Source organism: Fusicatenibacter sp. (genome assembly GCF_050872605.1).
Taxonomy (GTDB): Bacteria; Bacillota; Clostridia; order Lachnospirales; family Lachnospiraceae; genus Fusicatenibacter.
Window position 1 is genome coordinate 1 of the sequence record NZ_JBNMHD010000003.1, and the last position, 57671, is coordinate 57671.

The following is a 57671-nucleotide window of genomic DNA, read 5'->3' on the forward strand; positions in this document are numbered from 1 at the left end:
ATTAGTCACACTTGTGTGTGCCAATCTCATTATAGGATAAATTTATATGAATGGCTCACCTTCCGTGAAGGTGGCTCTATTCAAGCGATAGAGTGGTTCTGAATCACCGTGCAGATGGTTCTGTGCGGTCGGAATATACAGGTTGCAAGAATTGCAGTTAATGATTTCGTTTCATGGGCAGCAAAATTGAACATGATTGCATATAATTCATTTAAGATATTTCCAGATTCAGCAATATTTGCTCATTTTAAATGGTTTTCTACCATCACCTTTTTGTTGCCAATTTTGCTTTCATGCGGAGGCGGCCGGTTACTGGCCGCCTTTGGGGGAAACGTTATTCTCCCGCCACCGTCACACCCCGCAGCAGCACCGCACACGGTACCACGCGGTTGTTGAGCTGCTGTGTCTCTTTCGAGAAGGTCAGATTTTTCAGTACATCGTCATAACGGGCGGAAAGCGATCCGCTGGTTGTCGGATGGGAGGTGGTTCCGTCGCTCTCATACGCGAGCCGGATCTCACCGCCGCAGGTGCCGCTTACGGCATCCATGTCAAATGCACTGAAATCGGTGATTTCTATATGTGGCATGCTGCGTAGTTCGTCGAGTGTTTTGGAACCACCTTCGACAACGAGGTTGTTCATCGAAGTGGTATCCTTCATGCCGATATAATGGGCATGCTGGAGACTGCCCCAGTAGGAGCGGCAGATGCCGTTCTCAAACAGAATGCGCTCGGTCACTGGAACGCCGTTTTCGTCGTACGGTGCGTTTTTTGTGGAGCCATCGAGCGTCGGCACGAGGCGGATGGTGAGCGGATCGGCATCTGCACCGGTGATGGCTTCGCCGATTTTTGCCTTTGCAACACCCATGTACTGATAAGAAGCATTGGTATGCATGGCAAAATACTGGAAGAAGCTGCCGACAGCGTTTCCGGTCAGGAGAACATCGGCGTGCTCGTTCTGGCGGGTCGGAACCGCGCTCAGACGCTGGCGGCCGGTGTGGAACATTTCACGCACTTCGGCGATGATGTCTCCGGCGGATTTATCGGAGAAGCGGAAGTCTTTGTAGATCTCAATCTCGTGATCATCCTTGCGGGAATTGGTGACAACCTCGATCTCGCAGTCAAAGCCGGAGAAGGTGACATCGACACCGCGGGAATTGCGGATATGGGTCAGCTTCTGGTTCACAAAAATCTCATAGGAGTTTATGCGGGAATCCGCTTCCGCCTTGATTTCCTGCATGGCCTGCACCAGTTTTACAAGCTCAGCGGTAAGATCGCGGGAAGTGTCAGCCGTTCCGGCGTTTGCATGGACATCAGATGGCTCTGCGATCGGATACCATGGATTCTGCACAAACTGTGCGGCGAACAGCGCCTGATCGATTTCCTGTTTCATCTCTTCTTTCGCAGCGCCCTGATGAATTTCTTTCTGTGCGCTTCCGCGGAATTTCCCATCCTCACTGTCGACAAAGACGGTCAGAAACGTGTGCGTTACTTTTTTCGCGCGGCTCATGTCGAGCTTCTGACCGATGAAAAATGCCTCGCGGGATTCGGTCTGCTCTTCGCGGATCAGAAAGTCGCTGGCTTTGCTTGTTTTTAATACATCGTATAATTCGTTCATCAGCCTAACCTCACTTTACATTTCAGATACGGGCCGCCATCACTGACTTTGACCCATTCTTTGTGTCCTTTTCCGCACATGCCGGAGCCGAAGAGCTCTTCTTTGTCGGAAACCATGGAGATGCTCTTTAAGAGGTCCGGAACATAGCCGGTCAGGGTGACAGGAGATACGACTTTTCCGGTCAGCTTACCGTCTTTGATCTCGCGGCCGAGTCCGACCATGCACTGGATGCCCCAGTGTTTCGGGTCTTCCATACCGGACTGAACGCTTTCGAGAAGATAGCCGTGCTCAATCGAAGCGATCATATCATCGAGTTTGTCTGTGCCTGCGGTGAAGTAGGTGTTGGTCATACGGGAGTAGACTTTGCGCTCGAAGCTCTCGCGTTTTCCGTTTCCGGTCGGCGTGGTGCCAAGGCGGAGTGCGCTTACCAGATCGCTGATGCCGGTAACGAGTGTGCCGTGGTCGATAACCGTGGTGTCGGTGCCGGGCGTTCCCTCATCATCAAAAAGATAACTGCTGACCTGCTGTGCGCCGACTGCGCCGTCGTGCATGGAGGAGAGCTGGGAGGCAACAGGCTTGCCGATATACTCTTTGGCGAGTGCGCGGTTTTTGACAAACATATCCATCTCGACACCGTGGCCGAATGCCTCGTGTGCAATCACGCCGGTGACATCCGGTGCGGTGATGACATCGTACATGCCAGGGATGACCAGATCGGAGTGGAGCTTGTCGTACAGAACGGCGATGATTTCCTCAACAATCGCATCCATCTCATTTAAGATTTCCACGCCTTTCAGGCCGGAGCAGGAACGGTACGACATATTCTGTTTTCCGTTTTCTGTGCCGATTGCGGAAAGGGAGCCCTCCGAGAAAGCGTAGGACTGCATCAGATCCTTTTTGGAGGAGAGGAACAGCTTGTTGACACGGGCAAAGCTGACGGTACTCTGGAATTCCAGAATTCCTTCATGGGCAGCGCCGGCGTCGCAGAGCTTCCGAAGGTGGGAGAGAATCTCCTCTGCGGAGACGGTCTCCGGGTCAATCTCGATTTCATTCTGCATCGTTTTTGCGATGGCTTCTTCCTGCACGAGAGGAGACTCCATCTGCGCAATGCCGAGTGCCTTTAATGCCTGAAATTCGGATTTCAGCGCGGAAGTAATTTCCTCCGCAAGATCTGCGGCATCGGTGAGGTTGTTGAAGGAATATTCGGTGTAGGAACCGTCCTGCCATGCACGGACAACGAAGCCGCGTTCACAGAAGTGATAATCGCCGACGGTGGTCTGATGCATGCTGACGCGGTAGGTCGTACCTTTGACATCGGTGCAGAGCACGCTGACGTAATCAAATTCGCGCTCGAGCAGACAGATCAGTTCCTGAATCTGTGGTTTGATTTCCACAAGATAGGATGACATTGGAACCTGCATAAGTTTGGTGTCCTTTCTGGAGCCTGCCGGAGTGTTCGATAGAGAACCTGCGCCGGGGCTCAAAATAATAGAATCCGGGAAAATAGTTTTGAAAAAATCCCGAACATAGTTTCATTATAGAAGTGGGAAATGGAAAAAGCAATAAAAAAAGGTTGACAAAATGAATTTTGATGATATACTTTGAATATCAAAACATTTGAAAAGAAAAATGTTTGAGAATGAAATAAGCAAGAGGACAGTAAGGTGAAAAACGGCAGAATTGCGGGAACCGGTTCGTATGTACCGGAGACGATATGGAAAAATGAAGATCTGGAAAAGATGGTGGATACGAGCGATGTCTGGATCCGGGAGCGGACAGGAATCGGTGCGCGCCACATAGCCGGAGAGGAGACGGTTGCCCAAATGGCAGTAAAGGCGGCGCGAAGAGCGCTGGAAAACGCAGGGATCTGCTCGACAGAGCTGGATCTGATTCTCGTTGGAACCTCCTCATCGGAGAGCATCTTTCCGAATACCGCCTGTCTTGTGCAGGATGAGATCGGAGCTTTCCGTGCCGCCTGTCTCGATGTCAGCGCCGCCTGCACCGGATTTCTTGCGGTGTATGAGCTGGGCCAGATGTATATCCGGAGCGGCAAGGCAAAAAACGTGCTGCTGATCGGCGCGGATGCCCTGAGCCGCCTGGTGGACTGGAGTGACCGCGGAACCTGCATTTTGTTCGGGGACGGCGCGGGAGCCATTGTGCTGACGGCGGAGGAGCAGAAGACAAAAGCGTGCGAAAAGATCCATTCCGATGGAGAAAAAGGCGTGTCGCTGACCTGCGAAAAGGGAACGTATCTGCAGATGGACGGCCGTGCCGTGTTCCAGTTTGCCTTATCCCGCGTGCCGGAAGTCATCCGCGAGGTGCTCGCGGAAGCCGAGGTGCCGGTCGAGGAGATTGATGCCTTTATCCTTCATCAGGCAAACAGCCGCATCATCGACGGCGTGGCAAAACGACTGAAAGCACCGAAAGAAAAATTTCCGCGGAATATCGAAGCATACGGCAATACGTGTGCGGCGAGCATTCCGATTCTGCTGGATGAGTGGAACCGGTCCGGCAGAGCCCAAAAAGGACAGAGAATCGTTCTCTCCGGTTTCGGAGCAGGACTGATCTGGGGCGCGGCGTACCTGGAATGGTAAGAAACGCCCATATAAAATAAGAAGAATAAGAAAAAAAGTGAGGACAAAAACATGTTAGAAAAAGTAAAAGAAACTGTAGCAGAAGCACTGGGAGCAGACATCGATACCATCACAGCGGAGACTTCCTTCAAAGAGGATCTCGGAGCAGATTCCCTGGATCTGTTTGAAATGGTCATGTCCCTCGAGGACACCTGCGGCGTGGAAATCCCGACCGAGGATCTGGAAACGATGGTAACTGTCGGTGATGTTGCAGAGTATCTGGAGCAGCACAAAAACTAAGAAAGATCGGGAAGCAGGAGGAAGCGATTCATGATCACAGAAGTGACAAAATTACTCGGGATTCAGTATCCAGTCATTCAGGGCGGCATGGCCTGGGTGGCGGAGCATCATCTGGCAGCGGCAGTTTCCGAGGCCGGCGGCCTTGGCCTCATCGGAGCATCGGCGGCACCGGCAGAGTGGGTTCGGAATGAAATCCGCGAAGCAAAAAAACTGACGGACAAACCGTTCGGCGTCAACATCATGCTGATGAGCCCGTATGCGGATGAGGTGGCAAAAGTGGTTGCCGAGGAAGGCGTAAAAGTCGTTACGACGGGCGCAGGAAATCCGGAGAAATATATGGAACTGTGGAAAAACGCTGGTATCCGCGTCATCCCGGTGGTCGCTTCCGTTGCTCTTGCAAGACGAATGGAGCGCGCAGGCGCAGATGCCGTTGTGGCAGAAGGATGTGAGTCCGGCGGCCATATCGGCGAGACGACAACGATGGCACTCGTTCCGCAGGTGGCAGATGCCGTAAAAATTCCAGTTATTGCGGCCGGTGGAATTGCGGACGGACGCGGCATGGCGGCAGCCTTTATGCTGGGTGCCGAGGCGGTTCAGATGGGAACGCGTTTTGTCGCTTCGAAAGAGGCCGTTGTGCATGAAAATTACAAGCAGCTGGTGATCAAGGCGAAAGATATTGATACCCGCGTGACAGGCCGCACAACCGGTCATCCGGTGCGGGCGATCCGAAATGAGATGACACGCCATTATCTGGAACTGGAAAAAGAGGGAGCTCCGTTCGAAGAGCTGGAAAAACTGACGCTCGGCGGTCTTCGAAGAGCCGTTGTGGACGGCGATGTCAAAACCGGAAGCGTGATGTCCGGTCAGATTGCAGGTATGGTAAAAGACGAGAAAAGCTGCAAAGAAATCATCGAGCAGATGATGAATGAGATGGAAGAACTTCTGAAAGGAGCACCGGCGCGGTTATGAGTAAAACAGCATTTATGTTTCCGGGACAGGGTTCCCAGTGTGTCGGCATGGGCGCGGATTTTTATGAAGCATGTCCGAAAGCGAGAGCCGTCTACGATATGGCATCCGAGCTGATCGGGATTGATATGAAAAAACTCTGTTTTGAGGAAAATGAACATCTGGATCAGACAGAGTTTACTCAGATTGCACTGCTGACAACCGGAATGGCGATGGAGCAGTCCATCCGGGCGTGCGGCCTTACGCCGGATGTGACAGCGGGCCTCAGCCTTGGCGAGTACAACGCGATTGTGTCCGCCGGCGGTATGGAAATGGCGGATGCGATGAAGGTCGTCCGCAGAAGAGGCATCCTGATGGAGGAGGCCATTCCGGCAGGCGAGGGCGCGATGGCGGCGGTGCTCGGCATGGAAGCTGCAAAAATCGAAGAGATTTTGAGCGGGATTTCCGGCGCCTACATTGCCAATTACAACTGTCCGGGTCAGATTGTCATCACCGGATATGAGGCGGCAGTGGCAGAGGCTTCGGAAAAGTTAAAAGAAGCAGGTGCAAAGCGGGTACTTCCGCTGAACGTAAGCGGCCCGTTCCATTCCCCGATGATGGAATCCGCATCCAAGGGACTGACCGAGGCGCTTGAGGGCGTCGGCTTTACGGAATTGAAAATCCCGTATGTAACGAATGTGACCGGCCAGTATGTGCGTGACATTGCATTGACACGCGGCCTTCTGATTCAGCAGGTGGCATCCGGCGTGCGGTGGCAGCAGAGCATCGAGGCGATGATTGCGGACGGCGTTGACACCTTCGTGGAAATTGGACCGGGAAGAACACTGACCGGATTTTTGAGAAAAATCAACCGGGAGGTAAAGGGTTATAATATCCGCACCTATGAGGAAATGCATCAGGTGTGCGAAACTTTATTATAGATAGTGGATTATGCAGCAGGAGAATGAGATGTTAAGTGGAAAAACAGCAGTAGTAACGGGCGCATCCCGCGGAATCGGGCGTGCGATTGCAGAAAAACTGGCGGCGGAGGGAGCCTTTGTCGTCATCAATTACAATGGTTCGAAAGAGGCGGCCGAAACCGTGCTTGCGGGAATCCGCGCGGCAGGAGGAGACGGCTGTGTGATGCAGTGCAATGTATCGGATTTTGCGGCGTGTGAGGCGTGGATCAAAGAAATCCTTGCTTCGTATAGAAAAATCGACATTCTGGTCAACAACGCGGGCATCACAAAGGACGGCCTTCTGATGGGCATGTCGGAGGAAGCCTTCGACCGTGTCATTGAGACAAACCTCAAGGGAACGTTCAACTGCATCCGCTTTGCGGCACGGCCGATGATCCGCCAGAAGAGCGGCTGCATCATCAACATGGCTTCTGTGGTCGGCGTGGCAGGAAACGCCGGACAGGCAAATTATGCGGCATCGAAAGCGGGTGTGATCGGCCTGACGAAAACGGCGGCACGGGAACTGGCATCCCGCGGCATCCGCGTCAATGCGATTGCGCCGGGCTTTATTGAGACCGATATGACGGAGGTTCTTTCGGATAAAGTGAAAGAAGCATCCGTATCCCAGATTCCGCTCGGCCATTTCGGAAAGCCGGAGGATGTGGCAAACCTGGCTGCATTTCTGGCATCCGAAACGGCAGCTTACATCACCGGACAGGTGATTCACTGCGACGGCGGCATGGTGATGTAATCGTTACAAGAAAAGAATGGAGAGTTTGGAATGAAGAGAAGAGTAGTTATTACAGGACTTGGAGCGGTTACCCCGATTGGAAATACCGTGGAGGAATTCTGGAACGGCGTCCGAGAGGGAGCCTGCGGAATCAGAACGATTACGAAATTTGATACAGCAGAATATAAAGTACATCTGGCAGGCGAGGTCAAAGGCTTCGTGGCAAAAGAACGCATGGATTTCAAGGCAGCAAGACGAATGGGAACCTTCTCCCAGTATGCCGTTGCGGCAGCAAAAGAAGCGTTTGCAGATGCCGGCATTTCCATGGAGAATGAAGATCCGTTCCGCGTCGGCGTTCTGGTGGGCTCCGGCGTCGGTGATCTGAATGCATGTGAGCAGGCGAAAGCCAAAATTGATGCCGGAAATCCGTCCCGCGTCAACCCGTTTACCGTTCCGGTGATGATTGCGAACATGGCGGCGGGAAACGTTGCGATTGCACTCGGCGCGAAAGGAAAATGTACCAGCGTGGTGACGGCGTGTGCGACAGGAACGCACTGCATTGGCGATGCCTTCCGCGCAATTCAGTACAACGACGCGGACATCTGTGTGGCAGGCGGTGCGGAGAGCGCAATTACGCCGGTCGGCGTGGCAGGCTTTTCGGCACTGACCGCACTTTCCGAGTCGGAAGATCCGCTGCGGGCTTCGATTCCATTTGATAAAGACCGGAATGGTTTTGTCATGGGCGAGGGCGCCGGCATTCTTGTACTTGAGGAGCTGGAGCACGCGAAACAGCGCGGCGCGAAGATCTATGCAGAGGTAGTCGGATACGGCGCAACCTGCGATGCGTACCACATTACTTCCCCGCTTGAAGACGGAAGCGGCGCGGCGCGTGCGATGGAGCTTGCGATGGAAGAAGCCGGCGTAAAACCGGAAGAGGTTACGTATATCAATGCACACGGAACCTCAACACATCACAACGATCTGTTTGAAACACGTGCGATCCGGAAAGCGTTCGGCGATGCGGCAGACCATGTGCTGGTCAACTCGACAAAATCGATGGTCGGTCATCTCCTCGGTGCGGCAGGCGGCGTGGAAGCTGTTGTCTGTGCGAAATCCATTCAGGATGGCTTCGTGCATCAGACGATTGGAACCAGGGAAGCGGATGCGGAATGTGATCTGAATTACTGCATCGGCGCTCCGGTCGAGACGGATGTGAAACTGGCAATGAGCAATTCCCTTGGCTTTGGCGGCCACAATGCGGTGCTGCTGTTTCAGAAATATGAATAAAGCGGCACCGTGTTCCGGTGCAGAAAGGAAAATAAGATGGAATTAGATCAGATTTTACAGTTGATTGATAAAGTTTCGGATTCTTCGCTGACCGCGTTTGATTACGAGGCTGATGGGATCAAGATTGCCATGGAGCATGGAAAAGCAGCTCCGGTGCAGGTGCAGATGAGCGGCGTTCCATCCGGTGCCGGTCTGCAGATGGCAGAGATTATGGGCGGAGCAAATGGCGTGACAGCGAAAGAAGCAGCCATGCCGGAGAGAAAAGAAACGGCAGGAAAAAATACAGCGGCTGAGGAGCACAGCGAAGCAGAAGAAGGCGTTTTTGTGACATCACCGCTGGTCGGAACATTTTACACAGCCCCGGCAGAGGATGCTGATCCGTTTGTGAAGGTCGGCGACACAGTGAAAAAGGGACAGGTTGTAGCGATCGTGGAGGCCATGAAGCTGATGAATGAGATTGAGAGCGAAGTGGACGGCGTGATTGCGGAGGTTCTGGTGAAAAACGGCGAGATGGTTGATTACGGAAAACCGCTGTTCCGGGTGAAAGCGTAAAGCCGGGACGAGAAAGGAAGCAGCGAATGAACAGTTTGACAACGAAACAGATTCAGGAGATTATTCCACACAGGCATCCGTTTCTGCTGGTGGATTATATAGAAGATTTTGAGCCGGGAGAATTCGGCATTGGGTATAAATGTGTGACGTACCGCGAGGATTTTTTTGCGGGTCATTTTCCGCAGGAGCCGGTGATGCCGGGCGTGCTGATTATCGAGGCGCTGGCGCAGGTCGGTGCGGTTGCGATTCTTTCTCTTGACGAGAATAAGGGAAAAATTGCATTTTTCGGCGGCATCAACAAGTGCCGTTTTAAGGGAAAAGTGAAACCGGGAGACAAGCTTCGTCTGGAGACGAAAATTATCCGCCACAAGGGACCGATGGGCGTCGGGGAAGCGGTTGCTTCGGTCGACGGCAAGGTGGTCGCGCAGGCGGAACTGACCTTTATGGTGGGGGCAGCACAATGATTCGAAAAGTTTTGATTGCAAACCGTGGGGAGATCGCGGTCCGGATTATCCGGGCATGCCGTGAGATGGGAATTCTCACGGTTGCTGTTTATTCGGAGGCGGACCGGGAGGCACTGCATGCGCAGCTCGCGGATGAGGCGGTGTGCATCGGGCCGGCACCGTCGAAGGACAGTTATTTAAATATGGAACGTATTTTGAGTGCGGCGCTTGTGACGGGGGCGGATGCGATTCATCCGGGATTTGGATTCCTGTCGGAGAACAGCACGTTTGCGCGGAGATGCCAGGAGTGTCATATTACGTGGATTGGGCCGTCGCCGGAGGTGATGGATCGTCTGGGCAATAAGTCAGAGGCTCGGAATACGATGCAGGAGGCCGGGGTTCCGGTGATTCCGGGGACGAAGGAACCTGTTTTTGACTGGGAGACGGGTCTTTCTGAGGCCGACCGGATTGGTTTTCCGGTGATGATTAAGGCGGCGCTTGGAGGCGGCGGCAAGGGCATGCGCATGGCGGAGACACGCGGGGAGTTCCAGAGTGCGTTTCAGACGGCGCAGAAGGAGGCTGAAAGTTCGTTTGCGGACGGGACGATGTATGTGGAGCGGCTGATTCGTCATCCGCGTCATGTGGAGTTTCAGATTATGGCGGACTCGTTCGGGAATGTGATTCATCTTGGCGAGCGGGACTGCTCGATTCAGAGGAATCATCAGAAGATGATTGAGGAGTCGCCTTGTGTGGCGATTGATGATACGCTGCGGGAGCAGATGGGCTCGGCGGCGGTCCGGGCGGCGAAGGCGGCGCATTATGTGAATGCGGGGACGATTGAGTTTCTGCTGGAGCCGGACGGGAATTTTTATTTTATGGAGATGAATACGCGGATTCAGGTGGAGCATCCAGTGACGGAGTGGGTCACGGGGGTGGATCTGATTCAGGAGCAGCTTCGGGTGGCTTCGGGGATGCCGCTGTCGGTGACGCAGGGGGAGGTCCGGCTTTCGGGGCATGCGATTGAGTGCAGGATTAATGCGGAGAATCCGGCGAAGAATTTCCGGCCTTGTCCGGGGGAGATTACGGAGATGCATCTGCCGGGCGGGTTTGGAGTACGGGTGGATACAGCGGCGTATGACGGGTATGTGATTCCGGCGTTTTATGATTCGATGCTGGCGAAACTGATTGTGCATGGGAGGACGCGTGAGGAGGCGATTGCGCGGATGAGGAGTGCGCTGGGGGAAGTCGTCATCGAGGGAGTCGACACTAACGTTGATTATTTGTATTCTATTTTAAATGAAGAGGAGTATCTGGCCGGGAGGGCGGATATTGAGTTTGTGGAGCGGTTGACGGAGAGATTGTGAGAGACGGACGCCGCCCGGCAGTACAGCAGAGGGGGACGGCGCGGTTTCGGAGGAAAGAAACACTAAGGCCTCCAGCATTTGCTAAAACCATTTTCAAAAATCCAAAACTCGCTGTCGCTCAGACAGTTGGATTTTTGAAAATAACGCAAATTCTGGAAGCCTAAGTGTTTCTAATTCCTCCTGCAAATGCGCCGTCCCCCTCTGCTGTACTGCCGGGCGGCTGAGATCAGACACACGACTGGGAGCGTGTGGTCAGCGACACCGCGGGGCGGTGCGGCTGGGATGGAATGGACAAGAGAGTGGATGGAAGACGGGAGTCTTTGGCGCGAAATAAAGGATTGTAAGGAGTGATGGTGGTATGATGCTGGGTAAGTATTTTAAGAAGACGGTGTTTCGGAAGGAACGTGTGGCTGATGGGGTTGTGCCGGAGGCACCGCAGGGGATTTTGAAGAAGTGTAATGCTTGTAAGGCGGCTATTTTTACGGAGGATGTGAAGAGGAATCTTTATATTTGTCCGAAGTGTGGGAATTATTTCCGGGTGCATGCGTATCGGAGGGTTGAGTTTCTTCTGGATGAGGGGAGTTTTGAGGAATGGGATCAGGGGCTGACGGCTGGAAATCCGTTAGGATTTCCGGGGTATGAAGAGAAGGTGAGGACTCTGCAGGAGAGAACAGGACTTACGGAGGCTGTTGTGACTGGTAAGGGACGGATCAACGGGATGGAGACGGTGATCGGGGTCTGTGATGGCAGGTTTATGATGGCCAGTATGGGGGAGGCTGTTGGGGAGAAGATTACGCGGGCGGTGGAGAGGGCAACCGAGCTTTCGCTGCCGATGATTTTGTTTGCGTGCTCGGGTGGGGCGCGGATGCAGGAAGGGATTGTTTCGCTGATGCAGATGGCAAAGACGTCGGCGGCGCTGAAAAGGCACAGTGATGCGGGGCTTTTATATGTGAGTGTGCTGACGGATCCGACAACGGGCGGCGTGACGGCGAGCTGGGCGATGCTGGGGGACATTATTCTGGCGGAGCCGCATGCACTGATCGGGTTTGCAGGGCCGAGAGTTATTGAGCAGACAATCGGACAGAAACTGCCGAAAGGGTTCCAGCGGGCGGAGTTTCTGGTGGAACATGGGTTTGTGGATCGGATTCTGCCGCGGGAAGAGGCGAAGGAGGTGCTGGCGGAGATTCTGCGGATGCATGGGAAGCGTGCGGAAAGCTGGGATTTGGGATGCGGCGGTTCGCTGAAGGAGTCTGTGCCGGAAGAAACTGGGAAGGAACTGCAGGGAAAGGAGACAGCAGCAGACACTGAATATACAGAAACTGCCAAGGGCGGACAGGAGAAATCGCTTTGGGCAGAAAAAGAAGAGACGGAGCGGGAGAAGTTGCGGAATTCGTCGGCCTGGGATTGTGTGCAGAAAGCACGGAAAAAAGACCGGCCGGTCGGAGGGGATTATATTCGGGAGCTGTTTCCGGATTTTATCGAGTTCCACGGCGACCGGCTGTATGGCGATGATGCGGCGATCATCGGTGGTATTGCGTCGTTTGGCGGCACATCGGTTACGGTCATCGCTGAGGCAAAAGGCGCGGATACGAAAGAAAACATCCGCCGCAACTTCGGCATGCCGTCCCCGGAGGGCTACCGCAAGGCCCTGCGCCTGATGAAACAGGCCGAAAAATTCCACCGTCCCGTTATCTGCCTCGTAGACACCCCAGGTGCTTTCTGCGGAATGGAAGCCGAAGAACGCGGCCAGGGCGAGGCGATTGCGCGGAATCTGTATGAAATGTCAGCGTTAAAAACGCCGGTTCTTTCTATTGTCATTTCAGAAGGCGGCAGCGGCGGTGCTCTGGCACTCGCCGTAGCAGATGAAGTGTGGATGATGGAGAATGCCATCTACTCCATCCTGTCGCCGGAGGGATTTGCAAGCATCCTGTGGAAAGACGGCAAACGCGCGCCGGAGGCCGCCGAGGTGATGAAGCTGACGGCGGGGGATTTGAAGGAACTGGGAATTGTAGAAGAGATTGTGGAAGAGCCGGGGGAGTTTACGGTGGACACAATGCCAGTGGTGTGTGAAGAATTGAGAGGCAAAATTCTGAGATTCCTGGAAAAGTATGAGAAGATGGATGGGGAAGAACTGGTAGAGGAGAGGTATCGGAGATTTCGGGATATGTGGAAAGAAGATTTTGACATATTCGGAAATGCATGATATTATGATATTGAAAAGAGTGCTACCGATAGACGGTTAGTCCATATTTATTGGTTTATGTAAAAATAGTCGCCAAAGTTTGCAGGACTGGGCGGCTATTTTTATGATTTCGCAGTATCTTTGCCGAAGTTGTATCCAAGGCTAAAGCAGGTTAAGCCGAAACTTACAACTGCTATGAAGTCGATAATACTCATGGCTTAGCCCTCCTTTCCAAGGAATTCCCATATAAAGAAGTGATATTTGCTTTTGTGAGGGTGCAAGTTGAAATGGAAAATATGACATTTTAGCTGCGGTTGAAATAAATGGCACTCTCTGTGAGAGGGGTGAATTAAAATAAGGAGATGCGCGAGGATACTGTCCTACGAGTGCAAAGTGTTCTCTCAGGAGTGAAATGTGTTTGACACGAAAGGCAAACAATGTTAAGCTATAACTAGCGTAAGTGATAACTAACCGCTCATGTATTCGCCAAGAACCATGGGCGGCTATTTTTCTATTTAATATTCGGTGAGAAAGGAGGAAAATCATGAAGAGTCCATTTAAAATATTTTGGATCGTACTCGGTTTTCTGTGTCTGGGACTTGGTACCATCGGTATTGTGCTTCCGATTCTGCCGACAGTTCCATTCTATATGGCGACGCTGTTCTGCTTTGCGAAAAGCTCGGAACGGCTGCACAGCTGGTTTATTGGAACTCAATTATATAAGAAGCATCTCGACAGCTTCGTACAGCATCGGGCGATGACGGTAGGAACGAAATGCAAAATTATCGGGATGGTAACGGCTGTGATGGCGATCGGCTTTTGGGCTATGAAGAATGTGCCGATCGGAAGAATCTGTATTGCTGTGGTATGGATGTGCCATATTTTGTATTTCTTCCTGCGGGTCAAAACCGTAAAAACAGAAGATCATATCCTAGGAGAAACAGAATGAACAAAGTAGAAAAAAAGCGGCAGAAAGAACAGTACGTCGTGGAAGAGATGATCCGCCTGTACTGCCGGAAGAACCATGGAAAAGAGGGGCATGCATCCGGTGGGATGTGTCCGGAATGTCAGAAATTAGCGGACTATGCAAAACAGCGGAGCCAGAAATGTCCCTTCATGGAACAGAAAACATTCTGCGCAAACTGCAAAGTACACTGCTACAAGCCGGAAATGCGGGAAAAGATCCGCGCCGTTATGCGGTTTTCGGGGCCGCGGATGCTGCTGTATCATCCGATTTTAGCTATCTGGCATTTAATCTGCAGCATGAGAGAGAAGCGAAAAGCAAAAGCATAAAAGAGAGGTACTTATGATTAAAACAAGACTGGTGGGACTGCTGTCCCACGCGAAAAAGTATATCGTGTACACAATCCTGTGGCAGTGGGCGGCGCTTCTGTCGCAGGTGATCGCGGTATTTACGATTGCCGATCTGCTGGAGCGGGTCGTGTATGGTGCGGTAACGGCGACGGCTGTGAAGCGGACGGTTTTTACGCTGGCAATTGTTGTTGTGATCCGCTTTTTCTGTGAGCGGATGGGTGCGCGGTCGTCGTATCTTGCGTGTGTGGATGTGAAACGGATTCTGCGTGAAAAAATTTATGAGAAAATGCTGAAACTGGGGGCATCCTACAGCGAACAGGTATCATCCTCGGAGGTCGTACAGGTATCCACGGAGGGCGTGGAGCAGCTCGAAACGTACTTTGGAAAGTATCTTCCGCAGCTATTTTACAGCCTGCTTGCACCGCTCACACTTTTTGTCATCCTCTGCCGGGTGAGCATGAAAGCGAGCGTGATTCTTCTGATCTGCGTACCGCTGATCCCGATTTCGATTGTGGTTGTGCAGAAGATTGCGAAGAAGCTGCTGAACAAATACTGGAGTATTTACACCGGGCTTGGCGATTCGTTCCTTGAAAATCTGCAGGGACTGACGACATTAAAAATCTATCAGGCTGACCAGCAGAAGGCGGACGAGATGGACGTGGAATCCCAGAACTTCCGCCGGATCACGATGAAGGTTCTGACGATGCAGCTCAACTCGACGAGCGTGATGGACATCGTAGCGTACGGCGGCGCGGCGGTCGGTATGGCGGTGACGGTATCGGAGTTTCTGAAAGGAAACCTCACCGTGTCCGGCACGCTCTGCATTGTGCTGCTGGCGAGCGAGTTTTTCCTGCCGCTTCGTCTGCTCGGATCATTCTTCCACATCGCGATGAACGGCATGGCAGCAAGTGACAAGATTTTCAAAATCCTTGATCTGCCGGAGCCAAAGACGGGCGATCAGACATTGACGGACGGGCCTCTCGATGTCGTGTTGGAAGATGCACATTTTTCCTATGAAGAGGACCGTGAAATCTTAAAGGGCATCGACCTTACGCTGCCAGCGGGCAGTTTTGTATCGCTGGTCGGCGAATCCGGCTGCGGAAAGAGTACGATTGCGGGTATCCTTGCGGCAAAGAACCGTGGATATACAGGGCGCATCACCCTGGGCGGCGTGCCGCTCTCGGAAGTCGCTGAGACGGATCTGATGAAGCACGTTGTTCTGGTCCGCCACAACAGTTACTTATTTAAAGGAACCGTAGAAGAGAACCTGCGCATGGCGAAACCGGATGCGACGAAGGAGGAGATGGAGGCGGTTCTGCAGAAAGTCAATCTGCTGGGATTCTTACAGACACAGAACGGACTGCAGACAGAGCTTCTCGAAAAAGCAGGAAACCTCTCCGGCGGCCAGTGCCAGCGTCTTGTGATTGCGCGGGCGCTGCTTCGGAGCGACAGTGCGGTGTATATCTTTGATGAAGCCGCATCGAATATTGATGTCGAGAGTGAAGAGCTAATCATGAATGTGATTCATGAACTCGCAAAGACGAAAACGGTATTGCTGATTTCCCACCGCCTTGCGAACGTCGTACAGTCAGATCAGATTTATTTCCTGAAAAACGGTACCATCTGCGAGCGTGGAACGCATGCGGAACTGATGGAACAGAACGGCGCATACCGTCATCTGTACGACAGCCAGATGGTACTGGAAAACTATGGAAAGGAGGGGAATATAAGAATATATTGTCAAATGTGATATAACGTGTTTAAATATATAAAAGGAGAATAATATTATGAACACATCAAATATCACAAACTACAAGCCGAAGGAATTTGCTGAACTGTTAGGGATATCTGTTAAAACGTTACAGCGTTGGGACAGAGAAGGGATTTTAAAAGCAAATCGAACTCCAACTGACAGGCGTTATTATACGTATGACCAATATCTTCAATTCAAAGGCATAAATATCGAAAATGATAAACGTCAGGCAGTTATTTATGCCAGAGTATCTACAAAAAATCAAAAAGACGATTTGCAAAACCAGGTCGCATTTTTGCGACAGTTTTGTAATGCCAGAGGAATCATTGTAGACCAATGTATCGAAGAGTATGGAAGTGGTCTTAATTACAACCGCAAAAAGTGGAATAAATTATTAGATGAAGTAATGGAACAGAAAGTAAAAAGGATCATCATAACCCACAAAGACAGATTTATCCGATTCGGTTATGATTGGTTTGAAAAATTCTGTATGAAATTCAATACAACGATCGTGGTGGTAAACAACGAAGAATTATCACCACAGGAAGAACTTGTACAGGATATTGTTTCCATACTTCATGTGTTCTCCTGCAGGCTGTATGGACTTCGTAAGTATAAAAAACAAATAGAGAGGGACGAGGAAATTGCTAAAGAGCTTCAAGACGGAAATCCATCCGACAGAAGAGCAGAAAGTCAGGATTCATAAAACAATAGGAACTTGTAGATTTATTTACAATTTCTATCTGGCCCATAACAAAGAACTTTATCAAAATGGCGAAAAATTCATGAGCAGCAGTAAATTCAGAGTCTGGCTGAATCATGAATATCTTCCACAACATCCAGAATATTTATGGATTAAGGAAGCATACTCAAAAGCAGTGACCCAGGCGGTAAATCATGGACAAACTGCATTTAAAAAATTCTTCGATCATGAAAGTGCTTTTCCGAAGTTCAAAAAGAAAGGCAGATCAGATGTGAAGATGTATTTCGTAAAGAATAATCCGAAAGATTGTCGCTGCGAGAGACACAGAGTTAACATCCCGTCGCTTGGATGGGTTCGCATCAAAGAAAAAGGATACATTCCTACGACGAAAGAAGGATATACCATAAAAAGCGGGCATGTTTCCATGAAAGCGGGCAGATATTATGTTTCGGCTCTTATAGAAATTCCTGACAACAAAACTGCTGATCCTTCTAACAAAGGAATCGGCATCGACCTGGGGCTAAAGGATTTTGCCATTGTTTCAAATGGTAAGACCTATAAGAATATCAACAAATCAGCAAGATTAAAGAAATTAGAAAAACGACTCGTTCGGGAACAGAGATGTCTCTCCCGAAAGTATGAAAATTTAAAGAAAGGAGAGTCCACTCAAAGAGCGAATATACAAAAACAAAAACTTAAGGTACAAAAACTTCATCATAAAATAGACAATATCCGTACGGATTACATCAATAAGACAATCGCAGAGATCGTAAAAACCAAACCATCTTATATAACGATTGAAGACTTAAATGTATCGGGGATGATGAAGAACAAACATCTTTCAAGAGCAGTTGCTTCGCAGAAGTTTTACGAATTCAGAATAAAACTGAAGGCGAAAAGCAAAGAAAATGGCATTGAACTTCGGGTTGCAGACAGATGGTATCCATCATCAAAAATCTGCCATTGTTGTGGAACGATCAAGAAAGATTTAAAACTTTCCGATAGAACATTTCGATGTCATTGTGGCTATGTCGAAGACAGGGATTTCAATGCGGCACTGAATCTGAGGGACGTAAAAACTTACAAGATTGCATAAGGAAGCAAATGTAAGTATGTACCGAAGGCTATTTCGGGAATTAAAGACTGTGGAGTGTACATGGACCTACGAGTAGATATGATTTCGGTCAATCAAAAGTATACACACTGAAGCAGTAAGTAAGATTCGTGAGAACTTACATTATCTCGATGTGATAAGTATATTTAATCACATTTTGAGTGGCAGGGGAATGCATGATGAACGAGAAGAAAAATACAGCAAAACGCAGAAGCGCCCTTCGGATTATGGGAAGCCTGATCGGGCTGGTGAAGCCATTGCTTCATATTATGATGGCGGCAATTATTCTTGGAACAATGGGATATTTATGTGCGATCTTCCTGACGATTCTGGCAGGACAGGTCATCGTGCACGGCTTACTGACGGGCGCGGCAGGGACGAGCCTTTCGGTGCAAAACATGTGGCTTGTACATACCCCGGTAAAAACGATACTCACGGTGATGATCGTGATCGCGGTGCTGCGCGGCATTCTGCATTATGCGGAGCAGTACTGCAACCACTTTATTGCTTTTAAACTGCTGGCGATCATCCGCCATAAAGTGTTTGCAGCTTTGAGGAAGCTCTGCCCGGCGAAGCTGGAAGGACGGGACAAAGGAAATCTGATTTCGATTATCACAACCGATATCGAACTTCTGGAAGTATTCTATGCGCATACGATTTCCCCGATTGCGATTGCAGCATTAACTTCTCTGATTATGGTATGCTTCATTGGAAGATACCATGTTCTGGCAGGGCTGCTTGCACTTGCGGCGTATCTGACGGTCGGCGTTGTGATCCCGATGTGGAACGGAAAGCGCGGAAGCCAGAAAGGAATGGAGTTCCGGACAGGCTTTGGCGAGCTGAACAGCTTCGTGCTGGATTCCCTGCGTGGCCTCGACGAGACGATTCAGTACGGACAGGGCGAAAAACGGAAAGAGCAGATGTCAGAGCGGTCGAAAGAACTGGCTTCTGTGCAGGAAAACTTAAGCCGCATGGAAGGCTCCCAGCGGTCTGTCACCAACATGGTGATTCTTCTGGCATCGTTCGGCATGCTGGCACTGACGATCTATCTTTACACGAAAGGCGGGATCGGATTTGAGGGAGTCCTGACCTGCACAGTCGCGATGATGGGTTCCTTCGGCCCGGTCGTGGCGCTGTCCAGCCTGTCGAATAACCTGAATCAGACGCTGGCAAGCGGCGAGCGCGTGCTTTCCCTTCTCGAGGAAGCGCCGCTGGTGGAGGAAATTCCGGGAGATACGGCATCCGGCGGTGACCACGCATTTGCAGGAGCCGAGGCGCAGAATGTAACGTTTGCCTACGAAGACGAGACGATTCTGGATCAGTATTCGCTGAAACTGGAACCGGGAAAAATCACCGGCATCCACGGCGCGAGCGGTTCCGGAAAATCGACGATCTTAAAACTTCTGATGCGCTTCTGGGATGTCCAGACGGGGCGCGTTTCCGTGGACGGAGCCGATGTCCGCGAAATCCCGACGAAGCATCTGCGCGATATGGAAAGCTATGTGACGCAGGAGACACATCTGTTCCACGATTCGATTGCGAACAACATCGCTATTGCAAAACCCGGCGCGACGCGGGAAGAAATTATGGAGGCGGCGAAGAAGGCGTCCATACATGATTTCATCATGACACTGCCAAACGGCTACGACACCGAAGTCGGAGAACTCGGCGATACGCTGTCCGGCGGAGAAAAACAGCGGATCGGTATCGCGCGGGCATTCCTGCATGACGCATCCATGATCCTGCTGGACGAGCCGACATCGAATCTTGATTCCTTAAATGAAGGAATTATTCTGAAATCCCTGAAAGAATCGGCAGAAGAGAAAACCATTGTGCTCGTATCGCACAGAGTGTCCACGATGAACGTCGCGGATGTGGTATATGAAATGGAAAATGGCCGGATTTCCTGATTTTACAGCACTTGACAGAGAAAAGACGATGTGCTACACTAACAGTCGTTAAAGAAAAGACAATTAAATATCGATGTGTAAGGTGTCGGACATACGTGTCCGGTGAAAAGGGAAGCAGGTGTGAATCCTGCACGAACTCGTCACCGTATTTTGCAAGCAGAGGAATGATCCACTGGGAAACCGGGAAGGAGACAGATGCGCTGGAGTCAAATCCTGAAGCAATGAGCCGGGAGACCTGCCTTTCGCAGTACAGGAACGTTACGTTCGTGCCACGAGGAACTGGCAGTACAAAACAGGAAAGCGGACATTTGCCCCACAGCGGGTGAGATGGTTTTCTTTGTGATGAAAATACTGGAAGCCCCTCGTTGAAAAACGAAAGGGCTTCTTTCTATTTACGCGGGCAACGAGCTAAAGTCCGTGCTTGCACGAGACCTTAGCGACTGCCGCGATAACTTGAGAAACTCGCGGAGCGTGTTTCTCATAGTTTGAAATGTAAAACGTCCCCGATATTGGTTGTTGCAAAGATACCAGCAAATGGGAGGAAAACAAAAATGAAAAAGAAACTTGTAGTCGCTTTAATTTCAGCAGCTATGGTAACATCTATGCTCGGCGCATGCGGAAGCAGCAACGCATCCAGCAGCAGCGCAAGCAGCACAGCAACAAGCAGCGTAAGTGCATCTTCCGCATCTGAGGAAGACACCACAGCAGCAAGCAGCAGCGTAAGCGCATCTTCTGCATCTGAAGAGGTATCCGCAGATGCAGACCAGGAGGCAGCAGATAAAGTGGCAGCTTTGATTGACGCAATTTATGTACAGGAAAGAAATGATAACACCGACGAGCAGTGCAAAGAAGCAAAAGAGGCATGGGATGCCCTGACAGACGCGCAGAAGGAACTTGTAGAAGGAGAGAACGCAGATCCGGATTACTTTGGAAGAGACACAGGTGATGCTTCCAAGGATGATCCGTTAAACGGAGACGAGATCGGCGAGAATGAGCTTCTGGTTGTAAGCTTTGGTACTTCCTTCAACGACAGCCGTGCTGAGGATATCGGAGGCGTTGAGAAAGCTCTGCAGGCTGCATATCCGGACTGGTCCGTAAGACGTGCTTTCACTGCACAGATCATCATCAACCATGTACAGGCCCGCGATGACGAGAAGATCGACAACGTAGATCAGGCACTGGAAAGAGCTGTAAGCAATGGCGTGAAAAAACTGATTATTCAGCCGACTCATCTGATGCACGGCGCAGAGTACGACGAGCTGAAAGAAGCAGTAGATAGCTATAAAGATAAATTTGAGTCCGTAACCATCGCAGAGCCGCTGCTTGGCGAGGTTGGAAGTGACGCTACCGTAATCAACGAGGACAAACAGGCCGTTGCAGAAGCAATCACGGCACAGGCAGTAAAATCTGCAAATTATGACAGTCTGGATGCAGCAGCAGAGGACGGCACTGCTTTCGTATTTATGGGACATGGTACTTCCCACACTGCAAACGTAACCTACAGCCAGATGCAGACACAGATGGATACTCTTGGATACAAAAACGTATTCATCGGAACCGTTGAGGGCAAGCCGGAAGAGACCGCTTGCGAGAACGTGATCGAGGCGGTAAAAGCAGCCGGATACAAGAAAGTAATTCTTCGTCCGCTGATGGTTGTTGCAGGTGACCACGCAAACAACGATATGGCAGGCGAGGATGAGGATTCCTGGAAGAGCCAGTTTGAGGCATCCGGTGCATTCGATGAGATCGACACTCAGATCGAAGGTCTTGGAAGAATCGATGCTGTTGAGCAGCTGTATGTACAGCACACCAAGGCAGCTATGGACGGCAACGGCGTTCAGGACGATGCTGAATAATTAGGGGTTGTATTCCGAACGTAAAATAGAGTAAAATAAGATCCGGCAGTACGGCTGAAGAGACTCAGTGTGCTGTCGGATTTTAAGTTGAGCGGATGAAAAAGATCCGCTTCAAGGTGATACAAGGAGGAATTTTATTATGAGAAAAAAATTAGCAGTTCTTTTTCTTGGAGCAGCACTGACTGTATCCATGCTCGGCGCATGTGGCGGAAAGGATGCAGCGTCATCTTCTGCATCTGCAGTATCTGCGTCTTCTGCGGCAGACGCATCTTCCGCTTCTGTACAGGATGCATCTAAGGCAGAGAGCAGTACATCCACATCAGATGTTTCAGCAGAAAGCGCATCGGCAGCGGAGACTGCAGGCGAAAGCAGCGCATCAGAGCTGGAAGACGGTACGTATACGGCAGACTTCAATACAGACAGCAATATGTTCCATGTCAATGAAGCAAAAGAAGGAAAAGGTGTCCTGACGGTAAAAGACGGAAAAATGACCATCCACGTCAGCCTGGTATCCCAAAACATTGTCAATGTCTTTGTGGGAACAAAAGAAGAAGCACAGGCAGACGGCGCAGAGCTGATCGAGCCGACCACAGATGAGGTAACGTATTCTGACGGAACCACAGATGAAGTGTACGGCTTTGATATCCCGGTAGAAAAACTGGACGAGGATTTCAATGTTGCGATCATTGGTAAAAAAGGAACCTGGTATGATCATGTAGTCAGCGTATCCAATCCGGTACCGCAGGAGTAATCCCGGAAGAAAACAAAAGATATCCACAGAAGGCGAACCATTTTGCACCGTCTGTCCACAGAAATTGTGGAAAGAGAGGGGAAAAGCGGTTCGCCTTTGTGGATATCTTTTCTTATTTTTCCGGAAACAGTTTGCGGAACAGAAAACGGATGAAGGGTCCGCAGTACATGAGCTGCCAGAAGAAGGCAACCGGGAAGTTTAAAAACGTGGTCTGGAGCCAGACAGCAACGAATTCCTTTCCGGCATTTTTAAACAGCAGCGTTGCAATAAAACTCATAATCGGACACATAATAGCAATAATCATAATGGAAATTGCCAGCGTGATTACGATCGGACGATCCTGCGGTGTTACCATGCAAAAAGCTAATTTGTGAGCCAGATGATCCACGAGGAAAAACTCGAGGATAAAAGCGGCCGGCCACATGATTATCATCTCGTGAAACGCCATTAGAAAGACCTGATTTGTCATTCCGCCGATGTTCATGGAAATGTTGTAGCAGATCATGGCATAGACCATCAGAAAGGACATCATGAGGGTAAATACAACGTTTTGAAATTTTGTTTTTGGCATCAATTGTTCTCCTTTTCTTTGCAATTTTGAAAAATGGGCGCAAAAAAGACACATGTGTTGTTCGTTAACCAAGCAATGCACTTGTGCCGTTTCCAATCTGATACCAATCTTTTCTGCAGTTTTTAATTTTGAACCGTCGATTATTATAACGTCTCCGGCGGCGTTTGGCAAGAGGAAATTGAGAAATTTTAAAAAAAGACAGATAAATAAGAAAATTCGATGCGTGCTGGAAGCACGGTTTGGCGAATGGTGCGGGGAACGGCACCGGCGGGAAAAAGAATGGATTGCGAAACGGGAGCGGGATTGCTACAATAGAACATAGTGAAAACAAAGAGAAAACGCAAAAGGAAATCAATATTATGTCAGAGATCAGAAAAATCGAAAACTTTGCGGCGCCGGAGCTCGACGTGTATGCGCGTCTTTCAGAACCGCAGTTATTGCACTATTATGAACCGCAGCCAGGCCTTTTTCTTGCGGAGAGTCCGCGTGTCATCGAGCGTGCGCTGGATGCCGGATATGAACCGGTTTCGTTCCTTGCCGGAAGCGCAGAGCTTGCCGCAAACGAAGCACTCTTTGCGCACTGCCCGGACGCGCCGGTCTATACAGCAGAGACGAAGGTGCTGGAACAGCTCACAGGCTTTGCCCTCACGCGCGGCATGCTCTGCGCGATGCACCGCCGCACGCTTCCGGCTATGGAGGAAATCTGCCGGAATGCCCGCCGCGTGGCGATTCTGGAAAATGTCGTGAACCCGACGAATGTCGGTGCGATTTTCCGTTCCGCCGCCGCGCTTGGCATCGATGCCGTGCTCCTCACATCAGGCTGCAGCAACCCGCTGTACCGCCGCGCCATCCGCGTGAGCATGGGAAATGTATTCCAGGTTCCGTGGACCGTGCTGCCAGGCGGCAGTTACTGGCCGGAGCAGGGAATTGCTGCACTGCAGGAACTTGGATTTTATACCGTTGCGATGGCATTAAAAGAAGACTCCGTTCCGATGGATGATCCGTCGTTAAAAACGCATGAAAAGCTCGCCATTCTGCTCGGAACCGAGGGTGACGGACTGGCAAGTGATACGATCGCTGAAACAGATGCAACCGTGCTGATTCCGATGACACACGGTGTGGATTCACTGAACGTCGCTGCGGCGAGCGCTGTCGCATTCTGGGAGCTGGCGGGAAGAAGATAAAGATGTTCCGTCGGTACCGGAGATTACGGAATAAAAATAGGATCAGAGATAGATTTTCGGGATGCATATTTTGATGCATCCCTTTTTGAATTTACGAATTTTGAAATTCCTTCCGATACATCTGCGGCGTACATCCCACTTTGTTTCGGAACTGCCGGTTGAAGTTGGAAAGGTTGCGGAAACCATTGTCGTACGCGATTTCGGACACACTCCGCGTCGTACTGCGCAGCGCCTCGCAGGCGGCTTTGATCCGAAGCTGTGTCAGATATTCAACGGCCCCGAGTCCGAAGGTCTGCTTAAAACAGCTCATAAAATAGCTTTTGCTCAAATGCGACAGCCTGGCAAGTTCCTCTATGGTAATCGGGTCGGCGAAGTGCTCCTGGATATAGGCGAGCACAGGCCGCAGGTTTTCAGCAGCCGCAGGCATGGCGGGATGATCGGTGCAGAGTTCCGGCGATGCGGCGAGCAGATAGAAGAAGCGGAGCAGCTCACTTTTCAGCAGAAGATCGGAGACAGCAGAGTTTTCACGGATGCAGCGGAAAATCTGATGGACGGATGCAGAAAGTGCAGCATAACCGGAATGTTCGGGTGAAATCGGTGCCTGGATGCGGCGCCGGGCAGAGAAAAACGGCTGCAGAATTTCCGTGTAGCTGCGGTCGTCATACCCGCCGATCAGCATATTCTGGTGGAAAACAATCGTATCATAAAACATCGACTCCTGCTCGGCGGGCAGAATGGCATGTACGAGGTTCGGCTGAATCAGAAAAATATCACCGGCATGCGCCGTAAGCAGACGGTCCTCATACTGAAAATACCCCGTTCCGCGTTTGATATAATTCAGCTCCATCTCCCCGTGCCAGTGCAGCGGTACGCCGGGAAAATAGTCGGGCATCCGGCAGTCATAATAACTGTAGGGAACCTGCATGGAGCCGTGATGGCGTTTTTCTTTCGCAGCAGAAAGCATCATAAAATCCTCCTCCAAAAAGCATGTCCGTAAAATGCCGGAAATGGCAGAGCGCGGCATGCATAAAATCATAGAATAGTATTAGAATGAAATAGGAAATTACTGGTATTTTAGCGGATACAGTAGTAATATATCATATAGAAACACTTGCTGCAACGACGAAAATACAGTAGAAATAAGAGCGAAAGAGGAAAAGAAAAAATGTCAAAATGGTTAGATAACGCAGTATTTTATGAGATTTACCCGCAGTCCTTCAACGACACCAACGCCGACGGAATCGGAGATTTCCAGGGTATCATTGAAAAATTAGACTACATCAAGGAGCTGGGCTGCAACGCCATCTGGATCAACCCGTGCTTCCTGTCCCCATTCGGTGATGCAGGATACGATGTCGCAGATTACTGCCGCGTTGCACCGCGCTACGGAACGAATGAGGATCTGAAGAGAGTTTTCGAAGAGGCACACAAACGTGACATGCACGTTCTGCTCGACCTGGTTCCGGGCCATACATCTGTTGAGCATCCATGGTTCAAAGAATCCATGAAAGCAGACCGCAATGAATTTACAGACCGCTACGTATGGACCAATAACGTATGGGAAGCACCGGAAGGAATGGGAAGCCTGCGCGGCATTTCCGAGCGTGACGGCGCCTGCGCCATCAACTTCTTCTCCAACCAGCCGGCCCTGAACTACGGCTTTTATCAGCCGGATCCGGAAAAACCGTGGCAGCAGTCCTTTGATGATGAGGGACCGCAGGCAACGCTGGCAGCGATGGAAGATGTCATGAGATTCTGGCTGAACATGGGCTGCGACGGCTTCCGTGTCGATATGGCGGGCTCCCTGGTAAAGAACGATCAGGAAGGCAAAGGAACCATCCGCCTGTGGCAGCAGGTACGAAAATTTCTCGACGCCGAGTTCCCGGATGCAGCCATGGTATCCGAGTGGGGCGAGCCGGACAAATCCTTACAGGGCGGCTTCCACATGGACTTCCTGCTTCACTTTGGACCGTCCCATTACAACGATCTGTTCCGCTGCGATGAGCCATTCTTCTCCAAACGCGGAAAAGGAGATATCTCTGAGTTTGTAGAGACCTACAAAACCAACTACAATAAGACCGCACAGAAAGGCCTGATCTGCATCCCGTCCGGAAACCATGATATGGACCGTCTGGCACGCCGTCTGCAGGGGGATGAGCTGAAAATTGCTTTCGCTTTCCTTCTTTCCATGCCAGGTGCGCCGTTCATCTACTACGGTGATGAAATCGGTATGCGCTACGTCGAAGGCCTGAAATCCGTTGAGGGCGGATACAACCGCACCGGTTCCCGTTCTCCGATGCAGTGGGATGACAGCACCAACGCAGGATTTTCCAGCGCACCGGCCAGCGACCTCTACATCACCATGGATCCGGGCAAAGACCGTCCGACCGCAAAAGCACAGATGGCCGATCCGGATTCCCTGTACCACGAAGTTAAAAAACTCATCCAGATCCGCCAGAGCAGCAAAGCACTCTTAAGCCGCGGAACCATCGAGTTCGTTTATGCAGAGAAAAACCAGTATCCGCTGGCATACGTCCGTGAGGCTGAGGGTGAAAAAGTCCTCGTCATCATCAACCCATCCGACAAAGAGCAGTCCTTCCCATACAGTGCAGAGCTGAAGGATGCCCTCTACACGATCGGAGGAAAAGCAGAATCCAAAGACGGAACCATCACCATCCCGGCACAGTCCGCAGGATTCTATCATATCTGATCGAAAATAAAAATGACAGGGAGATCCAATCGAATTTTTTCGGAGGATCTCCCTGTTTTTAAATATGATACACTCTCAGCTCATGCAATGCCCTGGTCGCTGCAATATACTGCGCCTGCATCATTATCTCCCGTTTCTCGTCCTTCGGGAAAATAGAGAACACCTGATCAAACTCCAGCCCTTTCGCCAGATAAAATGTGGTAACCGTCAGTCCTTTCTTAAAACTGGAGCTGTCACGGTTCAGCCAAGAAAGCCGCTTCCCGTAGTCAAAATCTTTTTCTGCCAGAATCTCCCGCAAAATTAAATAAGCCCGTTCCGCCGTATTCTCATCCGGTACAATCACCGCCGCCGTCTCATACGTTTTCTCCTCTGGAAACAGCGTATCCACTGCCTCCCGCAGAGCCGCCTCAAGATCCGTGACATCCCGTTCCAACACCGGCATTCCGTGCCGTTCAAACAGCTCCAGATCCGTCACGCCAATGAGATTTGCCGCATACGACGCAATTTCCACCGTATTCCGGTAACTCTTCCGCATCTCAATCCGCCGCAGATCCTTCCCGAAAATCCCCGGTAAAAACTGCAGTACATCCTGCTGCTGATCCGCCATCGTCTGCGCCCGGTCGCCGAGAATCGTCATCTTACAGGAAAACATCCGCCGGATAATCAGATACTGGAGCCGCGAATAATCCTGCATTTCATCAATCACCAGATGCTTAATATTCGACCGCTCCGCCTGCCGCGACAGGCGGTACTTCAGATACAAAACCGGATACACATCCTCATACCGCAGTTTCCGCTTCTCCAACGGCCGCCGCGGCAGCGTCTGATATCCCTCTTTCTTCAGAAAACGATTGTAGAGAACATAAAAATCCATCGTCTCATACATCTTCCGGAATTTTTCGATGAGCGGAATCCGCTCCTCCTCCGGCAGATCCCGGTTCAGCAGCGTCTCGATCTCGTCAATAAACGTCTCCGCCACCGCATCCATCCGCGAGAGCAGCGGAATATCCGCAAACTTGTCATAAAACAGCGTAATAATCTCCGATTCTGATTTCACAAACGACTTATACGAAACGTCTGAGAAATTCATCAGCTCGTCCTCAAGCTCCAGCGCAAATCCCTCCATCTGGTCCACAAACGCCTGCGACTGTTTTAAAGCAAACCGTTCTGCGGCTTTTGGATCCCGCATCTCCCGCTCAATCTGATCACAGCGATCCTCACAGTCCGCCGCCGTGTCCTGTAATTTGCGGTAAGCAAAGAGATCAAAACTCATCTCCTGAATATTCTCCTCACCGAGCTCCGGCAGAATATGTGAAATATAATCCGAAAATACCCCGTTCGGCGATAAAATCAGAATATTCGAAGACTTCAGATTCTGTCTGTCATGATACAAAAGGTAGGCAATCCGATGCAGCGCCACCGATGTTTTGCCGCTTCCCGCCGCTCCCTGAATTACCAGAATCCGGTCCTTCGTATTGCGGATGATCGCATTCTGTTCCTTCTGAATTGTGCGGATAATATTCTTCAGCTGTACCTCGCCGTTGCTGCCAAGCTCCGCCTTTAAAATATCATCATCAATTTTCACATCACTCTCAAATCCGTAAATCATCTTTCCATCCCGGATCTTATACTGCCACTTGGAACAGATTTCCCCTGTCATCTCGCCGCCCGGAGCCAGATAGGAAGCCGGCCCGCGGTCAAAATCGTAGAAAAGACCGCTGACCGGGCTTCTCCAGTCGTAAATCAGCGGCAGCTCGCCCGGCCGCTCCGCAAAATTGCCGATGCCGATATAGAAAATTTCCGGCTCATCATCCCCGTCATAGCAGAAATCCACACGCCCGAAGAACGGAGAATCCAGCATTTTCCGGAAGCGGCTCCGCAGAAGAAGCTGCTCCTGATTCGCATTCACCTGATGCAGCAGCGCCTGCTGATTGTCGTAATCCTCATATCCGTACTGGTCCATCTCGGTATAGTTCTGCCAGTAATAATCGTGCATATTTTCAATTTCTTTCTGTCCGTCCAGCAGAGACTGACTGATCTCGGCAAGACGCGCCTGCAGCTTTTCCAGCACAAAAGAAAGATATTCCTGTCCGTTTTTCTGGTCTGTCATAAAAGGAAACCTCCTCTTAAAAATATAATGTCGAGTGCCGGAAAACCCGGCTGATCTTATCAGTATAGCAGACAGGCACGTTTCCTGCAATTCAAACATAAAATAAAGAAAAATCCCCTTTGAGGTGCCGCTTTTCTTGGAACCCTTTTTAAAACCACTGTCTGCACAGGAAGAAAAAAGCTGTCTGGATGCGTATCAGAGGGGCGATACAAAAGCCAGAGACATTCTGGTCGAGCGGAATCTGCGCCTGGTCGCGCACGTTGTGAAAAAGTATCAGGGCCTGCCCGATGATCTCGACGATCTGATTTCCATTGGAACGATCGGCCTCATCAAGGCGGTGATGACATATGATTCGAAAAAAGGAAACCGGCTGGCCGCATACGCCGCCCGCTGTATTGATAATGAGCTGCTGATGTATCTTCGGAGCAAAAAGAAAACGGCACGGGAGATTTCCCTCTACGAGCCGATCGGAACCGACAAGGAGGGAAATGAGATCCATCTGCTCGACATCGTGGAGAGCGGCGGGGAGGATATCGCGGAACAGTACAACCGGAAAGAGGACGCGGTGCGGCTGTACTGTTATCTGGATTCGGAATTAAAAGAGCAGGAAAAACAGGTGCTTCTTCTCCGGTACGGCCTTGGCGGAAAAGCAGAATACACACAGAAACAGGTCGCTGCCCGGCTCGGCATCAGCCGCTCGTACGTGTCGCGGATCGAGAAAAATGCGATCGAAAAACTGCGTCTGCGGTTTGCCGCTTCGTAAATGCTTGACATTTCAAACGGACTGCTTCTATAATAAAGGGTAAGGAAATCAGGTGCAGAAAAAGGTTTCCTTATCCTTACTTTTTCGAACAAGTATTAAAAATAATATCTTCCCGGTGTTTCGCCGGACATTTTCCAGAAATTAAAAATAAATAGGAACTATTGCGACCTGCTACAGAAAAGGAGGTTTTCTTTGTATTGCAGTGTATTATCAGCCACTGTATCGGGCATGGAGATGATTCCGGTGCAGGTGGAGGCGGATGTCAGTGACGGCATGCCGCAGTTTACGATGGTCGGCTATGTGAGTGCCCAGGTAAAGGAGGCGCAGGACCGCGTGCGGACAGCCCTCAAAAACATGGGAATTTCCCTGCCGCCGAAACGAATTACGATTAATTTATCCCCGGCGGACGTCCGAAAAGAAGGATCGCGTTTCGATCTTCCGATTGCAGCGGGCGTTCTGATGACGCTCGGCCGGATTCCGCCCGGGTCACTCCGGAAAACGATGGTGCTCGGCGAACTCGGCCTTGACGGCCATGTGCAGGAGATCAGCGGTGTATTTCCGGCAGCGGCAAAAGCGCGGGAGCTTGGATGCACAACGCTTCTTGTTCCGGCCGGAAATGCCGCGGAAGGGGGTCTGGTCGGCGGGCTTCACGTCGTTGGAATCCAGAATTTGCAGGAGCTTTTGAACTACTGCTGTGAAGGGAAAATGCCGTCGCTTCCGTCTATAGAAAATCAAAAGAAGGAGGACGGAAAAGAGCCGGACTTTTCCGAGGTGCAGGGGCAGACAGCCGCGCGGCGGGCGGCGCTCATCGCGGCGGCCGGATTTCACAATCTGCTGATGCTGGGGCCGCCGGGCAGCGGAAAATCCATGATCGCAAGGCGGATTCCGACGATCATGCCTCCGATGTCTGAGGAGGAGCAGATGGAAGTAACGCGGATCTACAGCATCGCCGGAATGCTTGCCAAAGGAGAGGGTGTCCGCCGGGAGCGGCCCTTCCGTGCTCCGCATCACACGATGTCGCCGCAGGCTCTTGCAGGCGGCGGAAAACAGCCGTCCCCGGGCGAAATTACGCTGGCACACCGCGGCGTTCTTTTTCTTGATGAACTCCCGGAGATGACGCGCACAACCATTGAGATCCTGCGCCAGCCGCTCGAGGAGCACCGGATTGTGATTTCCCGTGTCAGCGGAAACTATGTGTTCCCGGCGTCATTTCTGATGGTGGCAGCAATGAACCCCTGCCCCTGCGGCTTTTACCCCGACTTATCGCGCTGTACCTGCGCACCCGGCGACATCAGCCGGTATCTCTCGAGAGTCAGCCAGCCGTTCCTCGACCGCATGGATCTCTGCGTGCAGGTGGAAGCACTTTCCTACGAGGATCTGCACGGCGAGGAGCGGTGCGAATCCTCGGCCAAGATGCGGGAAAAAGCGACGGCAGCGGCGGAAATCCAGGCGGCGCGCTACCGGCAGGAGTCGATTCATTTCAACAGCGAACTGAAAGCAGGCCAGATCGAGAAATACTGTATCCTGGAAAAGGCAGCGGAAGAGCTTTTAGAGGATGCCTTCCGCCGCCTGCGCCTCAGCGCGCGTTCCTACCACGGGATTATCCGCACCGCGCGGACAATTGCGGATCTGGACGGGGCGGTCAAAATCGGCGTTCCGCATATCAGCGAGGCGATCTGCTTTCGGAGCGCCGACAAAAGTATATGGAGGATCTGACGTATGGCGATGGAAATCTTTACAGTCGGCCGCGGGCAGGAGGGCTATCCGGAGCGGCTTATGCCGTTCGCGGACATGCCATCCCGCCTTTTCGTGCGGGGCGCGCTGCCGGCGGATGAGCAGAAAACAGCGGCGATTGTGGGCGCGCGGATGTGTACGGCGTACGGAAAGAGCCAGGCGGCCTTTTTCGCGCAGGTGCTGGCGGCAAACGGCGTGGCGGTGATCAGCGGACTGGCGTGCGGAATCGACGCGGCGGCGCACGAGGGGGCACTGCGCGGAAAGGGAAAGACGTTTGCCGTGCTTGGCTGCGGCGTGGATATCTGCTATCCGAAACAGAATTATCCGCTGATGCGGCGGATGCTGGAAAACGGAGGCGGTGTCTTAAGCGAATTTCTGCCGGGCGCAGAGCCGCTTCCGTGGCATTTCCCGATCCGCAACCGCGTGATCAGTGCGCTGGCAGATGTCGTTCTGGTAATTGAGGCAAAAGAGAAGAGCGGCTCGCTCATTACGGCGGACTACGCGCTGGAGCAGGGAAAAACGGTATTTGCCCTGCCCGGACGGACAACGGATGCGACAAGCCGCGGCTGCAACCGCCTGATCGCGCAGGGAGCGGAAATTGCGATTTCACCCGAAACGATTCTCGAGGAGCTGGGCGTGAAAAAGGCCGGGACAAAAAGAGCCGCACCGCGTCCGCGTTATGGAAAAGAGGCGGAAATGGTTCTGAAAACACTCGCGGCAGAACCGCAGAATCTTGCACAGCTTGCCGGCCGCACCGGAATCCCGCTGCAGGAGCTGACCGGCATTCTGCTGGCACTCGAAATTGACGGCGTTATTGCGGAAAATCCGCCGGGCGTGTACATGGCGTTATCATAAAAGAGACGAGGAAAAGAAAGGTTTTGTGATATTCCGCCCGGTGCACAATTATAATAGAAGAAAAAGAAAAAAGGGGGCTCTTCTGCGCCGCGTGCATGTCTGAAAAAGGAAAAAGAAAAGAAAAAAATCAGGAAAAAATCGTTAAAAAATAGAAAAAATCCTGTTATTTTGTCGGGAAACCTCGAAAAATGGTACATTTTAAAAATGGAAAACACTTGCAAGAAAAAACTTTTTGGTGTATAGTCAGTGGAAGTTACGGCTAATTTGGAAATTTGTAATGATGCAGAACTATGCGATATGAAAAACGCAATATAGATCTGGACAGTTATAAAAATATGTATTCAGGAGGCATCAGAGGTGGCAAAATATCTTGTAATAGTGGAATCACCGGCAAAAGTCAAGACGGTGAAAAAGTATCTCGGGGCGAATTACGAAGTTGCAGCATCCATGGGCCATGTGCGCGATCTGCCGAAAAGCCGGCTTGGAATTGATGTAGAACATGACTTTGAACCAAAATATATCACCATCCGCGGAAAAGGAGAGCTTCTGGCATCTCTTCGAAAAGCCGCAAAAAAAGCAGATAAAGTTTATCTCGCAACTGACCCTGACCGCGAGGGAGAGGCAATTTCCTGGCATCTGTCGATCGCGCTGAATCTCGATGAGAGCAAGATGCGCCGCATCACCTTCAACGAGATCACCAAATCAGCAGTCAAAGCGTCGATCAAACAGGCGCGCGACATCGATATGAACCTGGTGGACGAGCAGCAGGCGCGCCGCTGCCTCGACCGTATGGTAGGTTATGAAATCAGCCCATTGTTATGGAAGAAAATCAAACGCGGACTTTCCGCCGGCCGTGTGCAGTCCGTTGCACTGCGTATCATCGGCGACCGCGAGGATGAGATCAATGCGTTTATTCCGAAAGAATACTGGACACTGGAAGCAGATCTGAAAATTCCGGGTGAGAAGAAACCGCTCGTCGCAAAATTTCACGGCAAGGGCAGCGAAAAGATGGCGATCGAGACGAAAAAGCAGCTCGATGAAATCTTAAAGGGACTGGAAAATGAGACCTTTACCGTATCCGAAGTGAAAAAAGGAGAGCGTTCCAAGAAAGCGCCGCTTCCGTTCACCACGAGTACCCTGCAGCAGGAAGCATCGAAGGTGCTGAACTTTTCCACGCAGAAGACGATGCGTCTGGCACAGCAGCTCTACGAGGGCGTGGAAGTAAAAGGAAAGGGAACGATCGCTCTGATTTCCTATCTGCGTACCGATTCTACACGAATCAGCGAGGAGGCCGATGCGGCAGCACGTTCCTTTATCCAGGAGCAGTACGGCACAAAATATACCGCAAGCGGGGACACGACGGAGAATAAAAACCGCAAGGCACAGGATGCGCACGAGGCCATCCGTCCGACCGATGTGACGAATACACCGGTAATGGTAAAAGAATCCCTGCCAAGAGATCTGTTCCGCCTGTATCAGCTGATCTGGAAACGCTTTGTGGCAAGCCGCATGCAGCCGGCCGTCTATGAGACAATTTCCGCACGGATCAATGCAGGAGGGTATCTCTTTACAGCAGCTTCTTCCCGTCTGGCATTTGATGGTTTCATGTCCGTTTACACCGATCCGGATGAGGAAAAGAAAGAGAACAACGCCGCCGTCCGGAGCCTGGAGGCAGGAACGGAACTGGCACTGGAAAAGATGGATCCGCAGCAGCACTTCACACAGCCGCCGGCACACTACACCGAGGCTTCCCTTGTCAAAACACTCGAGGAACTCGGCATCGGCCGTCCAAGTACGTACGCGCCGACCATCACAACGATCATCAACCGCCGCTACGTGGCAAAGGAGAACAAGAACCTCTATATGACAGAGCTCGGCGAGGTGGTCAACAACATGATGAAAGAGGCATTCCCGAGCATCGTGGATGTCAACTTTACGGCAACGATGGAAGCTCTGCTCGACAAGGTCGGAGATGGAAGTGTTCCGTGGAAGACAGTAGTCGAGAACTTCTGGCCGGATCTCTATGAGGCGGTCACAGAGGCAGAAAAGAACCTCGAAGAAGTTAAGGTAGAGGATGAGGTGACGGATGTCATCTGCGAGAACTGCGGCCGCAACATGGTCGTGAAATACGGCCCGCACGGAAAATTCCTCGCCTGCCCGGGATTCCCGGACTGCAAGAACACGAAGCCGTATCTGGAAAAGATCGGTGTTCCGTGTCCGAAGTGCGGAAAAGAAGTGATCCTGCGCAAGACGAAAAAAGGACGGAAATATTATGGATGCGAAAACAATCCGGAATGCGATTTCATGTCCTGGCAGAAACCGTCTGCCAGGAAATGCCCGCAGTGCGGCGGCTATATGCTGGAAAAAGGCAATAAGCTGGTCTGCGCGGACGAGCAGTGCGGCTATGTAGAAGCACGCGAAAAGAAAGACGAAGACTGAGAATGACAAAGCGGTCTGTACTGGTGAAAAACTGGTGCAGGCCGTTTTTTTGCTTATTGCGGCGGAAAAACAGGAAGATCCGAAAAAATTTAGCATGAATTTTTATAAAATTTATAGTTTTCTGAAAAATATATTGATTTCCGGAAAACTACATGATAGAATGAGCTTAGTTTTAAGGGTTGTCTGAAAAAGGCATCAGTGTGCATTTTTTTCGACGGATAAGCCAAAAAAATGCAGAAAATAAAGAAAGGAGAAGAACATGAGCGTACAACTGCTGGATAAAACCAGAAAAATCAACAAACTGCTTCATAACAATCACTCAACGAAGGTCGTGTTCAACGATATCTGTGAAGTCCTGATGGAAACGTTAAGTTCCAACATCCTGGTGATCAGTAAAAAAGGAAAAGTGCTGGGCATCAGCCTTTGCCCGGGCGTGGAAGAAATTACGGAGCTGATCGAGGATAAGGTGGGCGGTTATGTCGATGCCGCATTAAACGAGCGTCTCCTTGGCGTACTCTCCACAAAAGAGAACGTCAATTTACAGACCCTCGGCTTTGAGCGGTCTGGTGTAGAGCGCTACACCGCAATTATCTGCCCGATCGAGATCGCCGGAGAACGCCTTGGTACCGTATTTATGTACCGCTGCACCCCGCAGTACGATATCGACGATATCATCGTCAGTGAGTACGGCACAACCGTTGTCGGACTGGAAATGATGCGTTCCGTCAACGAGGAAAATGTGGAGGAAAACCGCAAGGTTCAGGTAGTTAAATCCGCATTCAACACGCTGTCCTTCTCCGAACTGGAAGCCATCATCCATATCTTTGATGAACTGAACGGGGATGAGGGCATTCTGGTTGCAAGCAAAATTGCAGACCGCGTCGGCATCACAAGATCCGTCATCGTAAATGCCCTCCGCAAATTCGAGAGCGCAGGCGTCATCGAGTCCCGTTCCAGCGGTATGAAGGGAACGTATATCAAGGTATTAAATGATTATATCTTTGATGAACTCGACGAGATCAAAGCAAGAAAGAACCTGAAAGGAAAGGGCGACGCCCATCCGGATGAGGCGAAAAAATAAAAAAGCGAAAGCCAGAAAAGAAACGGAGCCGTGAAAAGATGGCGCCGTTTCTTTTTGTGCAAAAAAAAGCATTCGGGGAGCGGAAGAAAATGGTATCATTCCCGTTTTTAGGAATAAACTATAATTAGATGTTACAATTCCCAGGTTCCCTGTGAATTGTAACATGAGTGTTCAGGCGCTGTGTGAACAGTAACTAATAAATTTATAAAGAGAGTATAAAATATGAAAAAGTTGCCAAAATAAGAAAAAACGAGAAAATAATAGAAATTAAGAGTTATCACGAGAGAAAAAAAGAGAATTGCAAAATTCATGCGTTTGCGAAATGGGGTGGAAAACACTATAGTAAGAACCATCAAGTAGCACTCGAATGAACTGAGTGCTAATAAATAAAACTGAATGAAATCTTGAAGGAGGAAACATAAATGAAGTTAGTACCTTTAGGTGACAGAGTTGTATTAAAAGAGTTAAAAGCAGAGGAAACCACAAAATCCGGTATCGTACTTCCGGGACAGGCACAGGAGAAACCGCAGCAGGCTGAGGTTATCGCAGTAGGACCTGGAAAAGTAGAAGACGGCAAAGAAGTAAAAATGGAAGTTGCAGTCGGAGATCAGGTAATCTATTCCAAATATGCAGGAACCAACGTCAAACTGGAAGACGAAGAGTACATCATCGTAAAACAGGATGACATTCTGGCAGTTGTAAAATAAAGAATAATCAAGTAAAAATCAGGAGGCATGACAATCATGGCAAAAGAGATTAAATATGGAGCAGAGGCAAGAAACGCTCTTCAGAATGGTGTAAACCAGCTTGCAGATACCGTACGTGTAACCCTTGGACCGAAAGGAAGAAACGTTGTTCTGGACAAACAGTACGGCGCTCCGCTCATCACAAACGATGGTGTTACCATTGCAAAAGAGATCGAGCTGGCAGACGGATTTGAAAACATGGGCGCACAGCTCATCAAAGAAGTTGCTGCAAAGACCAACGATGTAGCAGGTGATGGTACCACAACCGCAACCGTTCTGGCACAGGCTATGGTAAACGAAGGAATGAAAAACCTGGCAGCAGGTGCGAACCCGATCGTTCTCCGTAAGGGAATGAAGAAAGCAACCGATAAAGCTGTTCAGATCCTTGCAGAGATGAGCCAGCCGGTAGCAGGCAAAGAGCAGATTGCAAAAGTTGCAGCTGTTTCTTCCGGAAGCGAAGAAGTAGGTCAGATGGTAGCAGATGCGATGGAAAAAGTTTCCAAAGACGGCGTTATCACCATCGAGGAGTCCAAGACCATGCAGAACGAGCTGGAGCTGGTAGAAGGTATGCAGTTCGACCGTGGATACATTTCCGCATACATGTGCACCGATATGGAGAAAATGGAAGCCGTTCTCGACAATCCATATATCCTGATTACCGATAAGAAACTCTCCAACATTCAGGAAGTTCTTCCGCTGCTGGAGCAGATCGTACAGAGCGGCGCAAGACTGCTGATCATCGCTGAGGACGTAGAGGGCGAGGCTCTCCAGACACTTGTGATCAACAAACTGCGCGGAACCTTCAACGTAGTAGCTGTCAAAGCACCGGGCTACGGCGACAGAAGAAAAGCAATGCTCGAGGATATCGCAATCCTGACCGGCGGCCAGGTGATCTCCGAGGAAGTTGGTCTGGAATTAAAAGACGCTACTCTGGAAATGCTCGGACGTGCAAAATCCGTTAAAGTTCAGAAAGAGAACACCGTTATCGTTGACGGCGCAGGCGCAAAGGATGCCATCGCAGCAAGAATCGGCCAGATCAGATCCCAGATTGAGGAGACCACTTCTGAGTTTGATAAAGAGAAACTGCAGGAGAGACTGGCAAAAATGGCAGGCGGCGTAGCTGTTATCCGCGTAGGTGCAGCAACCGAGACCGAGATGAAAGAAGAAAAACTCCGTATGGAGGATGCTTTAAATGCAACGAGAGCAGCCGTAGAAGAGGGTATCATCGCAGGCGGCGGCTCTGCATACATCCATGTAACAACACAGCTTGCAGAGCTGATTGACAGCCTGGACGGCGACGAGAAGATCGGTGCAAGAATCGTACAGAAAGCACTCGAGGCTCCTCTGTTCCACATCGTAACAAACGCAGGTCTGGAAGGATCTGTTGTCATCAACAAAGTAAAAGAGTCCAAAGTAGGCGTTGGATTTGATGCATACAACGAAGAGTATGTTGATATGATCCAGGCTGGTATCCTTGATCCGGTTAAGGTTACCAGAAGCGCACTGCAGAACGCTACCAGCGTATCCGCAACCCTGCTGACCACCGAGTCCGTAGTTTCCACCATCAAAGAGCCGGCTCCGGCTATGCCGGCAGGCGCAGACGGCGGAATGGGAATGATGTAATTCCAGGGACGTAAAAAGTCTGGTGAAATAGAATAAAAAGAACCGGCTGGCAAAGACCGTAGCGGGAGATGTTTCTTCCGAAGTCCTGTCTTTGCCGGCCGGTTCTTTTTTTCTTCACATGGCTCTGAATCGTTAAAAAGTTCAGAAAGTTTTCACTTTTTCGCCGGGCGGCGTATATGGACGCTTCCGGCCTTTTATGCTATACTGATCTGTAGGATGTTGGGGGAAATACAACAAAGGAGAAGAAACACACATGGCAAGTCGTTATGAATCCGACATGACAAGGAAGGAGAAGATGCAGCTCGAAAAAGAAAAGCTGTCAAAAATGAATTTCAAAGAAAAACTGGCCTACATCTGGGCATACTACAAGGCCGTCATTTTTGGCATCATCGCTGTCATCGCCATCATCGGCACGATCGCCAATATCCATGAAAATGCGAAGTATTACGACCTCGTGAGCATCGCTGTTGTGGATTACGCGGGACTGCAGGATGTAAGTCCGATCGAGGAGGACATAAAAGAAGCCCTCGGAACAGGAGACAAGTACGAAAAGGTAAGCATCGATACGAGCTACAGTTTCGGTGAAGACCTCTCTGGCGCAGATTACAACACGCTGATGAAATTCACAGCCGTAATCGCCGCGCAGAGCATGGATGTGCTGATCTGTTCGCAGGCCGTGTACGACAACTACAGCAAGGACGACTATTTCCTGGATCTGTCCACGCTGTTTGACGAGGCGACGTGCGAAAAATACGGCATCCAGGCGGGAGATACCTGCCTCGATATTTCCAGGCTGAAGAAATACCAGGATATGGGCCTTACGTACTATGAGCCGTGTTACCTGACCGTTGTGGTCAACGCCAAGAACACGGACAATGCAGCAAAACTGATCGAATATCTTGAGGAGGATGGAGTAAATGAGTGATCTGTACACAGAAGTGCTGGTTAAAAAACAGCAGACAGGAAAAGACAAGGCGATCAAAGGAGTTCTGATCTTCTTTACCGTTCTTTTTGCAGCCGCAGGAATTATGATGAATCCGCTGATTCTGCTTCTTGCGCTGGTACTTGGAATCGTAGACTATATTTTTATCCCGAAGCTTTCGGTAGAATTTGAGTATCTGTACGTCAACGGCGAGCTCGACATCGATCGTATCTATTCGCAGTCAAGAAGAAAAAGAGCCGCAAGCTATGAGCTTTCCAACATGGAAATCCTGGCTCCGTACCAGTCCCATCAGCTTGATTCCTACAAAAACAACCAGAGTATCAAACGTTACAACTATTCCTCCGGAATTGAAGGACAGGGCCACAAACCGTATGCATTTGTGATCTCCAAGGACAACACAATGCAGATGGTGATCTTCGAACCGGATGAAGTGATGTTAAAAGATATCCGCAACCGCGCACCAAGAAAAGTATTTATGGATTGACAGCTTTTTTGTTTTGTGTTAAATTAGGTGATAAATCAAAAAGACTTAAGAAGAAAGGAAGATAAGAAAATGGGTACAATTATTGGTGATGGTATTACCTTCGATGATGTGCTTCTGGTTCCGCAGTATTCTGAAGTAACCCCAAATATGGTAGATCTGACTACGCATCTGACCAAGAAGATCAAACTGAACATCCCGATGATGAGCGCCGGCATGGATACGGTTACAGAACACCGTATGGCAATTGCCATGGCACGTCAGGGAGGAATCGGTATTATTCACAAGAATATGTCGATTGAGCAGCAGGCAGAAGAAGTAGACAAAGTAAAACGTTCTGAGAACGGTGTTATCACCGATCCGTTCTATCTGTCTCCGGAGCACACCCTGGAAGATGCCAATAATCTGATGGCAAAATTCCGTATTTCCGGTGTCCCGATTACCGAGAACGGAAAACTGGTTGGTATTATTACAAACCGTGATCTGAAGTTTGAAACTGATTTCACCAAGAAAATCAAAGAGTCCATGACCAGCGAAAACCTGATCACTGCAAAAGTAGGCGTTACGCTGGACGAGGCAAAAGCAATCCTTGCAAAATCCAGAAAAGAAAAACTTCCGATTGTCGATGACGATTTCAACCTCAAAGGTCTGATCACCATCAAAGATATCGAGAAAACCATCAAGTACCCATTGTCCGCCAAGGATGAGCAGGGACGTCTGCTCTGCGGTGCCGCAGTCGGCATCACGGCAAACGTGCTCGATCGTGTCGATGCGCTGGTAAAAGCACACGTAGACGTGATCGTCATCGACTCCGCTCACGGACATTCCGCAAATATCTTCAAAACACTTCGTCTCATCAAAGAGCATTATCCGGATCTGCAGGTAATCGCCGGAAACGTGGCAACCGCAGAGGCAACAAGAGACCTGATCGCAGCCGGAGCAGACGCTGTTAAAGTCGGTATCGGACCTGGTTCTATCTGTACGACCCGTGTCGTTGCAGGTATCGGTGTACCGCAGATCACAGCCGTTATGGACTGCTATGAGGAAGCAAAGAAGACGGGCACTCCGATCATCGCCGACGGCGGTATCAAGTACTCCGGAGACATGACAAAGGCTATCGCAGCCGGTGCCAATGTCTGCATGATGGGAAGCATCTTCGCAGGATGCGATGAGAGCCCGGGAGATTTCGAACTGTTCCAGGGAAGAAAATACAAAGTATACCGTGGAATGGGATCCATCGCAGCCATGGAGAACGGAAGCAAAGACCGTTACTTCCAGACCGGCGCCAAGAAACTGGTTCCGGAAGGTGTGGAAGGCCGTGTAGCATACAAAGGCCTCGTAGAGGACACTGTATTCCAGCTGATCGGCGGACTTCGTTCCGGTATGGGCTACTGCGGAGCGAAAGATGTTGAGACCTTAAAGGAGACCGGAAAATTCGTGAAGATTTCCGCAGCATCCTTAAAAGAGTCCCATCCGCATGATATCCACATCACCAAAGAGGCTCCGAACTACAGCGTGGATGATAAATAAGAATAAAAAGTCGCAAAAGGCAGAAGGGGGAAAGGGCAGAAACTTTTCAGCTTCTGCCTTTTCAAATGAGGGGGGGCGTTTATTTGCGGCGGGGAGAGAACATATGGCACAGAAGAGACGGGGAAAAATGACAAGAAAACAGAGGCAGCGCCAGCTTCACCGCAGAATGTTTCTGACGGGAGTTCTGGTGGTGCTGATCTGCGCCGGCATTTACAGCGGCATCCGCCGTGTGGCAAAAACGGCCCCGGCGATGAGCGATGCAGCGGCAGATGGCAGCGATACGAATACGGCAAGTGATATCACGGCCGTTGACTATTCCGGTTCTGATTATGAGGACAACGATATCACCGACTGGACCGGCGCTCCGCCGATTGATGTTGAGCTTCTGACGCCGAACAGCTGGTCCAGACCACAGACGAGGCTGAAAAAGGTGGACGGCATCGTTATTCACTACACCGCAAACCCGGGAAGCACGGCGATGCAGAACCGTGATTACTTTGAAAACCTGCCTGAGACGCAGGAGGCGCAGGCCAGCAGCCATTTCGTCGTCGGCATCGAGGGAGAAGTCGTTCAGTGTATCCCGACGAGTGAATGGTCGTATGCATCGAACCAGCGTAATTTCGATACGATCTCGATTGAATGCTGCCACCCGGATGACAGCGGTGAATTTACCGATGAGACATACAATTCTGTGGTCCGGCTCGCCGGTTTCTTATGCAGGCGGTTCAATCTGACTTCGGACGATGTGATCCGTCACTATGATGTAACCGAAAAGCTCTGCCCTCTGTACTACGTGGAGCATGAGGATGCCTGGATTCAGATGAAGGCAGATATTCAGGCGTATGCGGATTCACTTTCCTAAGAGCTGTTTTTAAGAAAAATGAAAAAATCCCCGTTGGGAAAATCAGTTTCAGGAGAAATGATTTTTCCAACGGGGATTTTTCTGTTATCCAATATTTTTAGTAATAGTAACGCCGTCTGCGCCGCTTTCTTTTTTTCGTATTTCCGCCGAGTGCAATCCAGCAGAACAGCCGTACAAACGTGATGCCGAAGAGAACGCCGATGCTGTCGATGCCGACGTCCTTTACCGACGGGCCGCGGTTGGCGACCATCGTCTGGTGGAACTCATCGCCCGCGGCAAAGGCGACACAGAGGATGCCGGCAAGAAACGTGAGCGCGAAGCCGCGCAGACCGTAGACGTAGAGCGGAAGCGAAACACAGATGGCAAGCAGACAGTACTCTGTCATATGAGCCAGCTTCCGCACCGGGTACTGATACTCGTCAGCCAGTTCCTGGATCTTCTCATCATCCCATCCGCGGTCCATGACGTGGTCGATCGTGATGAAAATGCCGCGCGCCACTTTTTCACTGAGATGTGAGGATTCCGTTCCGTTCTGGGAAGAGAAGGAGAAAATCATCGACATCATCAGAATCGCCGGGATGAAGGAAAACGGTTTTAAAAGTGCAATTACAATTCGATTCATAAAATACCTCCAGTAAAACAAAGCAGGCCAGATCGGAAACTTTTTATGCGGTATGCTCGCGGATTCTGGCAATCGCAGAAAAGATCAGGAATGCCAGCAGGTTCACGATTACGACCGTCGCTCCGGCAGGGGAGGACAGGAAAAACGAGAGGGACATGCCAAGGAGAAAGCACACCACCGAGAGAACCGCGGAGCAGATCACCACGCTCTGGAAGGTATGGCAGAGACGCATCGAGGTCAGTGCCGGGAAAATCAGCAGGCTGGAGATCAGAAGCGCGCCCATCATGCGCATGCCGAGTACAGTTGTGATGGCAGTTAAGAACGCCAGCAGCATGTTGTAAACTTCGGCACGGACACCCGTTGCCTTGGCAAATGTCTCATCGAAGGTGACGGCAAAAATACGGTTGTAGTACAGGACAAACAGGATCAGAACCACAATCGAAAGAACGACAGAGAGCACAACGTCCTCATCGCTCATCGCGAGGATGCTTCCGAACATGTAGTTGTTGACATCGGTGTTCATGCCGCTGGACCACGAAACGGTGATGACGCCGATCGCAAGCGCAGAGCTCGAAATCAGGCCGATAGCGGCATCTCCCTTGATCTTGCTGGATTCGTTCATGCGGAGCAGTAAAAAGGCGGCAAGCACGACGACAGGGATTGTGAAGGCAAGCGGAGCGAAGCCGAGTGCCGTTGCAATCGCAAGAGAGCCGAATCCTACATGGGAGAGGCCGTCGCCGATCATGGAGTAGCGCTTTAACACGAGGCTGACGCCAAGCAGTGCAGCGCACAATGAGACGAGAATACCGACCACGAGGGCACGCTGCATAAACGGATAAGAAAGCATTTTCAGCAGATTCGAAATCATAAGTCAGCACCTCCTAAAAACTGTTTTCCCGCCTCAGTTTTCAGATACTCGTCCGTCGGACCGAAGAAGACCTGCTTCTGGTCGAGCTGGAGAATGTGCGTTGCGTCCGGCAGAATATTGCGGATATCGTGGGAAACCATGATGATCGTGACGTTCTGCTCGCGGTTGATGCGGCGGATGAGCTGGTACATTTCATTTGTCATGACCGGGTCAAGGCCGGTGACCGGCTCGTCGAGGAGCAGCAGTTTTTTCGTGGCACATAACGCCCGTGCAAGAAGTACGCGCTGCTGCTGGCCGCCGGAGAGATCGCGGTAGCACCGTTTCTTTAATGGAAGGAGGTCAAGAAGCTCCATATTGCGGAGCGCGTCCTCTTTGTCCGCCTTTGTGTAGAAGGGCGGAAAATGCGGATGGTTCTGCCGGCCGGACAGCACGACTTCCCAGACGCTCGCCGGGAAATCCTTCTGTGCTGCGGTCTGCTGCGGCAGATAGCCGATCTCGCTCGGGTGAAGACCGTCACCGGTTGTGATCGAGCCGGTGGACGGATTTTTTAAGTGAAGCAGTCCCTTGACCAGGGTACTTTTACCGGAACCGTTCTCGCCCACAATACAGAGGTAGGAGCCGGCTTCCAGGGTAAAGTTGACATCGGTCAGGACCGGGATACCCTCGTAGGAGAAGGTGACATCACTGCAGGTAAGTAGAGCCATTAGTTCAGAGCCTCCTTTAAGGCGGCGACGTTCTGTTCCATCAGGGAAAGATACGTGGCGCCGTTTTCGAAATCATCTTTGGATACGTTGTGACAGGAGTGAAGCAGCAGCTTTTTCGCGCCGGTCGCCTCACAGATGCAGTCTGTCATTTTTTCATTGGACAGCTCGGTGTGGAAGACGACAGGAATCTGTTCTTCTTTGATCTTGTCAATTAAAAAAGAAAGTGTTTTGGCGCTCGCCTCGGATTCCGAGGAGCAGCCGGGGAACGCCGCGTAGTAGTCGAGACCGTAGGCATCCGCGAAATAGCGGAACGGGAAACGGTCGCCGAAAACGATCGTATGGCGGCTGGCGTTTGTGGTGACATCGGAAAATTCCTCATCGAGGGAGGTAAGCGAAGCGAGGTACGAAGCAGTGTTTGCCCGATAGTCGTCCGCATTTTCCGGGTCGAGGCGGCAGAGTGCATCGCAGAGCTTCTGGACAATCCGCATTGCATTTTTCGGCGAGGTCCAGACGTGCTCATCCTGCTCGCCGTGGGATTCGTCTTCGTCGTGGTGTTCATCCTCGTGGTCCGCATCCTCGTCCTCATGGTCGTGCGCGTGGCCGTGGGTCTCCATTCCCTCGACGGTTTCCTCGGCAACGGTATCAACGCAGTCCATCAGTGTGACGACTTCCTTGTTCGAGGTATCGACGGAATCGAGAATGGTTTCTACCCAGGCATCGGAATCGCCGCCGACGTAGACGAAGAGATCGCATTCGGAAACTGTGATCATATCGCCCGGTGTCGGCTCAAATGAGTGGCTTTCTGCGCCCGGGGAAAGCAGCATGTGGAGATCGAGGTGATCGCCGCCGATGGCTCGCAGAAAATCGTACTGCGGAAAAATGGTCGCCACGGCGGAGAGCTTTTCGTTCTCTGTGGAATCCGCCGTCTCCTTTGCGGAACCTGCGCAGCCCGTCAGAAGAAGGAGCGCAGGAAGGAGGAGAAGGCGTAAATGTTTTCTGGAAAAAAACGTCATGATACTCCTTTCTGAAAGAAAATACGGAAGCATTGTGAAAAAGCTCCGTATCAGACCGTTCAGTAACAAATGCCGCAGGAGTGGGAAGCGGCAGACGGAGAGTGTAACCCTCCGAAAAAAGATCAGTTACCATCATATAGCAGGGGTGATTCATTTGTCAAGGAAAGACACAAAAAGCCGCGTCCGCCAGGAACGGGGAAGCAGCTTTTTGCAGATATTTGATATGTTTTGTGAAACCGGATTATGATACCCGGCGGAACTGTGCCTGATAGAGCTGGTAGTACGCGCCCTGTTTTGCCATCAGTTCGTCGTGGGTTCCCTGCTCAAAAAGCTTTCCATGGTCAATTACGAAAATCCGGTCCGCATTTTTAATAGTGGAAAGACGGTGCGCAATGATGAACGAGGTACGGCCTTTTAACAGGCTTTCGATGCCCTGCTGCACCTGAATCTCTGTCTGCGTGTCGATGCTGGACGTCGCTTCGTCGAGGATCAGGATTCTCGGATCAGAGACCATCGTTCTGGCGAAGGCGAGGAGCTGGCGCTGGCCGTTCGAAAGACGGGCACCGCGCTCACTGATTTCGGTGTCATAGCCGTCCGGCAGTTCCATGATAAAGTCATGGGCATGAACCGCTTTTGCAGCGGCAATGATTTCTTCCTCTGTGGCATCGAGCTTTCCGTACGCAATGTTGTCGCGGATCGTGCCGGAGAAGAGGAAGTTGTCCTGCGTCATCACACCCATCTGTGCGCGCAGGCTGTTGATGGAGACGTCCGTCAGGCTGTGGCCGTCGACGCGGACCGTTCCCGAGGTAATGTTGTAGAAACGGCTGATCAGATTGACGATCGTTGTCTTTCCGGCGCCGGTCGGGCCGACGAGTGCGATCGTCTCGCCAGGAGCCGCTGTAAAGCTGACATCCTTTAATACCAGCGTGTCCGGATCATCGGAGTAGGCAAAGCTGACATGGTCAAATGTAACCTCTCCTTTGATCGGCGGCAGTTCGGTGACGCCAGGCTTGTCGGCAACCTCCGCCGGTGTGTCGAGGATCTCAAAGATTCGCTCCGCAGCGGAAAGGTTCGTAATCAGCTTGTTGTAAAAGCCGGCCAGGTTCTGAATCGGATCCCAGAACATCGTCAGATACATCGCAAACGCCGTGAAGGTACCGATCGGAACGGCATCCACGCCGAGCACGGAAATACCGATAAAATACAGAAGAAACGTTCCGATGCCCCAGGTCACCTCGATCACAGCGGAAAAACCATCTGCCAGACGAACCGCATGGATAAAGGAGTTCTGATGCTCAAGAAGAAGCCGGTCAAACTCGCCCTGCGATTCCTGCTCCGCGGTAAAGCTCTTGATGATGCGGATACCGGAGAAGTCCTCGTGGATATACGCCGTAACATTGGAAGATTTTTTCCGGAACGTCTGCCATCTCTTGTGTGCGACGATCTGAATAAAATACATGCCGATAGCGATCAGCGGCAGCACGAGAATCGCACTTAAGGAGAGCCAGATGTTTTTGATCATCATGATCACCAGAATGGCGATGATCGTGAGAATGTTCGGAATCAGCTTTGTGACACCGTCGTTCAGCACATCTTTTAACGAGTTGACATCGCCGATGATGCGCGCCAGAATCTTTCCGGCCGGGCGGGTATCGAAAAAGCTGAAGCTTAAGGTCTGGATATGCGTGTAGAGCTCGTCACGGATTTCCAGAAGAATGTTGTTGGTAATGCGCGCCATCAGAAGCATCCGCAGGCGGACACCGGCCGCGTAAACCAGGTTGATCACAACCATGAATACGCAGAGGGCAACAAGCCCGCGCCAGTCTTTCTGCGCAATGTTGACATCGATGGCGTACTCCAGGAGCAGCGGGTTCACGGTGGAAATCGCGATGGTAACGGCGAGAACCACGAGAACGACGGCAACCTGGCGTTTATAATTTTTTAAGTAGGAGAAGAGGCGGCGGATGGTCGCGCTCTTTAAGACCTCTTTCTGCTCTTCATCTACTTTACTGGAATTGATAGCCATAATCGTATTGTTCCTCTCTTAACGGGTAAGTAAATACAGAAGTTGTCGGGTAACAGATTAAATTGAATTAAGCATTGGCAGGAAGTGCCTGCTCGAGGGCTGCCTTTGCTTTATGGTAATCACCGTACTGAGCCTCCCAGGTGGAGTAGTACAGGCCTTTCTGTGCCATCAGACTCTCATGCGTGCCGCGCTCGGCGATGCGTCCGTGATCGAGATACAGGATCTCATCGGCACTCTGCACCGAAGAAATGCGGTGGGCAATGATGATCTTGGAAACATCTTTTTTCTCGGCGAGATGGCTCTGGATTTCGTATTCGGTCTCCATATCGAGCGCCGAGGTGGAATCATCCAGTACGAGGATCGGAGCCTGTTTTGCCAGGGCGCGTGCGATGGAAAGACGCTGCTTCTGGCCGCCGGAAAGTCCCATGCCGCGCTCGCCGATGACGGTTTCGTACTGATCCGAAAGATGGTCGACGAACTCGGAAGCACACGCAGCGGAGACAGCGTTATGTACCTCCTCGGATTTCATCGTGCTGCGGCTGCCGAGGCGGACATTCTCAGAAATGGTATCTGAGAACAGGAAGACGTCCTGCATGACGACGGAAGAAGTATCGCGCACGGTGCGCAGCGGCAGGGTGCGGATGTCGTGGCCGTCGAGACAGATGGAACCGTCGGTGACATCGTAAAAACGCTCGAGCAGATTGACGATGGTTGTTTTTCCGGAACCCGTCATACCCATGATGCCGAGTGTGTGGCCCTGCTTTAAGGTAAAGTCGATATCCTGCAGAATCGGTGTGTCATGCAGGGAGAAATCGACGTGATGGAATTCCAGGTCACCCGGAAGCTTTGAAAGCTCCACCGGATGTTCCGGCTCTGCGATCTGCGGCTCCTCTGCGAGAATTTTGTTCAGCTTCTTGTTGGAAGCGATCGCAGAAGCGAAGCAGTTGCCGAGCCAGCCGACGTTTTCGATCGGCCAGGTGATCTTGGAGGTGTACTCCATAAAGGCCGTTAAAACACCGAGCGTAATGCGTCCGTGGATGACACCGTAGCCGCCCGCGAGAAGGACGAGCACGCGCATCAGCTTCGTAAGAAACGAGATGGCGGGATCGTATTTCATCAGGACGCGCGCCTGATCCATGTTGAGATCGCAGTATTTCTGATTGTGTTTCCGGAATTTTTTGATCTCATACGGTTCCCGTGCAAAGGATTTGACGGTGCGGACACCGGCGAGATTTTCCTGTGCAACGGTATTCATGACGGCGTTTTCCTCGCTGATCGCATCGTAGACGCGGTCGAGTTCTTTTTCGAGGCGGATTGCAATGCCTGCGACGAAAGGAAGGATCGCCACGGAGACGAGTGTCAGCGGCAGATCCAGTTTGACCATGCTGACCATTGCCATCACGATACAGATCAGGCCTTCTAAGATCAGCATGCCGGCAAAGCCGAGGATATCCCAGATCCGGTCAACGTCGTCGCGCACGCGGGCGAGGAGTTCGCCGGTATTGTTTTTGTCAAAGTATTCCACCGAAAGCCGCTGGACGTGGCGGAACAGGTTGCCCCTCATCTGGCTGGCGACGCGGACGCTGCTGACATCGAATAAAAATTCTTTGATGTACTGAAACAGGGCTTTGGCGGCACCGATCAGAAGAAAGGCGGCAAGGTATTTCCAGAGCAGCTCCATTTTGCGGCCGACCAGCACGTCGTCCACGATGTGCAGCGTGACAAGCGGCGCGAGCATATCGAGAAAGACACTTAAGGCCATGGAACCAAAAGCGAAAACGTAGTAGTACCAGTTCTGGAGCAGGTACTTACCGATTGGATTTTTCTTCATGAATGTTAAAACCTCCTCATTGATGTCGTTTGGGTGTCTGGCAGAACATAGGCTTTCAAAAGCTCCGTAAGTGTGGGAACGGAACAACGGGAAACGAAAGCGAAGGCTGCGTTTGTATATAAAAGAAGGGAATCGATGCGGTAAGAAGACCGCGGAATCTGCCTGCCGGAAACGGAGCGAAGCCGGAAAGAACGGTTTCGTACTGTTTATAGCAATAAAAAAAGCCGCAGTATCGACGTACCGCGCCTTCTGTGCGAAATAGCAGGCATAAAGAATGCATAAAGATTTGTTATGCAGATTTAATGCTTACAAAGAATTTCGAAAGAAGGGCAGCCACCTGGTTTGATCGCCATACGAAGTTTATTCTGTTTTACGCTGGATGCATAAATGAGATTGATCATAAGTGGTGTTCTCCTTTCGTGATTTTTTCTGCCGCATCTGATCGAACACGACAGCTTATGATTCTAAGCTACTCCTGTTTTCCGGATTTGTCAATTGTTATTTTCAAAAATTAAAAAATAAAAGCTGCAAAAGGTATGAAAATTGCGAATTTGGGTAGCTGTTTTGGAAAATATGAGATATAATAAGTGAGAGTATAAGCGGAAAAATCACAAGATAATATGTGAAACGAGGGGACGAAAGAATGGAAAAAATAATTGCAGGCCTGGTGCAGATGGATTCCGGGCCGGATATGAATGAAAATATGCGTATGGCCGAGCAGTATGTGCGGGAGGCGGCGGAACAGGGAGCGAAGCTGATTCTTTTCCCGGAGACTGCAGAATACACGGGAGCAGACATGCCGGGCCACGCAAGTGCAGTGCCGGGCTACGTCAGCCGCCGGTTTTCCAGCCTTGCCAAACGGTACGGTGTCTATCTGCACTGCGGCAGCATGACGGTGCGGCGCCATCCGGGGCGTCCGTCCAACACGTCGTTCCTGTTCGGACCAGATGGAGAAACGATTGCAGAATACAGCAAAATACATATGTTTGACGTAAATATTCCGGGCAGCGTCTCTTACGAAGAATCACGCGAGATCTGCCCGGGAAATGAAATTGTTCTTGCGGACACGGCGCTTGGCCTGTTCGGCATGAGCATCTGCTACGATATCCGCTTTCCGGAACAGTACCGGCTGATGGCATCCTCCGGAGCAGATGCATTTCTGATAGCGGCAGATTTTACGAAAGCAACGGGAGAGCGCCACTGGGAAGCACTGCTGCGCACGCGCGCCATTGAAAACGGATGCTACGTGCTCGCCGCCAACCAGTGCGGCCAGAAAGCGCGGTTTGAGGCGTACGGCCATTCCATGATCATTGCGCCGGACGGCGAAATTCTTGCGGAGGCGGATGATACCCCGCAGGTACTCATCGCAGAGCTGGACCCGGAAGTGCTGGAGCGGACAAGAAATGAAATCCCGTCTCTGGAAAACAGGAGAGACGATCTTTACCGCGTAAGCTCGGAAAACGTACGGATTTATGAAGAATAAAAATGCAGGGAGGAAATAAGAAGATGGATCAGTTTATACAGTATACCCCGACGGAAGTCGTGTTCGGAAAAGAGACGGAAAACCAGGCAGGCGCTGAGGTAAAGAAATGGGGCGGCACAAAGGTGCTCGTCGTTTACGGAGGCGGAAGTGCGAAACGGAGCGGTCTTCTGGACCGAGTGGAAGCATCTCTTGCAAAAGAGGGCCTTGCCTTTGAAGAGCTTGGCGGCGTAAAACCGAACCCGAGACTTGCCCTTGCCGAGGAGGGTGTGAAAAAAGCAGTGGAAATGCAGGCAGACTTTATTCTTGCCGTCGGCGGCGGAAGCTCGATTGACACCGCAAAAGCCGTTGCGCATGGAGCTGCAAATCCGGCGGAGGCACTCTGGGATATCTGGACGAAAAAAGTACCGCTGACAAAATCTCTCCCGGTGGGAGCAGTTCTGACCATTCCGGCAGCCGGAAGCGAGATGAGCGATTCAGCAGTTCTGACAAACGAGGCAATCGGCAAAAAGGCCGGCATCAACACGCCGTTCAACCGCTGCAAATTTGCCATCATGAACCCGGAGCTGGCAGCAACCCTGCCGAAATACCAGATTGCCTGCGGAGTAACCGACATCATGATGCACACGATGGAGCGCTATTTCATTCCGGAGAGCCAGTGCGAGATGACGGACGAGATCGCAGAGGGACTCCTCCGTACCGTAATCAAAAACGGACCGAAGGTTCTGGAAAACCCATCCGATTACAATGCGATGGCGGAAATCATGTGGTGCGGAAGCCTGTCACACAATGGACTGACGGAGTGCGGACGCGGCAAAGATTTTTCGGTACATAAATTCGGCCATGCGTTAAGTGCAAAATACGATGTAGCACACGGCGCATCCCTGGCGGCAGTCTGGGGTGCCTGGGCGAAATACCAGTACGATGAGGAGTCGGTTCTCTGGCGGTTTGCACGGTTTGCTGAAAAGGTATGGGGTATCACAGAAGGAAGCGATCACAAACGGGCAACGGAAGGCATTGAGCGCACAGTAGCGTTCTTCCATTCGCTCGGCATGCCGACCTCCCTGCATGAGCTTGATATCCCGAACCCGTCGGATGAGGATCTGCGTGCCCTTTCCATGGATGCAACACAGCAGGACACTGTAAAACTGTCCCGCATCCGCAAGCTGGGCGCACAGGAAGTATATGAGATTTACCAGATGGCGCGATAAAAGGAAGGAGGAAAACCAGATGGCAAAAAAGAAAATCGCAGCACTGCTGATCGCAGCGGCCGTTGCGGCAGGAGGCTGGGCGTTTCCAGCAAGGGTAAGCGCAGCAGAAAATGACGGCACGGCCGTAACCTGGCAGCAGGATGAGACGGAAAGTTCCGAGCAGAATTCGGATGAGGAAGCGGCAGTACAGGAGCAGAGCGGTACTTCGGAAAACGAGACGCCGGCGGTTACGATTCCAGGTGAGGACAACGAACAGGAGCCGGAAGAGAAACTTCCTGCCGGCTGGGTGAAACAGGAGGACGGAAGCTGGAAATACAGAAAAGAAGACGGCACGATGGCCGCCAGCGAGTGGATCACCCATCTGAACCGGAGATATTATCTGAATGCAGACGAAATCATGTGCACGGGTCTTTCGATGGTCGACGGAAAGCTCTATTATTTTGAGAGCTGGGGCGGAGCCGGATACAAAGGCTGGAAAAAAGTCGGCGGGGCATGGTACTATCTGAACGAGGACGGAAGCGTCAAAACGAATGAATGGTTCGTTCACGACAAGAGAACATACCATGTAGATGAAAACGGTGTGATGAGCACCGGACTGCAGAAGATTGACGGAACGCTCTACTACTTCGAGAGCTGGGGCGGAGCCGGATTCCAGGGCTGGAAAAAAGTCGGCGGAACATGGTACTATCTGAATGAGGACGGAAGCCTCAGAACGAATCAGTGGTTTGTGCATGATAAGAGAACGTACCATGTAGACGCAGACGGTGTGATGAGTACCGGCTGGCAGACGATTGACGGCGTTGATTATTACTTTGAAAGCTGGGGCGGCATGCGCGTGAACGCCTGGGCGGCCAAGGGCAGTGACTGGTATTACATGGACAGCAACGGAACCCCAAAAGGGGAAGGCTGGCTGCTGTATGACAAGAACTGGTATTATCTGAGGCAGGACGGCAAAATGATGCACAGTGAATGGCTGTGGTATGATAATAACTGGTATTACCTGCGGAGTTGGGGCGGCATGTATAAGAGCCAGTGGGTAACGATCAAAGGCGCAACGTATTACTTCAGGAGCTGGGGCGGTATTTACAAGAACGGCTGGCAGGAAGTGGACGGAAAAACGTATTACTTCCGAAGCTGGGGAGGCATCTATAAGGATACCTACATCGACGGCTATTACGTTGATAAAAACGGTGTCCGCCGGAACAGCAAAAATATCTGCGTGGCAATCGACGCAGGACACCAGAGAAGAGGAAACAGCGAGAAAGAGCCGATCGGACCGGGATCATCGACCTATAAGGCGAAGGTTGCTTCCGGAACATGCGGTGTGGCAACCGGCATCAATGAGTATGAGCTGAACCTTGCGGTATCCTTAAAGGTACGCGATATCCTTGAGGAGCGCGGCTACGATGTTTACATGATCCGCGAGACGCACGACGTCAATATCAGCAACTCCGAGCGTGCAAAACTTGCCGCGCAGAACGGAGCAGACATTCTCGTGCGTGTACACGCGAACGGCGATTCGAACCAGTCGGTTTACGGAGCACTCACGATGGCACCGAGCAGCAGAAATACGTACCTTTCCGGTGATGTGATCAGCAAGAGCCAGAAGCTCTCCCAGAAGATGATCGCAGCATTCTGCAAAGACACCGGCGCGAAGAACCGCGATGTGATTTACACCGACTCCATGAGCGGCATCAACTGGAGCACCATTCCGGTCACGATCATTGAGCTTGGCTTCATGAGCAATCCTTCCGAGGACCGCCTGATGGCAACCGAATCGTACCGCGATAAGATGGCACAGGGAATTGCAGACGGAATCGACGCATATTACGAATAATCAAAATTGGTCCACTGGACCAATTATTGATATGCCTGGCAACAAAGGGACCTGCCTGAAATGGGCGGGTCCTTTTTACGCGCAAAAAAAGAAAGCGGAGCGAGTCCGCTTTCTTTTGGGAATCCATAGGATCAGATCTTATTTGTTGTTGTTTTTCTCCAGCTCCTGCATCTTCATTGCACGAACCTTCAGCGGCAGACCGAACAGTGTGATGAATCCGTCTGCATCGTGGTGATCATAGAGATCGCCGGTGGTGAAGGAAGCAAGAGACTCATTGTACAGGCTGTACGGAGAAGACTCGCCGGCTTTGATGATGTTGCCTTTGAACAGTTTGAATTTTACTTCGCCTGTTACGTATTTCTGGGTTACATCAACGAATGCCTGGATTGCCTCGCGCAGAGGAGTGTACCATTTTCCTTCGTAAACAACCTCAGCAAGCAGGTTTCCGAGATCTTTCTTTGTTTTCAGGGTCTCACGGTCGAGAATCAGCTCCTCTAACTGCTCATGTGCAGCCATCAGGATGGTTCCGCCAGGAGTCTCATAAACACCGCGGGATTTCATGCCGACAACACGGTTCTCAACGATATCAACAATACCGATGCCGTGTTTTCCGCCCAGCTTGTTCAGCTCGGTGATGATTTCAGAAACTTTCATTTCTTTTCCGTTTAAGGTCTTCGGAACGCCGGCCTCAAAGGTCATGGTTACGTACTCGCCTTCGTCCGGAGCTTTTTCCGGAGGAGTGGTCAGTACGAGAAGATCGTCGTAGTTCGGCTCGTTGGACGGATCCTCAAGCTCAAGTCCCTCATGGCTGATGTGCCACAGGTTACGGTCACGGCTGTAGCTGTGGTTTGCATCAAACGGAAGGTCGATGCCGTGTGCTTTACAGTAATCCAGCTCGTCTTCACGGGACTGCATGGTCCATACATCGGTCATTCTCCAAGGAGCGATTACTTTGATATCCGGAGCAAGGGCTTTGATGCCGAGCTCGAAACGGATCTGGTCATTTCCTTTACCGGTAGCACCGTGGCAGATGGCAACAGCACCTTCTTTTCTTGCGATCTCAACGAGTTTCTTTGCGATAACCGGACGTGCCATGGAAGTACCGAGCAGGTATTTGTTCTCATAAACAGCGCCTGCTTTTACGCACGGCATGATGAAGTCTTCACTGAACTCGTCGATAACGTTTTCAATATATAATTTGGAAGCGCCGGAAAGTTTTGCTCTCTCATCGAGGCCAACCAGCTCGTTTCCCTGGCCGCAGTCGATGCAGCAGCAGATTACTTCATAGTCAAAGGTCTCTTTCAGCCACGGGATAATGGCAGTAGTATCAAGTCCGCCGGAATAGGCAAGTACAACTTTTTCTTTCATAATGTAAGATCCTCCTTGGATTTCTCGTGCACCTATATGCGCGGTGCATCTTCGATGACTAAAATATACATCATACGACAGGATTATGCAAGCTTTTTTTCAGAAATTCAAAAAAAACTTGCATAATATACATTTAAGGTGTATACTTATGCAATCGACGGTATATGACAGCAGAAAACAAAGATTTTTCATTGAAAAAAGAAAATAATTGAGCTATCATAAAGAGAAAAGAAAAAATGTCCGGCAAGACAAGAAAACGGGCGAAAGAAAAAAGGAGAAAAAGGTATGATCAGAGCAGGAATTATCGGTTCTACAGGATATGCAGGAGGCGAGCTGGTGCGTATTCTCCTGGGACACAAAGATGTGGAGATTAAATGGTATGGTTCCAGAAGCTATATCGATAAGAAATATGCGTCGGTTTACCAGAATATGTTTCAGTTAGTAGACGATGTCTGCAAGGACGACAACATGGAGCAGCTTGCAAAGGAAGTAGACGTCATTTTTACAGCAACTCCGCAGGGACTCTGTGCTTCCCTGGTAAATGATGAAATTCTTTCGAAAGTAAAGGTCATCGACCTGAGCGCCGATTTCCGTATTAAAGATGTAAAAACGTATGAAGAGTGGTACAAGATCGAACACAAATCCCCGCAGTATATCGACGAGGCGGTTTACGGACTGTGCGAGATCAACCGTGAGAAAGTAAAACAGGCGCGCATCGTGGCAAACCCGGGATGCTATCCGACCTGCTCGACTCTTTCGATTTATCCTTTATTAAAGGAAGACCTCATTGATGGCAACACCATCATTATCGATGCAAAATCCGGAACTTCCGGAGCAGGAAGAGGAGCGAAAGTGGACAACCTCTACTGTGAGGTCAATGAAAACATCAAGGCATACGGCGTTGCCGGCCACCGCCACACACCGGAGATCGAGGAGCAGCTTTCCTATGCAGCCGGCTACCCGATCACCCTGAATTTCACCCCGCATCTTGTTCCGATGAACCGCGGCATTCTCGTAACGGCATATGCATCCCTGAAAAAAGATGTGACTTACGAAGAGGTTAAAGCCGTTTACGATAAGTATTATGCCAACGAGCAGTTTGTACGTGTTCTCGATAAGGATGTCTGCCCGCAGACGAAATGGGTTGAGGGAAGCAACTATGTGGATGTCAACTTCAAGATCGATCCGAGAACGAAACGAATCATCATGATGGGTGCGATGGACAACCTGGTCAAAGGCGCAGCAGGACAGGCGGTACAGAATATGAACCTGATGTTCGGCCTGCCGGAAAACGAAGGCCTGTGCATGCCGCCGATGTTCCCGTAAAAAAGACAGAAGCAGACAACAGACGGAATTTACGAAAAGCGAGGATAAAAGAATGAAAAAGATTGAAGGAGGCATCACTGCTGCAAAAGGTTTTCAGGCAGCAGGCGGCGCAGCAGGAATTAAAAAACAGGGCGTAAAGGATATGGCACTTGTCTACAGCGAGGTACCGTGCGTAGCAGCAGGAACCTTTACTACAAACATCGTAAAAGCAGCTCCGGTCAAATGGGACCAGGAGATTGTATACAACCATCCAACCGCACAGGCAATCGTCTGCAACAGCGGAATCGCCAACGCATGCACCGGCGAGGAGGGCTATGGCTACTGCAGAAAAACCGCGGAGGCAGCATCAGCTGCACTTTCCATTCCAGAGGACTCCGTTCTCGTTGCATCGACCGGTGTTATCGGAAAACAGATCCCGATCGATAAGATCGCAGCCGGCGTGGAAATGCTGAAACCGCAGCTTGCAGCTACAAGAGAAGCCGCAGCTACAGCAGCACAGGCGATCATGACAACCGACACCGAGCCGAAGGAAGTTGCTGTTCAGATCGAACTCGGCGGAAAAACCGTAACGATCGGCGGCATGTGCAAGGGCTCCGGCATGATCCATCCGAATATGTGCACCATGCTGAGCTTTGTGGCAACCGATGCCAATATTTCGAAAGAGATGCTGCAGAAAGCACTGAGCGAAGTTGTACCGGATACCTACAACATGGTTTCCGTAGACGGCGATACTTCCACCAACGATACCGTTCTTCTTCTGGCAAACGGCCTTGCCGGAAACCCGGAAATTACCGAAGAAAATGAGGACTACAAGATCTTTAAAGAAGCACTCTTTGAGGTTAATAAAACACAGGCGATGCATATCGCAGGCGACGGCGAGGGAGCAACCGCGCTGTTTGAAGTGACCATTCAGGGAGCCGAGAGCAAGGAGCAGGCCGTGACACTGGCAAAGTCCGTCATTACATCGAGTCTGACGAAAGCGGCGATCTTCGGCCACGACGCAAACTGGGGAAGAATCCTCTGCGCCATGGGTTACTCCGGAGCAAAATTCGATCCGGAAAATGTAGATCTCTATTTTGAGAGTGCAGCCGGAAAAATGCAGATTATTACGAAAGGTGTTGCCGTTGACTACAGCGAGGAGGAGGCAACGAAGATCCTCTCCGAGCAGAAGGTAACTGCGATCGCTGACATCCACATGGGAGAAGCGACAGCAACGGCATGGGGCTGCGACCTGACCTACGATTACGTAAAAATCAACGCAGATTATCGTTCCTGACCGGATCCGGAACAGGCACGGGAAAAGAGCATAAGAGGAGAAAAAATCATGGTAAATCAGATGTATCTGGACAAAGCAAATGTGCTGATCGAGGCACTTCCTTATATTCAGCGGTTCAACCGCAAA

General features: G+C 50.9%; 49 protein-coding genes and 1 riboswitch (1 of these 50 running past the window's edge). Of the genes, 37 read left to right on the forward strand and 12 right to left on the reverse strand.

Features of this window, described 5'->3' with window-relative positions:
• Positions 1 to 334: 334 nt before the first annotated feature.
• Both ACY2VT_RS01580 and ACY2VT_RS01585 read right to left on the reverse strand, forming a co-directional pair.
• Entirely contained in the window at positions 335 to 1615 is a 1281-nt protein-coding gene (locus tag ACY2VT_RS01580; RefSeq protein ID WP_461878640.1) for a metallopeptidase TldD-related protein, read from the reverse strand.
• On the reverse strand, positions 1615 to 3036 hold the full coding sequence (locus ACY2VT_RS01585; protein WP_461878641.1) for a TldD/PmbA family protein: 1422 nt from the start codon (positions 3034 to 3036) through the stop codon (positions 1615 to 1617). The genes ACY2VT_RS01580 and ACY2VT_RS01585 overlap by 1 nt, the downstream gene beginning before the upstream one ends.
• 243 nt (positions 3037 to 3279) lie before the next feature.
• Between ACY2VT_RS01585 and ACY2VT_RS01590 the strand changes: the two genes are divergently transcribed.
• The 18 genes from ACY2VT_RS01590 to ACY2VT_RS01675 all read left to right on the forward strand — a co-directional run bounded on the left by ACY2VT_RS01590 (position 3280) and on the right by ACY2VT_RS01675 (position 22351).
• Complete coding sequence (locus tag ACY2VT_RS01590) at positions 3280 to 4209, forward strand: beta-ketoacyl-ACP synthase III (protein WP_461878642.1); 930 nt, start codon at positions 3280 to 3282, stop codon at positions 4207 to 4209.
• 51 nt (positions 4210 to 4260) lie between these two features.
• On the forward strand, positions 4261 to 4488 hold the full coding sequence (acpP, locus tag ACY2VT_RS01595; RefSeq protein ID WP_022462597.1) for an acyl carrier protein: 228 nt from the start codon (positions 4261 to 4263) through the stop codon (positions 4486 to 4488).
• A gap of 30 nt (positions 4489 to 4518) precedes the next feature.
• Positions 4519 to 5457, forward strand: coding sequence for an enoyl-[acyl-carrier-protein] reductase FabK (fabK, locus tag ACY2VT_RS01600; RefSeq protein WP_022462596.1), 939 nt, complete (start codon positions 4519 to 4521; stop codon positions 5455 to 5457).
• Positions 5454 to 6374 (forward strand): ACP S-malonyltransferase, encoded by a 921-nt coding sequence (fabD, locus tag ACY2VT_RS01605; RefSeq protein WP_461878643.1) that lies wholly within the window; start codon positions 5454 to 5456, stop codon positions 6372 to 6374. The genes fabK and fabD overlap by 4 nt, the downstream gene beginning before the upstream one ends.
• 28 nt (positions 6375 to 6402) lie before the next feature.
• Positions 6403 to 7143, forward strand: coding sequence for a 3-oxoacyl-[acyl-carrier-protein] reductase (gene fabG, locus ACY2VT_RS01610; protein WP_461878644.1), 741 nt, complete (start codon positions 6403 to 6405; stop codon positions 7141 to 7143).
• A 30-nt stretch (positions 7144 to 7173) separates the two neighbouring features.
• A complete protein-coding gene (gene fabF, locus ACY2VT_RS01615) occupies positions 7174 to 8409 on the forward strand; it encodes a beta-ketoacyl-ACP synthase II (protein ID WP_461878645.1) in 1236 nt (411 codons plus the stop codon).
• A 36-nt stretch (positions 8410 to 8445) separates the two neighbouring features.
• Complete coding sequence (gene accB, locus ACY2VT_RS01620; protein ID WP_461878646.1) at positions 8446 to 8961, forward strand: acetyl-CoA carboxylase biotin carboxyl carrier protein; 516 nt, start codon at positions 8446 to 8448, stop codon at positions 8959 to 8961.
• A 26-nt stretch (positions 8962 to 8987) separates the two neighbouring features.
• Positions 8988 to 9425 (forward strand): 3-hydroxyacyl-ACP dehydratase FabZ, encoded by a 438-nt coding sequence (gene fabZ, locus ACY2VT_RS01625; RefSeq protein WP_022462591.1) that lies wholly within the window; start codon positions 8988 to 8990, stop codon positions 9423 to 9425.
• The gene (locus ACY2VT_RS01630) at positions 9422 to 10768 is read left to right on the forward strand and encodes an acetyl-CoA carboxylase biotin carboxylase subunit (protein ID WP_461878647.1); all 1347 of its coding nucleotides are present in this window, start codon (positions 9422 to 9424) and stop codon (positions 10766 to 10768) included. Before fabZ ends, ACY2VT_RS01630 begins: the two co-directional genes overlap by 4 nt.
• A gap of 358 nt (positions 10769 to 11126) precedes the next feature.
• Entirely contained in the window at positions 11127 to 12971 is a 1845-nt protein-coding gene (locus ACY2VT_RS01635) for an acetyl-CoA carboxylase carboxyltransferase subunit alpha (protein ID WP_461878648.1), read from the forward strand.
• Positions 12972 to 13494: 523 nt separating this feature from the next.
• On the forward strand, positions 13495 to 13899 hold the full coding sequence (locus tag ACY2VT_RS01640) for a YbaN family protein (RefSeq protein ID WP_461878649.1): 405 nt from the start codon (positions 13495 to 13497) through the stop codon (positions 13897 to 13899).
• Positions 13896 to 14243 (forward strand): nitrous oxide-stimulated promoter family protein, encoded by a 348-nt coding sequence (locus ACY2VT_RS01645; protein WP_022462170.1) that lies wholly within the window; start codon positions 13896 to 13898, stop codon positions 14241 to 14243. Before ACY2VT_RS01640 ends, ACY2VT_RS01645 begins: the two co-directional genes overlap by 4 nt.
• Before the next feature lie 13 nt (positions 14244 to 14256).
• On the forward strand, positions 14257 to 16014 hold the full coding sequence (locus ACY2VT_RS01650) for an ABC transporter ATP-binding protein/permease (RefSeq protein WP_461878650.1): 1758 nt from the start codon (positions 14257 to 14259) through the stop codon (positions 16012 to 16014).
• 52 nt (positions 16015 to 16066) lie between these two features.
• A complete protein-coding gene (locus ACY2VT_RS01655) occupies positions 16067 to 16723 on the forward strand; it encodes an IS607 family transposase (RefSeq protein WP_461878713.1) in 657 nt (218 codons plus the stop codon).
• Complete coding sequence (locus ACY2VT_RS01660; protein ID WP_461878651.1) at positions 16662 to 17816, forward strand: RNA-guided endonuclease InsQ/TnpB family protein; 1155 nt, start codon at positions 16662 to 16664, stop codon at positions 17814 to 17816. Before ACY2VT_RS01655 ends, ACY2VT_RS01660 begins: the two co-directional genes overlap by 62 nt.
• Before the next feature lie 197 nt (positions 17817 to 18013).
• Positions 18014 to 19744 carry an amino acid ABC transporter ATP-binding/permease protein gene (locus ACY2VT_RS01665; RefSeq protein WP_461878652.1) on the forward strand — a complete coding sequence of 577 codons (1731 nt, stop codon included), beginning with the start codon at positions 18014 to 18016 and terminating at the stop codon, positions 19742 to 19744.
• 63 nt (positions 19745 to 19807) lie between these two features.
• A riboswitch (cobalamin riboswitch) is annotated at positions 19808 to 20001 on the forward strand.
• Between the two features lie 294 nt (positions 20002 to 20295).
• A complete protein-coding gene (locus ACY2VT_RS01670; RefSeq protein WP_117509530.1) occupies positions 20296 to 21600 on the forward strand; it encodes a sirohydrochlorin cobaltochelatase in 1305 nt (434 codons plus the stop codon).
• A gap of 139 nt (positions 21601 to 21739) precedes the next feature.
• Entirely contained in the window at positions 21740 to 22351 is a 612-nt protein-coding gene (locus ACY2VT_RS01675; protein WP_118697439.1) for a hypothetical protein, read from the forward strand.
• Positions 22352 to 22463: 112 nt separating this feature from the next.
• Here ACY2VT_RS01675 and ACY2VT_RS01680 read toward each other — a convergent pair whose 3' ends face one another.
• On the reverse strand, positions 22464 to 22922 hold the full coding sequence (locus ACY2VT_RS01680) for a DUF2798 domain-containing protein (protein WP_022462175.1): 459 nt from the start codon (positions 22920 to 22922) through the stop codon (positions 22464 to 22466).
• A 359-nt stretch (positions 22923 to 23281) separates the two neighbouring features.
• On the opposite strand from ACY2VT_RS01680, the gene ACY2VT_RS01685 reads away from it, so the two are divergent.
• Positions 23282 to 24106 (forward strand): TrmH family RNA methyltransferase, encoded by an 825-nt coding sequence (locus ACY2VT_RS01685; protein WP_022462176.1) that lies wholly within the window; start codon positions 23282 to 23284, stop codon positions 24104 to 24106.
• A 91-nt stretch (positions 24107 to 24197) separates the two neighbouring features.
• Here ACY2VT_RS01685 and ACY2VT_RS01690 read toward each other — a convergent pair whose 3' ends face one another.
• Positions 24198 to 25073 carry an AraC family transcriptional regulator gene (locus ACY2VT_RS01690; RefSeq protein WP_347055546.1) on the reverse strand — a complete coding sequence of 292 codons (876 nt, stop codon included), beginning with the start codon at positions 25071 to 25073 and terminating at the stop codon, positions 24198 to 24200.
• A gap of 198 nt (positions 25074 to 25271) precedes the next feature.
• Here ACY2VT_RS01690 and ACY2VT_RS01695 point away from each other — a divergent pair, with 198 nt between their 5' ends.
• A complete protein-coding gene (locus tag ACY2VT_RS01695) occupies positions 25272 to 26816 on the forward strand; it encodes an alpha-amylase family glycosyl hydrolase (protein WP_117761016.1) in 1545 nt (514 codons plus the stop codon).
• 58 nt (positions 26817 to 26874) lie between these two features.
• On the opposite strand, the gene ACY2VT_RS01700 is transcribed toward ACY2VT_RS01695, so the two are convergent.
• Positions 26875 to 28926, reverse strand: coding sequence for a HelD family protein (locus tag ACY2VT_RS01700; protein WP_461878653.1), 2052 nt, complete (start codon positions 28924 to 28926; stop codon positions 26875 to 26877).
• Positions 28927 to 29062: 136 nt separating this feature from the next.
• Between ACY2VT_RS01700 and sigK the strand changes: the two genes are divergently transcribed.
• The 11 genes from sigK to ACY2VT_RS01755 all read left to right on the forward strand — a co-directional run bounded on the left by sigK (position 29063) and on the right by ACY2VT_RS01755 (position 41983).
• Entirely contained in the window at positions 29063 to 29689 is a 627-nt protein-coding gene (sigK, locus tag ACY2VT_RS01705) for an RNA polymerase sporulation sigma factor SigK (RefSeq protein WP_461873639.1), read from the forward strand.
• A 192-nt stretch (positions 29690 to 29881) separates the two neighbouring features.
• Positions 29882 to 31405: a YifB family Mg chelatase-like AAA ATPase gene (locus tag ACY2VT_RS01710; protein WP_117801498.1), complete on the forward strand. Its 1524-nt coding sequence runs from the start codon at positions 29882 to 29884 to the stop codon at positions 31403 to 31405.
• Positions 31406 to 31408: 3 nt separating this feature from the next.
• Positions 31409 to 32278 carry a DNA-processing protein DprA gene (dprA, locus tag ACY2VT_RS01715; protein WP_461878654.1) on the forward strand — a complete coding sequence of 290 codons (870 nt, stop codon included), beginning with the start codon at positions 31409 to 31411 and terminating at the stop codon, positions 32276 to 32278.
• Positions 32279 to 32635: 357 nt separating this feature from the next.
• Entirely contained in the window at positions 32636 to 34717 is a 2082-nt protein-coding gene (topA, locus tag ACY2VT_RS01720) for a type I DNA topoisomerase (RefSeq protein WP_461876726.1), read from the forward strand.
• 259 nt (positions 34718 to 34976) lie between these two features.
• Positions 34977 to 35798, forward strand: a complete 822-nt coding sequence (gene codY / locus ACY2VT_RS01725; RefSeq protein ID WP_461873642.1) for a GTP-sensing pleiotropic transcriptional regulator CodY — start codon at positions 34977 to 34979, stop codon at positions 35796 to 35798.
• A gap of 422 nt (positions 35799 to 36220) precedes the next feature.
• Positions 36221 to 36505, forward strand: a complete 285-nt coding sequence (gene groES, locus ACY2VT_RS01730) for a co-chaperone GroES (protein ID WP_022462185.1) — start codon at positions 36221 to 36223, stop codon at positions 36503 to 36505.
• A gap of 36 nt (positions 36506 to 36541) precedes the next feature.
• Entirely contained in the window at positions 36542 to 38167 is a 1626-nt protein-coding gene (groL, locus tag ACY2VT_RS01735) for a chaperonin GroEL (RefSeq protein ID WP_461878655.1), read from the forward strand.
• 253 nt (positions 38168 to 38420) lie between these two features.
• Positions 38421 to 39092 carry a hypothetical protein gene (locus ACY2VT_RS01740; protein ID WP_461873643.1) on the forward strand — a complete coding sequence of 224 codons (672 nt, stop codon included), beginning with the start codon at positions 38421 to 38423 and terminating at the stop codon, positions 39090 to 39092.
• Positions 39085 to 39594 carry a DUF6106 family protein gene (locus ACY2VT_RS01745; protein ID WP_022462188.1) on the forward strand — a complete coding sequence of 170 codons (510 nt, stop codon included), beginning with the start codon at positions 39085 to 39087 and terminating at the stop codon, positions 39592 to 39594. The genes ACY2VT_RS01740 and ACY2VT_RS01745 overlap by 8 nt, the downstream gene beginning before the upstream one ends.
• Positions 39595 to 39663: 69 nt before the next feature.
• A complete protein-coding gene (gene guaB / locus ACY2VT_RS01750; protein WP_022462189.1) occupies positions 39664 to 41121 on the forward strand; it encodes an IMP dehydrogenase in 1458 nt (485 codons plus the stop codon).
• Positions 41122 to 41224: 103 nt separating this feature from the next.
• Positions 41225 to 41983 (forward strand): peptidoglycan recognition protein family protein, encoded by a 759-nt coding sequence (locus ACY2VT_RS01755; protein WP_461878656.1) that lies wholly within the window; start codon positions 41225 to 41227, stop codon positions 41981 to 41983.
• A 97-nt stretch (positions 41984 to 42080) separates the two neighbouring features.
• On the opposite strand, the gene ACY2VT_RS01760 is transcribed toward ACY2VT_RS01755, so the two are convergent.
• The 6 genes from ACY2VT_RS01760 to ACY2VT_RS01785 form a co-directional block, all read right to left on the reverse strand.
• The gene (locus ACY2VT_RS01760; protein ID WP_461878657.1) at positions 42081 to 42605 is read right to left on the reverse strand and encodes a VanZ family protein; all 525 of its coding nucleotides are present in this window, start codon (positions 42603 to 42605) and stop codon (positions 42081 to 42083) included.
• Positions 42606 to 42648: 43 nt separating this feature from the next.
• On the reverse strand, positions 42649 to 43473 hold the full coding sequence (locus ACY2VT_RS01765) for a metal ABC transporter permease (protein ID WP_173828156.1): 825 nt from the start codon (positions 43471 to 43473) through the stop codon (positions 42649 to 42651).
• A complete protein-coding gene (locus tag ACY2VT_RS01770) occupies positions 43470 to 44177 on the reverse strand; it encodes a metal ABC transporter ATP-binding protein (protein WP_461876723.1) in 708 nt (235 codons plus the stop codon). The genes ACY2VT_RS01765 and ACY2VT_RS01770 overlap by 4 nt, the downstream gene beginning before the upstream one ends.
• Positions 44177 to 45190 carry a metal ABC transporter substrate-binding protein gene (locus ACY2VT_RS01775; RefSeq protein ID WP_461878658.1) on the reverse strand — a complete coding sequence of 338 codons (1014 nt, stop codon included), beginning with the start codon at positions 45188 to 45190 and terminating at the stop codon, positions 44177 to 44179. Before ACY2VT_RS01775 ends, ACY2VT_RS01770 begins: the two co-directional genes overlap by 1 nt.
• Positions 45191 to 45431: 241 nt before the next feature.
• On the reverse strand, positions 45432 to 47216 hold the full coding sequence (locus tag ACY2VT_RS01780; protein WP_461878659.1) for an ABC transporter ATP-binding protein: 1785 nt from the start codon (positions 47214 to 47216) through the stop codon (positions 45432 to 45434).
• A 67-nt stretch (positions 47217 to 47283) separates the two neighbouring features.
• Positions 47284 to 49047, reverse strand: a complete 1764-nt coding sequence (locus tag ACY2VT_RS01785) for an ABC transporter ATP-binding protein (protein ID WP_461878660.1) — start codon at positions 49045 to 49047, stop codon at positions 47284 to 47286.
• 643 nt (positions 49048 to 49690) lie between these two features.
• Here ACY2VT_RS01785 and ACY2VT_RS01790 point away from each other — a divergent pair.
• From ACY2VT_RS01790 to ACY2VT_RS01800, 3 genes are read left to right on the forward strand one after another with little or no spacing between them, the layout of a single operon-like run.
• Positions 49691 to 50530 carry a carbon-nitrogen hydrolase family protein gene (locus tag ACY2VT_RS01790; protein ID WP_461873652.1) on the forward strand — a complete coding sequence of 280 codons (840 nt, stop codon included), beginning with the start codon at positions 49691 to 49693 and terminating at the stop codon, positions 50528 to 50530.
• Positions 50531 to 50553: 23 nt separating this feature from the next.
• The gene (locus ACY2VT_RS01795; protein ID WP_461878661.1) at positions 50554 to 51738 is read left to right on the forward strand and encodes an iron-containing alcohol dehydrogenase; all 1185 of its coding nucleotides are present in this window, start codon (positions 50554 to 50556) and stop codon (positions 51736 to 51738) included.
• A gap of 19 nt (positions 51739 to 51757) precedes the next feature.
• The gene (locus tag ACY2VT_RS01800; RefSeq protein ID WP_461878662.1) at positions 51758 to 53575 is read left to right on the forward strand and encodes an N-acetylmuramoyl-L-alanine amidase; all 1818 of its coding nucleotides are present in this window, start codon (positions 51758 to 51760) and stop codon (positions 53573 to 53575) included.
• Between the two features lie 138 nt (positions 53576 to 53713).
• On the opposite strand, the gene ACY2VT_RS01805 is transcribed toward ACY2VT_RS01800, so the two are convergent.
• Positions 53714 to 54946 carry an argininosuccinate synthase gene (locus ACY2VT_RS01805; RefSeq protein ID WP_461873739.1) on the reverse strand — a complete coding sequence of 411 codons (1233 nt, stop codon included), beginning with the start codon at positions 54944 to 54946 and terminating at the stop codon, positions 53714 to 53716.
• Between the two features lie 282 nt (positions 54947 to 55228).
• On the opposite strand from ACY2VT_RS01805, the gene argC reads away from it, so the two are divergent.
• The 3 genes in view from argC to argB are tightly spaced (at most 52 nt apart) and all read left to right on the forward strand, a layout consistent with a single transcriptional unit that may run on beyond the window.
• Positions 55229 to 56269: an N-acetyl-gamma-glutamyl-phosphate reductase gene (gene argC / locus ACY2VT_RS01810; RefSeq protein WP_022462202.1), complete on the forward strand. Its 1041-nt coding sequence runs from the start codon at positions 55229 to 55231 to the stop codon at positions 56267 to 56269.
• Positions 56270 to 56321: 52 nt separating this feature from the next.
• Complete coding sequence (argJ, locus tag ACY2VT_RS01815; RefSeq protein ID WP_461873655.1) at positions 56322 to 57545, forward strand: bifunctional glutamate N-acetyltransferase/amino-acid acetyltransferase ArgJ; 1224 nt, start codon at positions 56322 to 56324, stop codon at positions 57543 to 57545.
• A 48-nt stretch (positions 57546 to 57593) separates the two neighbouring features.
• Positions 57594 to 57671, forward strand: the beginning of a protein-coding gene (gene argB / locus ACY2VT_RS01820; protein WP_461873656.1) for an acetylglutamate kinase. It continues 819 nt past the right edge of the window; the window shows 78 of its 897 coding nt (coding positions 1-78); it begins with the start codon at positions 57594 to 57596; its stop codon lies beyond the right edge, outside the window.

What these genes read in the sequence shown, in the direction of transcription:
- groL (WP_461878655.1), top strand. Translation starts at nt 36,542, where the DNA reads ATGGCAAAAGAGATTAAATATGGAGCAGAGGCAAGAAACGCTCTTCAG.
- ACY2VT_RS01680 (WP_022462175.1), bottom strand. Translation starts at nt 22,922, where the DNA reads ATGCCAAAAACAAAATTTCAAAACGTTGTATTTACCCTCATGATGTCC.
- ACY2VT_RS01645 (WP_022462170.1), top strand. Translation starts at nt 13,896, where the DNA reads ATGAACAAAGTAGAAAAAAAGCGGCAGAAAGAACAGTACGTCGTGGAA.
- ACY2VT_RS01675 (WP_118697439.1), top strand. Translation starts at nt 21,740, where the DNA reads ATGAGAAAAAAATTAGCAGTTCTTTTTCTTGGAGCAGCACTGACTGTA.
- fabF (WP_461878645.1), top strand. Translation starts at nt 7,174, where the DNA reads ATGAAGAGAAGAGTAGTTATTACAGGACTTGGAGCGGTTACCCCGATT.
- fabK (WP_022462596.1), top strand. Translation starts at nt 4,519, where the DNA reads ATGATCACAGAAGTGACAAAATTACTCGGGATTCAGTATCCAGTCATT.
- ACY2VT_RS01690 (WP_347055546.1), bottom strand. Translation starts at nt 25,073, where the DNA reads ATGATGCTTTCTGCTGCGAAAGAAAAACGCCATCACGGCTCCATGCAG.
- ACY2VT_RS01650 (WP_461878650.1), top strand. Translation starts at nt 14,257, where the DNA reads ATGATTAAAACAAGACTGGTGGGACTGCTGTCCCACGCGAAAAAGTAT.
- guaB (WP_022462189.1), top strand. Translation starts at nt 39,664, where the DNA reads ATGGGTACAATTATTGGTGATGGTATTACCTTCGATGATGTGCTTCTG.
- ACY2VT_RS01635 (WP_461878648.1), top strand. Translation starts at nt 11,127, where the DNA reads ATGATGCTGGGTAAGTATTTTAAGAAGACGGTGTTTCGGAAGGAACGT.
- ACY2VT_RS01630 (WP_461878647.1), top strand. Translation starts at nt 9,422, where the DNA reads ATGATTCGAAAAGTTTTGATTGCAAACCGTGGGGAGATCGCGGTCCGG.
- ACY2VT_RS01785 (WP_461878660.1), bottom strand. Translation starts at nt 49,047, where the DNA reads ATGAAGAAAAATCCAATCGGTAAGTACCTGCTCCAGAACTGGTACTAC.
- ACY2VT_RS01700 (WP_461878653.1), bottom strand. Translation starts at nt 28,926, where the DNA reads ATGACAGACCAGAAAAACGGACAGGAATATCTTTCTTTTGTGCTGGAA.
- fabZ (WP_022462591.1), top strand. Translation starts at nt 8,988, where the DNA reads ATGAACAGTTTGACAACGAAACAGATTCAGGAGATTATTCCACACAGG.
- codY (WP_461873642.1), top strand. Translation starts at nt 34,977, where the DNA reads ATGAGCGTACAACTGCTGGATAAAACCAGAAAAATCAACAAACTGCTT.
- ACY2VT_RS01755 (WP_461878656.1), top strand. Translation starts at nt 41,225, where the DNA reads ATGGCACAGAAGAGACGGGGAAAAATGACAAGAAAACAGAGGCAGCGC.
- ACY2VT_RS01580 (WP_461878640.1), bottom strand. Translation starts at nt 1,615, where the DNA reads ATGAACGAATTATACGATGTATTAAAAACAAGCAAAGCCAGCGACTTT.
- ACY2VT_RS01670 (WP_117509530.1), top strand. Translation starts at nt 20,296, where the DNA reads ATGAAAAAGAAACTTGTAGTCGCTTTAATTTCAGCAGCTATGGTAACA.
- ACY2VT_RS01800 (WP_461878662.1), top strand. Translation starts at nt 51,758, where the DNA reads ATGGCAAAAAAGAAAATCGCAGCACTGCTGATCGCAGCGGCCGTTGCG.
- argC (WP_022462202.1), top strand. Translation starts at nt 55,229, where the DNA reads ATGATCAGAGCAGGAATTATCGGTTCTACAGGATATGCAGGAGGCGAG.
- fabG (WP_461878644.1), top strand. Translation starts at nt 6,403, where the DNA reads ATGTTAAGTGGAAAAACAGCAGTAGTAACGGGCGCATCCCGCGGAATC.
- fabD (WP_461878643.1), top strand. Translation starts at nt 5,454, where the DNA reads ATGAGTAAAACAGCATTTATGTTTCCGGGACAGGGTTCCCAGTGTGTC.
- ACY2VT_RS01760 (WP_461878657.1), bottom strand. Translation starts at nt 42,605, where the DNA reads ATGAATCGAATTGTAATTGCACTTTTAAAACCGTTTTCCTTCATCCCG.
- ACY2VT_RS01795 (WP_461878661.1), top strand. Translation starts at nt 50,554, where the DNA reads ATGGATCAGTTTATACAGTATACCCCGACGGAAGTCGTGTTCGGAAAA.
- acpP (WP_022462597.1), top strand. Translation starts at nt 4,261, where the DNA reads ATGTTAGAAAAAGTAAAAGAAACTGTAGCAGAAGCACTGGGAGCAGAC.
- dprA (WP_461878654.1), top strand. Translation starts at nt 31,409, where the DNA reads ATGGCGATGGAAATCTTTACAGTCGGCCGCGGGCAGGAGGGCTATCCG.
- ACY2VT_RS01665 (WP_461878652.1), top strand. Translation starts at nt 18,014, where the DNA reads ATGAACGAGAAGAAAAATACAGCAAAACGCAGAAGCGCCCTTCGGATT.
- ACY2VT_RS01765 (WP_173828156.1), bottom strand. Translation starts at nt 43,473, where the DNA reads ATGATTTCGAATCTGCTGAAAATGCTTTCTTATCCGTTTATGCAGCGT.
- ACY2VT_RS01780 (WP_461878659.1), bottom strand. Translation starts at nt 47,216, where the DNA reads ATGGCTATCAATTCCAGTAAAGTAGATGAAGAGCAGAAAGAGGTCTTA.
- groES (WP_022462185.1), top strand. Translation starts at nt 36,221, where the DNA reads ATGAAGTTAGTACCTTTAGGTGACAGAGTTGTATTAAAAGAGTTAAAA.
- ACY2VT_RS01745 (WP_022462188.1), top strand. Translation starts at nt 39,085, where the DNA reads ATGAGTGATCTGTACACAGAAGTGCTGGTTAAAAAACAGCAGACAGGA.
- ACY2VT_RS01585 (WP_461878641.1), bottom strand. Translation starts at nt 3,036, where the DNA reads ATGCAGGTTCCAATGTCATCCTATCTTGTGGAAATCAAACCACAGATT.
- ACY2VT_RS01790 (WP_461873652.1), top strand. Translation starts at nt 49,691, where the DNA reads ATGGAAAAAATAATTGCAGGCCTGGTGCAGATGGATTCCGGGCCGGAT.
- ACY2VT_RS01775 (WP_461878658.1), bottom strand. Translation starts at nt 45,190, where the DNA reads ATGACGTTTTTTTCCAGAAAACATTTACGCCTTCTCCTCCTTCCTGCG.
- ACY2VT_RS01685 (WP_022462176.1), top strand. Translation starts at nt 23,282, where the DNA reads ATGTCAGAGATCAGAAAAATCGAAAACTTTGCGGCGCCGGAGCTCGAC.
- ACY2VT_RS01695 (WP_117761016.1), top strand. Translation starts at nt 25,272, where the DNA reads ATGTCAAAATGGTTAGATAACGCAGTATTTTATGAGATTTACCCGCAG.
- ACY2VT_RS01740 (WP_461873643.1), top strand. Translation starts at nt 38,421, where the DNA reads ATGGCAAGTCGTTATGAATCCGACATGACAAGGAAGGAGAAGATGCAG.
- ACY2VT_RS01640 (WP_461878649.1), top strand. Translation starts at nt 13,495, where the DNA reads ATGAAGAGTCCATTTAAAATATTTTGGATCGTACTCGGTTTTCTGTGT.
- ACY2VT_RS01770 (WP_461876723.1), bottom strand. Translation starts at nt 44,177, where the DNA reads ATGGCTCTACTTACCTGCAGTGATGTCACCTTCTCCTACGAGGGTATC.
- accB (WP_461878646.1), top strand. Translation starts at nt 8,446, where the DNA reads ATGGAATTAGATCAGATTTTACAGTTGATTGATAAAGTTTCGGATTCT.
- argJ (WP_461873655.1), top strand. Translation starts at nt 56,322, where the DNA reads ATGAAAAAGATTGAAGGAGGCATCACTGCTGCAAAAGGTTTTCAGGCA.